Annotated in this window: 53 protein-coding genes (2 of these 53 cut by a window edge); 24 read left to right on the top strand and 29 right to left on the bottom strand. The window is 68.6% G+C overall.

Translation table 11 applies throughout. From position 1 onward, the window contains the following. On the top strand, positions 1–258 hold the 3' end of the coding sequence (locus ACZY1G_RS05550) for a TetR/AcrR family transcriptional regulator (RefSeq protein ID WP_463815615.1). Its footprint begins 321 nt before the window's first position; the window shows 258 of its 579 coding nt (coding positions 322–579); the start codon falls outside the window, past its left edge; it ends in the stop codon at positions 256–258. Here the strand turns inward: ACZY1G_RS05550 and ACZY1G_RS05555 are convergent. Together ACZY1G_RS05555 and ACZY1G_RS05560 are read right to left on the bottom strand one after the other, a co-directional pair. Further along, positions 245–1372, bottom strand: a complete 1128-nt coding sequence (locus ACZY1G_RS05555; RefSeq protein ID WP_463815833.1) for an acyltransferase family protein — start codon at positions 1370–1372, stop codon at positions 245–247. The genes ACZY1G_RS05550 and ACZY1G_RS05555 overlap by 14 nt on opposite strands. Positions 1373–1397: 25 nt before the next feature. Beyond that, positions 1398–3107 carry a DEAD/DEAH box helicase gene (locus ACZY1G_RS05560; RefSeq protein WP_463815613.1) on the bottom strand — a complete coding sequence of 570 codons (1710 nt, stop codon included), beginning with the start codon at positions 3105–3107 and terminating at the stop codon, positions 1398–1400. A gap of 49 nt (positions 3108–3156) precedes the next feature. Between ACZY1G_RS05560 and ACZY1G_RS05565 the strand changes: the two genes are divergently transcribed. From ACZY1G_RS05565 to ACZY1G_RS05580, 4 genes are read left to right on the top strand one after another with little or no spacing between them, the layout of a single operon-like run. Further along, positions 3157–3747 carry an LppP/LprE family lipoprotein gene (locus ACZY1G_RS05565; protein ID WP_463815612.1) on the top strand — a complete coding sequence of 197 codons (591 nt, stop codon included), beginning with the start codon at positions 3157–3159 and terminating at the stop codon, positions 3745–3747. A gap of 60 nt (positions 3748–3807) precedes the next feature. Continuing rightward, positions 3808–7224, top strand: a complete 3417-nt coding sequence (locus ACZY1G_RS05570; RefSeq protein WP_463821840.1) for a TM0106 family RecB-like putative nuclease — start codon at positions 3808–3810, stop codon at positions 7222–7224. Further along, positions 7221–8579: an FAD-binding oxidoreductase gene (locus tag ACZY1G_RS05575; protein WP_463821841.1), complete on the top strand. Its 1359-nt coding sequence runs from the start codon at positions 7221–7223 to the stop codon at positions 8577–8579. Before ACZY1G_RS05570 ends, ACZY1G_RS05575 begins: the two co-directional genes overlap by 4 nt. A 28-nt stretch (positions 8580–8607) precedes the next feature. Further along, on the top strand, positions 8608–9999 hold the full coding sequence (locus tag ACZY1G_RS05580; protein ID WP_463821842.1) for an NAD(P)/FAD-dependent oxidoreductase: 1392 nt from the start codon (positions 8608–8610) through the stop codon (positions 9997–9999). On the opposite strand, the gene ACZY1G_RS05585 is transcribed toward ACZY1G_RS05580, so the two are convergent. Together ACZY1G_RS05585 and ACZY1G_RS05590 are read right to left on the bottom strand one after the other, a co-directional pair. Beyond that, a complete protein-coding gene (locus ACZY1G_RS05585) occupies positions 9996–11627 on the bottom strand; it encodes a DHA2 family efflux MFS transporter permease subunit (RefSeq protein ID WP_463815832.1) in 1632 nt (543 codons plus the stop codon). The genes ACZY1G_RS05580 and ACZY1G_RS05585 overlap by 4 nt on opposite strands. Positions 11628–11697: 70 nt before the next feature. Further along, the gene (locus ACZY1G_RS05590; RefSeq protein ID WP_463821843.1) at positions 11698–12963 is read right to left on the bottom strand and encodes a multidrug effflux MFS transporter; all 1266 of its coding nucleotides are present in this window, start codon (positions 12961–12963) and stop codon (positions 11698–11700) included. Between the two features lie 153 nt (positions 12964–13116). Here ACZY1G_RS05590 and ACZY1G_RS05595 point away from each other — a divergent pair, with 153 nt between their 5' ends. Together ACZY1G_RS05595 and ACZY1G_RS05600 are read left to right on the top strand one after the other, a co-directional pair. Next, on the top strand, positions 13117–13860 hold the full coding sequence (locus ACZY1G_RS05595; RefSeq protein ID WP_463815607.1) for a hypothetical protein: 744 nt from the start codon (positions 13117–13119) through the stop codon (positions 13858–13860). A 266-nt stretch (positions 13861–14126) separates the two neighbouring features. Beyond that, positions 14127–17906 (top strand): multifunctional oxoglutarate decarboxylase/oxoglutarate dehydrogenase thiamine pyrophosphate-binding subunit/dihydrolipoyllysine-residue succinyltransferase subunit, encoded by a 3780-nt coding sequence (locus tag ACZY1G_RS05600; protein WP_463822208.1) that lies wholly within the window; start codon positions 14127–14129, stop codon positions 17904–17906. Positions 17907–18005: 99 nt separating this feature from the next. On the opposite strand, the gene ACZY1G_RS05605 is transcribed toward ACZY1G_RS05600, so the two are convergent. After that, positions 18006–18371 (bottom strand): DUF732 domain-containing protein, encoded by a 366-nt coding sequence (locus ACZY1G_RS05605; RefSeq protein ID WP_463821844.1) that lies wholly within the window; start codon positions 18369–18371, stop codon positions 18006–18008. 202 nt (positions 18372–18573) lie between these two features. Here ACZY1G_RS05605 and ACZY1G_RS05610 point away from each other — a divergent pair, with 202 nt between their 5' ends. Then, complete coding sequence (locus tag ACZY1G_RS05610) at positions 18574–19395, top strand: SDR family NAD(P)-dependent oxidoreductase (RefSeq protein WP_463815605.1); 822 nt, start codon at positions 18574–18576, stop codon at positions 19393–19395. Here ACZY1G_RS05610 and ACZY1G_RS05615 read toward each other — a convergent pair. The 5 genes from ACZY1G_RS05615 to ACZY1G_RS05635 all read right to left on the bottom strand — a co-directional run bounded on the left by ACZY1G_RS05615 (position 19328) and on the right by ACZY1G_RS05635 (position 24836). Continuing rightward, on the bottom strand, positions 19328–19996 hold the full coding sequence (locus ACZY1G_RS05615) for a DUF3159 domain-containing protein (protein WP_463815604.1): 669 nt from the start codon (positions 19994–19996) through the stop codon (positions 19328–19330). The two genes, ACZY1G_RS05610 and ACZY1G_RS05615, sit on opposite strands and share 68 nt — an antisense overlap. Continuing rightward, positions 19993–21867, bottom strand: a complete 1875-nt coding sequence (locus ACZY1G_RS05620) for a S9 family peptidase (RefSeq protein ID WP_463821845.1) — start codon at positions 21865–21867, stop codon at positions 19993–19995. Before ACZY1G_RS05620 ends, ACZY1G_RS05615 begins: the two co-directional genes overlap by 4 nt. Before the next feature lie 104 nt (positions 21868–21971). Then, positions 21972–22613, bottom strand: a complete 642-nt coding sequence (locus ACZY1G_RS05625) for a TetR/AcrR family transcriptional regulator (RefSeq protein ID WP_463821846.1) — start codon at positions 22611–22613, stop codon at positions 21972–21974. Positions 22614–22776: 163 nt separating this feature from the next. Then, positions 22777–23625: a glycine betaine ABC transporter substrate-binding protein gene (locus ACZY1G_RS05630; protein ID WP_463822209.1), complete on the bottom strand. Its 849-nt coding sequence runs from the start codon at positions 23623–23625 to the stop codon at positions 22777–22779. A 5-nt stretch (positions 23626–23630) separates the two neighbouring features. Continuing rightward, positions 23631–24836, bottom strand: coding sequence for an NAD(P)-dependent malic enzyme (locus ACZY1G_RS05635; protein WP_463815829.1), 1206 nt, complete (start codon positions 24834–24836; stop codon positions 23631–23633). Between the two features lie 131 nt (positions 24837–24967). Between ACZY1G_RS05635 and corA the strand changes: the two genes are divergently transcribed. Beyond that, entirely contained in the window at positions 24968–26074 is a 1107-nt protein-coding gene (gene corA, locus ACZY1G_RS05640; protein WP_463815601.1) for a magnesium/cobalt transporter CorA, read from the top strand. A 4-nt stretch (positions 26075–26078) separates the two neighbouring features. Here corA and ACZY1G_RS05645 read toward each other — a convergent pair whose 3' ends face one another. Both ACZY1G_RS05645 and ACZY1G_RS05650 read right to left on the bottom strand, forming a co-directional pair. Beyond that, positions 26079–26684, bottom strand: a complete 606-nt coding sequence (locus tag ACZY1G_RS05645) for a suppressor of fused domain protein (protein WP_463821847.1) — start codon at positions 26682–26684, stop codon at positions 26079–26081. Between the two features lie 2 nt (positions 26685–26686). Then, positions 26687–27202, bottom strand: a complete 516-nt coding sequence (locus tag ACZY1G_RS05650) for a YflT domain-containing protein (RefSeq protein ID WP_463815599.1) — start codon at positions 27200–27202, stop codon at positions 26687–26689. Positions 27203–27334: 132 nt separating this feature from the next. On the opposite strand from ACZY1G_RS05650, the gene ACZY1G_RS05655 reads away from it, so the two are divergent. After that, positions 27335–27958: a DUF4190 domain-containing protein gene (locus ACZY1G_RS05655; RefSeq protein WP_463815597.1), complete on the top strand. Its 624-nt coding sequence runs from the start codon at positions 27335–27337 to the stop codon at positions 27956–27958. Here ACZY1G_RS05655 and ACZY1G_RS05660 read toward each other — a convergent pair. After that, positions 27955–28923, bottom strand: coding sequence for an HpcH/HpaI aldolase/citrate lyase family protein (locus ACZY1G_RS05660; RefSeq protein ID WP_463815828.1), 969 nt, complete (start codon positions 28921–28923; stop codon positions 27955–27957). The two genes, ACZY1G_RS05655 and ACZY1G_RS05660, sit on opposite strands and share 4 nt — an antisense overlap. Positions 28924–28948: 25 nt before the next feature. Between ACZY1G_RS05660 and ACZY1G_RS05665 the strand changes: the two genes are divergently transcribed. The 4 genes from ACZY1G_RS05665 to ACZY1G_RS05680 all read left to right on the top strand — a co-directional run bounded on the left by ACZY1G_RS05665 (position 28949) and on the right by ACZY1G_RS05680 (position 33393). Further along, entirely contained in the window at positions 28949–30244 is a 1296-nt protein-coding gene (locus ACZY1G_RS05665; protein WP_463815596.1) for a magnesium transporter MgtE N-terminal domain-containing protein, read from the top strand. Beyond that, complete coding sequence (locus tag ACZY1G_RS05670) at positions 30241–30783, top strand: DUF1003 domain-containing protein (RefSeq protein WP_463815595.1); 543 nt, start codon at positions 30241–30243, stop codon at positions 30781–30783. Before ACZY1G_RS05665 ends, ACZY1G_RS05670 begins: the two co-directional genes overlap by 4 nt. Positions 30784–30873: 90 nt before the next feature. Continuing rightward, positions 30874–32199, top strand: coding sequence for a lytic transglycosylase domain-containing protein (locus ACZY1G_RS05675; protein WP_463821848.1), 1326 nt, complete (start codon positions 30874–30876; stop codon positions 32197–32199). 36 nt (positions 32200–32235) lie between these two features. Beyond that, positions 32236–33393 carry an Mrp/NBP35 family ATP-binding protein gene (locus ACZY1G_RS05680; protein ID WP_463815593.1) on the top strand — a complete coding sequence of 386 codons (1158 nt, stop codon included), beginning with the start codon at positions 32236–32238 and terminating at the stop codon, positions 33391–33393. A 6-nt stretch (positions 33394–33399) separates the two neighbouring features. Here ACZY1G_RS05680 and tatB read toward each other — a convergent pair whose 3' ends face one another. From tatB to sigE, 4 genes are all read right to left on the bottom strand, one after another. Continuing rightward, entirely contained in the window at positions 33400–33816 is a 417-nt protein-coding gene (tatB, locus tag ACZY1G_RS05685) for a Sec-independent protein translocase protein TatB (protein WP_463815592.1), read from the bottom strand. A 4-nt stretch (positions 33817–33820) separates the two neighbouring features. Beyond that, positions 33821–35308, bottom strand: a complete 1488-nt coding sequence (gene htrA, locus ACZY1G_RS05690) for a serine protease HtrA (protein ID WP_463815591.1) — start codon at positions 35306–35308, stop codon at positions 33821–33823. Positions 35309–35403: 95 nt separating this feature from the next. Further along, positions 35404–35811, bottom strand: coding sequence for an anti-sigma E factor RseA (gene rseA, locus ACZY1G_RS05695; RefSeq protein ID WP_463815589.1), 408 nt, complete (start codon positions 35809–35811; stop codon positions 35404–35406). A gap of 89 nt (positions 35812–35900) precedes the next feature. Further along, positions 35901–36716, bottom strand: coding sequence for an RNA polymerase sigma factor SigE (sigE, locus tag ACZY1G_RS05700; RefSeq protein ID WP_463815588.1), 816 nt, complete (start codon positions 36714–36716; stop codon positions 35901–35903). Between the two features lie 178 nt (positions 36717–36894). On the opposite strand from sigE, the gene ACZY1G_RS05705 reads away from it, so the two are divergent. The 6 genes from ACZY1G_RS05705 to ACZY1G_RS05730 all read left to right on the top strand — a co-directional run bounded on the left by ACZY1G_RS05705 (position 36895) and on the right by ACZY1G_RS05730 (position 42193). After that, positions 36895–37575: an O-methyltransferase gene (locus ACZY1G_RS05705; protein ID WP_463815587.1), complete on the top strand. Its 681-nt coding sequence runs from the start codon at positions 36895–36897 to the stop codon at positions 37573–37575. Positions 37576–37691: 116 nt separating this feature from the next. Beyond that, positions 37692–38348: a TetR/AcrR family transcriptional regulator gene (locus ACZY1G_RS05710; RefSeq protein WP_463815586.1), complete on the top strand. Its 657-nt coding sequence runs from the start codon at positions 37692–37694 to the stop codon at positions 38346–38348. Beyond that, a complete protein-coding gene (locus ACZY1G_RS05715) occupies positions 38341–39270 on the top strand; it encodes an ABC transporter ATP-binding protein (RefSeq protein ID WP_463815585.1) in 930 nt (309 codons plus the stop codon). Before ACZY1G_RS05710 ends, ACZY1G_RS05715 begins: the two co-directional genes overlap by 8 nt. After that, positions 39267–40910 (top strand): ABC transporter permease, encoded by a 1644-nt coding sequence (locus tag ACZY1G_RS05720; protein WP_463821849.1) that lies wholly within the window; start codon positions 39267–39269, stop codon positions 40908–40910. The genes ACZY1G_RS05715 and ACZY1G_RS05720 overlap by 4 nt, the downstream gene beginning before the upstream one ends. Positions 40911–40912: 2 nt before the next feature. Continuing rightward, complete coding sequence (locus ACZY1G_RS05725; protein WP_463821850.1) at positions 40913–41587, top strand: methyltransferase family protein; 675 nt, start codon at positions 40913–40915, stop codon at positions 41585–41587. 15 nt (positions 41588–41602) lie between these two features. Then, complete coding sequence (locus ACZY1G_RS05730; protein WP_463815582.1) at positions 41603–42193, top strand: DUF4126 domain-containing protein; 591 nt, start codon at positions 41603–41605, stop codon at positions 42191–42193. Between the two features lie 10 nt (positions 42194–42203). On the opposite strand, the gene glgC is transcribed toward ACZY1G_RS05730, so the two are convergent. After that, positions 42204–43418, bottom strand: a complete 1215-nt coding sequence (glgC, locus tag ACZY1G_RS05735; RefSeq protein WP_463815581.1) for a glucose-1-phosphate adenylyltransferase — start codon at positions 43416–43418, stop codon at positions 42204–42206. A gap of 180 nt (positions 43419–43598) precedes the next feature. Between glgC and glgA the strand changes: the two genes are divergently transcribed. Continuing rightward, complete coding sequence (glgA, locus tag ACZY1G_RS05740) at positions 43599–44771, top strand: glycogen synthase (protein ID WP_463822210.1); 1173 nt, start codon at positions 43599–43601, stop codon at positions 44769–44771. A 12-nt stretch (positions 44772–44783) separates the two neighbouring features. On the opposite strand, the gene ACZY1G_RS05745 is transcribed toward glgA, so the two are convergent. The 7 genes from ACZY1G_RS05745 to ACZY1G_RS05775 all read right to left on the bottom strand — a co-directional run bounded on the left by ACZY1G_RS05745 (position 44784) and on the right by ACZY1G_RS05775 (position 50421). Then, positions 44784–44951, bottom strand: coding sequence for a DUF3117 domain-containing protein (locus tag ACZY1G_RS05745; RefSeq protein ID WP_003406247.1), 168 nt, complete (start codon positions 44949–44951; stop codon positions 44784–44786). Positions 44952–45108: 157 nt separating this feature from the next. Next, positions 45109–45705 (bottom strand): DNA-3-methyladenine glycosylase I, encoded by a 597-nt coding sequence (locus ACZY1G_RS05750; protein ID WP_463821851.1) that lies wholly within the window; start codon positions 45703–45705, stop codon positions 45109–45111. Continuing rightward, entirely contained in the window at positions 45702–46013 is a 312-nt protein-coding gene (locus ACZY1G_RS05755; protein ID WP_463815579.1) for a DivIVA domain-containing protein, read from the bottom strand. Before ACZY1G_RS05755 ends, ACZY1G_RS05750 begins: the two co-directional genes overlap by 4 nt. 61 nt (positions 46014–46074) lie before the next feature. Continuing rightward, a complete protein-coding gene (locus ACZY1G_RS05760; RefSeq protein WP_463815577.1) occupies positions 46075–47034 on the bottom strand; it encodes a glucosyl-3-phosphoglycerate synthase in 960 nt (319 codons plus the stop codon). Continuing rightward, positions 47031–47855 carry a dihydropteroate synthase gene (gene folP / locus ACZY1G_RS05765; RefSeq protein ID WP_463822211.1) on the bottom strand — a complete coding sequence of 275 codons (825 nt, stop codon included), beginning with the start codon at positions 47853–47855 and terminating at the stop codon, positions 47031–47033. Before folP ends, ACZY1G_RS05760 begins: the two co-directional genes overlap by 4 nt. A gap of 128 nt (positions 47856–47983) precedes the next feature. Then, positions 47984–49792: a long-chain-acyl-CoA synthetase FadD6 gene (gene fadD6, locus ACZY1G_RS05770; protein ID WP_463815575.1), complete on the bottom strand. Its 1809-nt coding sequence runs from the start codon at positions 49790–49792 to the stop codon at positions 47984–47986. Between the two features lie 71 nt (positions 49793–49863). Continuing rightward, entirely contained in the window at positions 49864–50421 is a 558-nt protein-coding gene (locus tag ACZY1G_RS05775; protein WP_463815574.1) for an LOG family protein, read from the bottom strand. A gap of 29 nt (positions 50422–50450) precedes the next feature. Here ACZY1G_RS05775 and ACZY1G_RS05780 point away from each other — a divergent pair, with 29 nt between their 5' ends. Next, positions 50451–52445, top strand: a complete 1995-nt coding sequence (locus tag ACZY1G_RS05780) for an AAA family ATPase (RefSeq protein ID WP_463821852.1) — start codon at positions 50451–50453, stop codon at positions 52443–52445. 7 nt (positions 52446–52452) lie between these two features. Here ACZY1G_RS05780 and ACZY1G_RS05785 read toward each other — a convergent pair whose 3' ends face one another. Both ACZY1G_RS05785 and dapE read right to left on the bottom strand, forming a co-directional pair. After that, positions 52453–54054 (bottom strand): ABC-F family ATP-binding cassette domain-containing protein, encoded by a 1602-nt coding sequence (locus ACZY1G_RS05785; protein ID WP_463821853.1) that lies wholly within the window; start codon positions 54052–54054, stop codon positions 52453–52455. Between the two features lie 79 nt (positions 54055–54133). Then, the gene (gene dapE, locus ACZY1G_RS05790) at positions 54134–55198 is read right to left on the bottom strand and encodes a succinyl-diaminopimelate desuccinylase (protein ID WP_463815571.1); all 1065 of its coding nucleotides are present in this window, start codon (positions 55196–55198) and stop codon (positions 54134–54136) included. Between the two features lie 56 nt (positions 55199–55254). On the opposite strand from dapE, the gene ACZY1G_RS05795 reads away from it, so the two are divergent. Both ACZY1G_RS05795 and ACZY1G_RS05800 read left to right on the top strand, forming a co-directional pair. Further along, positions 55255–55611, top strand: coding sequence for a YidH family protein (locus tag ACZY1G_RS05795; RefSeq protein WP_463821854.1), 357 nt, complete (start codon positions 55255–55257; stop codon positions 55609–55611). After that, positions 55611–55931: a DUF202 domain-containing protein gene (locus tag ACZY1G_RS05800; protein ID WP_463821855.1), complete on the top strand. Its 321-nt coding sequence runs from the start codon at positions 55611–55613 to the stop codon at positions 55929–55931. The genes ACZY1G_RS05795 and ACZY1G_RS05800 overlap by 1 nt, the downstream gene beginning before the upstream one ends. Before the next feature lie 4 nt (positions 55932–55935). Here the strand turns inward: ACZY1G_RS05800 and ACZY1G_RS05805 are convergent, their stop codons facing one another. After that, positions 55936–56931 (bottom strand): aminotransferase class IV, encoded by a 996-nt coding sequence (locus tag ACZY1G_RS05805; protein ID WP_463815568.1) that lies wholly within the window; start codon positions 56929–56931, stop codon positions 55936–55938. Between the two features lie 56 nt (positions 56932–56987). After that, positions 56988–57105, bottom strand: partial view of an APC family permease gene (locus ACZY1G_RS05810; RefSeq protein ID WP_463821856.1) — the 3' portion only. The gene runs 1385 nt beyond the window's last position; only the last 118 of its 1503 coding nucleotides appear in the window; its start codon lies beyond the right edge, outside the window; the stop codon is at positions 56988–56990.

Here is a 57105-nt window from a genome sequence, read left to right on the forward strand (position 1 = left end):
CTGGCCTCCTGGTTCACCGCGTCAACGCGACCCATCGGCGGTGAGATGGCCGAGCAGTCACCGGTGATCGCCGCCCTGACCGAGATGTTCGTCGTGAGCCTGCAGGCCGGCGCCGCCGACCACGTCGAACAGCGGGCCCGCTGGTTGGTGCGGATCCTGACCTCGCTGCTGATGTTCCCCGGTCGCGACGACGCCGACGAGGCCGCCATGCTCGCCGAATTCGTCGTCCCGCAGATCGTTGCGGTCACACCCGGGTGAACCGGTGCAGTAGCCACGCCAGCGGCACGGTCACCAGCATCGTGCCGAAGAACAGCAGCCACACCGAACCGTTGTAGATCGGGTACCGCAGCACCTCGACCATCACCAGTTCCATCGTCACGAGGTGGATCAGGAAGATCTCGTAGGAGATCTCACCCAGGAACACCATCGGTCTACTCGCCATGAGCTTCGCGTACAGACCGGTGTTACCCAGCGCCAGCGGAGCCACGACCAACGTCGCGATCACAGCGTAGAAGGCGCTCTTGGCCAACGCTTCCCACAGCAGAGCCGGAGACGTCGTCGGCTCTCCCCCGATCGGCGTGGACACGATGAAGTAGCAGATCACCACAACGGGCAGGCAGGCCAGCGCGTACGCGCGAACACGCATTGCCGCCAGTACCGCGAGCACCATGCCGCCGACGAACCATGACAGATAACCCGGCAACCACAGCCGGGCGCCGTCGGGCAGAAAAGACGTCTTGTGCACCAACGTGAGCCAGGCCGGGGACAGCGCCGCCAGCGCAACCAGACCGGCGAGCAGCAGCCACGGCCGCCAGCGCCGGCGACACAGCACGACCAGCAGGAGGTAGGCCATCAGCGGTAACGCCACATAGAAGGCCGCTTCGACGGCGAGGCTCCACATCTGCGTAAGACCCTGGTGCAGAAAGGAATACAGATAGTTGTCGGTGTAGATCTGGGTCAGCGTCAGGTTGCGCACCAGCCCTTCCCAGGTGTGACCGGGATTCGGACCCGCCGTACGGAAGTGGTAGACGAGATATGCCGCCAGGACGGTGACCACATAGGCCGGCATGATGCGCCGGACCCGGTGCCACGCATAGCGTTTCACCGAGGGCGCGGGAGAACCGCTGGCGCACGCGGTCACCCAGGGGCTGAACAGCAGGAAGCCGGACAGCACGAAGAAGATCGGCACCCCGATCTCCATGCGGGAGAACATGAGCCCGACGTAGCCCTGCCCGTAGCGACCGGTGGTGTAGGCGGCGTGCGTCAGCACCACGAGAAGTGCTGCCACGGCCCGGATACCGGTCAGTGAGTCGACCCGGCCGGTCGCCGTGACGGATTCCAGCCCGCCCTGCGCCTCGGTGCCCGAAGCCATCCCCGAGGACAGGGTCATGACGCGATCATCGATCTTTGTAGCGCGCCTTCGGCCCGCGATCGGGTTCCAGATGGATCAGCTGGCCCTGGATCTTGGTGTTCTCCAGCTTCTTCAGCGTCTCCCGCGACAGGTTGGCCGGCAGCTCCACCAGCGAGTAGTCCAACTTGATCGCGATGTGGCCGAAGTCGCTGCGATGCAGGCCGCCCTCGTTGGCGATCGCGCCGACGATCGCACCCGGCATGGCCTTGTGCTTCTTGCCGACCGCGATGCGGTAGGTAGCCAGGTCGCTGCGGCGCTCCCGCTGCTTACGCGGGCCTCGACCGTCACCGCCGTCACGGTCGGGACGATCCGCGCGGTCCTTCTTCTCGCGGCGCTTCTCCGGCGGCGGCTCGGTCATCAAGAACGCTTCGCCGTCGCGACTCTGCAGCGCCAGCGCGGCGGCGATGTCGGCCATCGGCACGTCGTGGTCACGCTCGTAGTTCTCGATCAGCGTGCGGAACAACTCGATGCCCGGCGCGGCGAGCGCCTCGGTGATCGAATCGCGGAACTTCTGCACGCGGCGCTCGTTGACGTCCTCGACCGACGGCAGCTCGATCTCGACCAGTTTCTGCCGCGTCACCCGCTCGATGGCACCGAGCAGATGCCGTTCGCGCGGTGTGACGAACAGCAGCGCCGTCCCGGAGCGTCCGGCCCGGCCCGTGCGACCGATCCGGTGCACGTAGGACTCCGGGTCGTGTGGGATGTCGAAGTTAACCACGTGGGAGATGCGCTCGACGTCCAAGCCGCGTGCAGCGACGTCGGTCGCGACCAGGATGTCGATCGAACCGTCCTTGAGCGCGTTGATCGTGCGTTCACGCACCGCCTGCGGGATGTCGCCGTTGATCGCCGCCGCCGCGAACCCGCGGGCCTTGAGCTTCTCGGCCACCTCCTCGGTGGCCTGCTTGGTGCGGACGAACACGATCATCGCGTCGCCCTGCTCCACCTCGAGCAGCCGGGTCAGCGCGTCCATCTTCCGCGGATAGGAGACCTGGATGTAGCGCTGGGTGATGTTCTCGGCAGTCTGGGTCTTCGACTTGACCGTGACCTCGACCGGATCGTGCAGGTACTTGGCGGTGATCTTCTTGATCGCCGGCGGCATGGTCGCCGAGAACAGCGCGACCTGCTTGTACTCGGGCGTGTCGGCGAGGATGCGCTCGACGTCCTCGGCGAACCCCATCTGCAGCATCTCGTCGGCCTCGTCGAGCACCATGTAGTCGAGGTGGCTGACGTCGAGCGTGCCCTTCTCCAGATGGTCGATCACACGGCCGGGCGTGCCGACGACGATCTGGGCGCCCCGCTTCAGGCCCGCCAGCTGGGGCCCGTAGGAGCTGCCGCCGTACACCGGCAGCACGTTGACGTTCAGATGGGCGCCGTACCGGCTGAACGCCTCGGCGACCTGCAGCGCCAGCTCACGGGTCGGGGCCAACACCAGCGCCTGGGTGGTGCGGCTCGAGGTGTCGATCTTGCTCAGGATGGGGATGGCGAACGCGGCGGTCTTGCCCGTACCGGTCTGGGCCAGCCCGACGACGTCGGAACCGGCCAGCATCGCGGGGATCGTCGCCGCCTGAATCGGCGACGGCGACTCGTAGCCGACGTCGCTGACCGCCTGCAGCACGGAGGGGTGGATCTGCAGGTCGGCGAAGGTTGGGGCGACGGGCAGATCCGTGCTGGCGGGGGTCACATCCGAGGAGGTCATCGTGGTGGCAGTCTAGTGCCCTTTCCGGCTCCGTCCTGCCGCGCGCCTGATGGCCGGTGTCGGCGCAGTGCCGGTACGGTCGCCTGTTGTGAAGTGGGCAGCAGTGATGGGTGCCGCAGCCCTCGTCCTCGCGGGCTGCGGCTCAGGTGATTCGACCGCATCGAAAACGCCGGGTCCGACGGCCTCGGCGGCTCCCTCGGCAGCACCTGCGCCGACCGTGGCGCCGGTCGGGCCGCCGCCGGGACCTGCGCCCGCCGCCGATCCCTGCGCCACCGACCTCGCCGCCCCCGAGATCGCGAACGCGGTGTCCCAACTCCCCCGCGACCCGCGCAGCAAGCAGGCGTGGAGCCCCGAACCGGTGGCCGGCAACTACAACGAGTGCGCGCAGCTGTCCGCGGTGATCGTCAAGGCCAACACCAACTCGCAGAACGCCAACACCCGGGCCGTGCTGTTCCACCGCGGCAAGTTCATCCCCACCGGGGTGCCGGACACCTACGGCTTCAACGGTCTCGACAGCACCGGCACCACCGGCGACACCGTCGCGCTGAAGTACTCCGGCGGCACGCCCGGGCTGGACAGCATCGTCAAGTTCCGCTGGAACGGCAGCGGAGTCGAGCTGATCGGCAACACGCCGCGCTGAGGCGTACGGGCGCGGTCTGCGGCGGGGTGCGGCGTCGGTGGGCTGCCCTACAGTGGCGGCGTGTTCGTCATCGACGGCCGGGTCGTCTACAGCGCCTCCGATCTCGCCGCGGCCGCCCGCTGCGAGTACGCGCTGCTGCGCTCGTTCGACGTCAAGCTCGGCCGTAGCGCGGCGATCGCCAGCGATGACGAGATGCTCGCGCGCACATCGCACTTGGGCGACGAGCACGAGCGCAGGCACCTCGACGCGCTGCGTGCCGACGCCGAGATCACCGTCATCGGTCGGCCCGACTACACCCTCGCAGGGCTGACCGCGGCGGCGGAGCAGACGCTGCGGGCGATCGAGCGGCGCGCACCGGTGATCTACCAAGCCGCGATGTTCGACGGCCGGTTCGTCGGGTTCGCCGACTTCCTGCTGCTCGAGCAGTCCGAGAAGGGCCCCCGCTACCGCCTGCGCGACACCAAGCTGGCCCGCTCGGTGAAGGTCGAGGCCCTGCTGCAGCTGGCCGCCTACGTCGACACGCTGGCCGCGGCCGGGGTGCCCGTCGCACCCGAGGTCGATCTCGTTCTCGGCGACGGGGCCACCGTCAGCTACCCCGTCGACGAGCTGCTACCGGTGTACCGACCTCGCCGCGCCGCGCTGCAGCATCTGCTCGACCGGCACGAAGCCGGAGGGACTCCGGCGACGTGGGAGGACGAGTCCGTGCGCGCTTGTTTCCGGTGCGCCGACTGCGAGGAGCAGGTCCGCGCCCACGACGATCTGCTACTGGTCGCGGGCATGCGGGTCAGCCAGCGCGCCCGGCTGCTCGACGCCGGCATCACGACCGTGCGCGAGCTCGCCGCCCACGAGAACGCTGTGCCCGACCTGTCCCCCCGCGCCGTCGGCGCACTGACCTCACAGGCACGCCTGCAGATCGCCGACCGGGTCGACGGCAAGCCGCCCTACCGCGTCGTGGACCCGCAACCGCTGATGGTGCTGCCCGACGCCGACAAGGGCGACCTCTTCTTCGACTTCGAGGGTGATCCGCTGTGGACCGCCGACGGCCGCGAGTGGGGCCTCGAATACCTGTGGGGTGTGCTGACCGTCGCCGACGAGTTCTCCCCGCTGTGGGCGCACACCCGCGCCGACGAACGCGCGGCGCTGGTCGCGTTTCTCGACCTGGTCCGCAAGCGGCGGCGCCGCTACCCCCGCATGCACATCTACCACTACGCGGCCTACGAGAAGAGCACGCTGCTGCGGCTGGCCGGCCGCTACGGCGTCGGCGAACGCGACGTGGACGAGCTGCTCCGCGAGGGCGTGCTGGTCGACCTGTATCCGTTGGTGCGCAAGAGCATTCGGGTCGGCACCGAGAACTACAGCATCAAGAGCCTGGAACCGTTGTACATGGGCAACGAGTTGCGCGACGGTGAGGTCACCACGGCCACCGCGTCGATCACCGAGTACGCCCACTACTGCGAACTGCGGGATGCCGGCCGCGTCGACGACGCCGCGACGGTGCTCAAAGAGATCGAGGAGTACAACCGCTACGACTGCCGCTCGACGCGCCGCCTACGTGACTGGCTGGTGGCGCGCGCGATCGAAGCCGGGGTGCCGCCCCGCGGGCCCGTGCCGGTCGACGGCGCGACGGTACCGGCGGTCGAGCCGGATGCGGTCGAACGGCGGTTACTCAAGTTCGCCGGTGACGGCGTGGAGCCGCGCACGCCCGAGCAGACGGCTGTCGCGATGATCGCTGCCGCCAAGGGCTTTCACCAGCGCGAGGACAAGCCGTTCTGGTGGGGACACTTCGACCGGGTGAACAACCCCGTGGAGGAGTGGGCGGATAGCAGCGGGGTGTTCCTGGTCGACGACCACGACATCGCCGAGGATTGGCACCAGCCGCCGCGGGCTCGGAAACCACAGCGCCGCTTGGTTCTTCGCGGCGAGATTGCCAACGGTGATCTGGACCGCGACATGTACGCGCTCTACGACCCGCCCGCACCGGCGGGCCTGGCCGACGACCCCGACCGGCGCGGCTTCGCCACCGTCTCGGTGGTCGAGTGCGACAACATCGACGCCCCCACCGAGGTGACCGTCATCGAGCGGCAACCCAAGGACGGCGACGTGTTCAGCCAGGTGCCGTTCGCGTTGACACCCGGCCCGCCGATCAGCACCCGGCCGCTCGCCGACTCGATCGCGGCGATCGCCGCCGACGTCGCCGATGCGCTGCCGCGGCTGCGCCCGGGCGCGATGACCGACCTGCTGCTGCGGCGGGCGCCACGCACCCGCAGCGGCGCCACGCTGCCCGACTCCGGCGTCGTCGTCGACGACATCACGGCCGCGCTGCTCGATCTCGACGCGTCCTACCTCGCGGTGCACGGCCCGCCCGGCACCGGCAAGACGTTCACCGCCGCCCAGGTCATCGCCCGGCTGGTCAACGACCACGGCTGGCGGGTCGGGGTCGTCGCCCAGGCGCACGCGGTCGTGGAGAACCTCTTCGCCGGAATCCTCGCGGCCGGGGTCGACGGCGCACGGGTGGGCAAGAAGAAGTCCGTCGGCGCCCCGTGGCAGGAGGTCGACGAGAAGGACTACCCGGCGTTCGTCGCCGAGCACGACGGTTGCGTGATCGGCGGCACCGCGTGGGACTTCGCCAACGAGCGTCGTGTCCCTGCCGCATCGCTGGACCTGCTCGTCGTGGAAGAAGCCGGCCAGTTCAGCCTCGCCAACACGATCGCGGTGGCCCGCGCATCGCAGAACCTGCTGCTGCTCGGCGACCCGCAGCAGCTGCCGCAGGTCAGCCAGGGCACCCATCCGGAACCGGTGGACGGCTCGGCGCTGGCGTGGCTGGTCGACGGTCACCACACCCTGCCGCCCGAGCGCGGCTACTTCCTGCACTGCTCCTACCGGATGCATCCGCAGGTGTGCCGCGGCGTGTCGCGCCTGTCATACGACAACCGGCTGCAGTCCCACGAACCGGTGACCGCCGCGCGCCGGCTCGCCGGAGTCGCACCCGGTATCCACACCCTGGCCGTCGAGCACCACGGCAACGTCACCGACAGCCCGGAGGAGGCGGCGGCGATCGTCGCCGCGATCCGCGACCTGCTCGGTGCGGACTGGACCGACGAGGACAGCACCCGCCCGCTCACTCAGGACGACGTGCTCGTGGTCACCCCGTACAACGCGCAGGTCGTGCAGGTGCGCGGCCACCTCGACGCCGCCGGGTTCGCCGACGTCCGGGTGGGCACGGTCGACAAGTTCCAGGGCCAGCAGGCCCCGGTGGTGTTCGTGTCGATGACGGCGTCCTCGATCGACGAGGTTCCCCGCGGAATCGCGTTCCTGCTCAACAGGAATCGCCTCAACGTCGCGATCAGCCGCGCGAAGTACCTGGCGGTGGTCGTGCGCTCACCGCAGCTCACCGAGTACCTGCCCAGCACGCCTGACCGCCTGGTCGAATTGGGCGCGTTCCTGTCGCTCTCGTCGTGTGATACACCGGGCCCATGACCGAAGCGCTGACCGAACACCTCGCGGCGATCGTCGGCGCCTCGCAGGTGAGCACCGATCCCGACGTGCTCGAGGGCCGCAGCGTCGACCACACCGGGCGCTATCGCGGCCGGGCCGCGGTCCTGGTGCGCCCCGGTTCCGCCGACGAGGTCGCCGCAGTGCTCACCGCCTGCCGCGACGCGGGAGTCAGCGTGACCGTGCAGGGCGGCCGGACGTCGTTGGTGGCGGGCACGGTGCCCGAGCACGACGACGTGCTGCTGTCCACCGAGCGGCTGCGCGAGATCGGCGAGGTCGACACCGTGGAGCGGCGGGTGCACGTCGGGGCCGGGGTGACGCTGGCCGAGGTGCAGCGGGCCGCGACAGCCGCCGGCCTGGTCTTCGGCGTCGATCTGGCCGCCCGCGATTCGGCGACCGTCGGCGGGATGGCGTCGACCAACGCCGGCGGGCTGCGCACCGTCAGCTACGGCAACATGGGCGAACAGGTTCTGGGCCTCGACGTGGTACTGCCCGATGGGTCGATCGTGCACCGGCACAGCCAGGTGCGCAGCGACAACACCGGCTACGACCTGGCGTCGCTGTTCGTCGGCGCCGAGGGCACGCTGGGCGTGATCACCGGGCTGGATCTGCGACTGCACCCCACGCCCCGCCACCGCGTGACCGCGATCTGCGGGTTCACCGACCTCGACGCGCTGCTGGCGACCGCCCGGGTGTTCCGGGACACCGACGGCATCGCGGCACTCGAGCTCATCGACGCCCGGGCCAGCGCGCTGACCGCCGAGCACGTCGGCGTCGCCGCCCCGGTCGGTGGTGACTGGTTGCTGCTCATCGAGTTGGCCGGCGACACAGACCTGACCGAGCGGCTGGCCGACGCGCTGGCCGACGCCGACCTGTGCGGCGAGCCCGCCGTCGGTGTCGACGCAAGCGCCCAGCAGCGGCTCTGGCAGGTCCGCGAGGCAGTCGCCGAGGTACTCGGCGTCTACGGCCCACCGCTGAAATTCGATGTCTCACTGCCACTCTCGTCGATCACACCGTTCGCCGCCGAGGCGGTGACACTGATCGCCGACCATGCGCCCGACGCGATCCCGGTGTTGTTCGGACATGTCGGCGAAGGCAACCTGCACCTCAACATCGTGCGGTGCGCGCTCACCGGCGAGCCCGAGCACGCCCTCTACACCGCGATGATGGCGCTGATCGCGCGCCACGACGGCAACGTCAGCTCCGAACATGGCGTCGGGACCCGCAAACGCGACTACGTCGCGATGTCGCGCACCGACGCCGACATCGCGGCGATGCGGGCGGTGAAGGCCGCGTTCGACCCCACCGGGTATCTGAACCCCGCGGTGCTGTTCAGCTGAGTGCCAGGCGTCACGTAGCGTGGCGGCGATGACGAGCATCGAGGCCGACTACCTGGTGATCGGCGCAGGCGCGATGGGGATGGCGTTCGTCGACACGATGCTCACCGAAACCGATGCCACGATCGTGCTCGTCGACGAGAACCACCAGCCCGGCGGGCATTGGAACTGGGTGTATCCGTTCGTCCGGCTGCACCAGCCCTCGGCCTACTACGGCGTGAATTCCCGCGCGCTGGGCAACGAGGACTGGATCGACGAGTCGGGCCCCAACGAGGGTTTCTTCGAGCTGGCGACCGGTCACGAGGTGTGCGCCTACTACGACCAGGTGATGCGCCACCAGATGCTGCCCACGGGCCGGCTGTCCTACTATCCGTCCTCGCACTACCTGGGCGACAACAGGTTTCGCACCCTCGACGGGACCGAGCACGACGTCACCGTGCGGCGGAGGGTGGTCGATGCGACCTACCTGCTGACCGTGGTGCAGTCGATGCGCTCGGCGCCGTTCTCGGTGGCCGACGGCATCGACGTCGTCACCCCGAACGACCTGCCCCGCCGCGCAGCGGGCCGCCAGCACTACACGATCGTCGGCGGCGGCAAGACCGGCATGGACTGCTGTCTGTGGCTGATGCGCTCCGGCGTCCCGCCCGAGAACCTCCGGTGGATCATGCCGCGCGACTCGTGGCTGCTGAACCGGGCGAACATCCAGCCGGGCGAGCAGTTCGTCAAAACGATGCGGGAGTCGATCGCCTCCCGGATGGCTGCGGTCGCCGAGGCCACCTCCGTCGACGATCTGCTGACCCGGCTCGAGGCCGACGCGACCCTGTTCCGGCTCGATCCCGACGTCACCCCGACGATGTACCACTGCGCGATCGTGTCCTCCGGCGAGCTCGAGCAGCTGCGCCTGATCGACGACGTGGTGCGGCTCGGCCATCTCCAACGCGCCGAGCACGACCGAATCGTGTTGCGCGACGGCGAGATCGCGACCGCCACCCCGTCGCTGTACGTGGACTGCACGACGCAGGGACTGCCGCGTCCGCCGTCGGTGCCGGTGTTCGACGGTGACCGGATGACACTGCAGAGCGTGCGGGGATGCCAGCAGGTGTTCAGCTCGGCGTTCATCGCCCACGTGGAGGCCGCCTACGGCGACGACGACGTCCGCAACGATCTGTGCGCACCCATCACCCACCCCGATGCCCCGGTGGACTGGCTTCGAATCCTGCTGTCCGACAACACCGCTCAAGTGAGATGGCTACAGGACCCCGAATTGATGGACTGGCTCAAGGCCTCGCGACTCAACGTGCTGCGCGACCTGTTCCCCGACTTCGGCGACAAGGTCCGCGTGCGCGACCGCGCGTTCGGCGCCCTGACCACGGCGCTGACCAAGACCAATGCGCAACTGAGTGCGCTGATGGAACGCGGCTAGCCCCGCGCGTGCCGGCCGCCGCCGCTGTCGGTCACCCGCTCCAACACGTCGGTGTCGGGCTCGTGGGGCTCCCAGTCGACGACGTACTCCACGTAGTCATCGTCATCAACCCAGTCACCGTCGTCGTCGGCATCGGCGTCTGCGTCGGCCCCGGTGTCGGCCGGCGGCGCCCAGCGCCGGTGCACCCCGCCCGTCAGGAAGAGCGCGGCGACCACCCCGAAGAGCGCGATGAACGCCGGCAGCAGCATCGCCTGCGACATGGCTGCCGAGAACGGGGCGTGGAGGAAGCCGGGTAGCTGCCCGACGCCGCTCTCCGACGCTCCCGCACCGCCGGGCGCGCCCGGCATCTCCGCTGACAACCGCGACGCCAGGAACGCGGCCATACCCGCGCTGCCCAGCACCGAGCCGACCTGGCGGGTGGTGTTGTACACCCCGGAGCCGGCACCGGCCACATGCGGCGGAAGGTTCCGGGTGGCCGTCGCGGCCAGCGGCGACCAGATGAACGCCATACCCACACCCATCAGGGTCAGCGGCACCACCAACCGCCAGATCGGAGTCGTCGGCGTCATGTCGAACGACAACCAGGTCAGCGCGATGGCCAGCATCGAGAACCCGAACCCGATCACCGGGCGGGGATGAGCGCGATCCACGATCTTGCCGACGATCGGCGCCAGCACGCCCGTCGCCACTGCCATCGGCGCGGTCAGCAGCGCCGCGCGCGTCGGCGTCAGACCGCACACCGCCTGCGCATAGAACATCAGGGGCAGGATCATCGACGTCGCGACGAACCCCATCGTCGCGATGCCGAGGTTCGACATCGAGAAGTCACGGTCACCGAATATCGACAGCGGGATGAGCGGCTCACCGCGGGTGACCGACTGCCACATCACGAACACGGCCATGACCGCGACCCCCACCCCGATCGCCGCCCAGATCCACGGCGCCCAGTCGTGGGCCTGCCCCTCTTGCAGACCGAACACGATCAGGAACAAGCCCACCGCCGACAACGCCACGCCCAAGACGTCGACGCGTGTGCTCTGGGTGGGCAGCGCGGGCACCAGCCGCAGCGCCAGCACCAGACCCAGCACGCCGACGGGAACGTTGACGAAGAAGATCCACTGCCAGCCCAGGTGGTCGACCAGCACGCCACCGGCCAGCGGGCCCACGAGCGTGGCCACCCCCGCCGTCGCGCCCCAGACGCTCATCGCGACACCTCGCCGCTCGGCGGGGAACGTCCGGGTGATCACCGACAGGGTCTGCGGCGTGAGCAGCGCAGCACCGACACCTTGCAGGACCCGAGCCGCGACGAGCATGCCGATGCTCTCGGCCAGCCCGCACCACAGCGAGGCCAACGTGAACACCGACAGGCCGACCAGGTAGACGTTGCGCGGCCCGTAGCGATCACCGAGGCGACCGGACACGAGCAGCGGTACGGCGTAGGCCAGCAGGTAGGCGCTGGTGACCCAGATCACGGCGTCGTACCCGACGCCGAGTGCGGACATGATCGCGGGATTCGCGACGGCGACGATCGTCGCGTCGACCAGGATCATGAAGAAGCCCACGAGAAGCGCCCACAGCGCGTGCCATGGATTGGCCGGTCGGGAGCGTGGCGTCACGAAATCGAGCATGGTGGAAGACATTCAGCCATCGACGTCAGGTGTGGAAACGGTTCGCGCCGACGCTACGGATCGGCACGAGTCACGACAAGTCGGGTGCGGGCGCCCGGTGCGCGCCGGTCAGCAACAGCGCGACCAGAGCGACCACCACACCGGTGGCCATCACCCCGGCCATCGCCAACTCGTCGTTGCCCAGCACGCCGACCAGGGGCGCAACGGCTGCGCCCAGGCCGAATTGGAAGGCACCGAGCAGCGCCGCCGCTGTGCCCGAGGCATCCGGATGCCGGGTGAGTGCGACCGCCGGTGCGTTCGGGATCACCAAGCCCATCGCCGCCAGGATCGCCCACACCGGGACGACGAATCCGAACAGCCCGCCCACGTGAGCGGCCGCCAGCGCGACGAACACAGCACCGAACACCGACGCCACGGCCAACGCCCACACCATGATCTGCTGCGGCGAGAACCGGCGCAGCAGCACGACGTTGAACTGCGTCGAGCCGATCAGCGCGATCGCGCCGGCGCCGAACACCAGCGCGAACGCCGTCTGGTCGATGCCGTAGCGGCCCTGCAGGACGAACGAGGCACCCGCGATGTAGGCGAACAGTCCGGACATGCCGAGCGCCGCGACGAGGACGAGGATCACGAAGCGGGTGTCGCGCAGCAGTTCGACGTAGGTGCGTGCGATACCGACCACCTTCAAGGGCCGGCGATGCACGACCGGCAGCGTCTCCGGAAGAGCCAGCACAGCCATCACCAGCAGCGCAGCGGCGAGGACGACCAGCGCAGCGAAGATCCAGTGCCAGGACGCGTGGAGCAGGACCGCCGCACCCAGCGACGGGGCGAGCACCGGCGCCACACCGAGGACCAGCATCAGCCGCGACATCACCGTCGCGGCGACGTTGTCCTTGTACAGATCACCGACCACCGCGAGCGCGACCACCATGCCTGCGGCCGCCCCGACACCCTGCAGACCGCGCGCAACACCCAGCACCGCAATGTTGGGTGCGAACAGACACAGCACCGACGCCAGCATGTGCAGCACGATGCCGCCGATCAACGGCTTGCGACGGCCGAGCGAGTCCGACAGCGGCCCGATGATCAGCTGCCCCAGCGCGAGGCCGGCCAGCGTGCCCGTCAGCGTCAACTGCGCCACAGACGACGACACCGACAGCTCGTCGGCGATCCCCGGTAGCGCCGGCAGGTACATGTCGATCGTCAGCGGACCGAGGGCGACCAGCAAGCCCAGCACCACGATCATGCGCAGGCGGCTGGGAGCGGTCGGGGGTTCGGGAGCCACTCCACGGGTGGTGTCGAGCGGCGTCAGGTCCACATCAGGGGATACTGCCATGCACATGGTTAGCGTCGCTTCCCAATAAATCCTTCCCCTCTCGGCGAACAGTGACCGCCGTCACCTCGGGCACCCTCACCGGGTCGTCATTCGTTTTCCGGGTGTCAACAGGGATTAGCCTGGGAATAGATCCACTCGATGAGAGGCCGATCGATGAGTGCATGGTCACGGGCGAAGAGCAAGGAGCCCGCAGTACGCGAGGACGATCCCAGCGCTGCCGCCAAGGCGCTCAGCCAGATCATCGAGCGCGGCGCCCGGGTCCAGGCACCCGCCGTGCGCGCCTACGTCGGCCGACTCCGGGAGAGCACTCCGGGCGCGACGCCGGCCGAGATCATCACCAAGCTCGAGAAGCACTACATGGCGGCGGTGATGGCCAGTGGTGCGGCGGTCGGCTCCGCAGCGGCCTTCCCCGGCATCGGCACCCTGGTCGCACTGTCCGCGGTTGCCGGAGAGACCGTGGTGTTCCTGGAGGCCACCTCGGTGTTCGTGCTGGCCGTCGCCGAGGTGCACGGCGTGCCCGCCGAAGAACGCGAACGGCGCCGCGCCCTCGTGCTGGCCGTGCTCGTCGGCGACGACAGCAAGGGCGCGATCGCCGACCTGCTCGGCCGTGGCCGCACCAGCGGCGGTTGGCTGTCCGACGGTGCCGCCTCGCTGCCGCTGCCCGCTGTGTCTCAACTGAACAACCGTCTGCTGAGGTACTTCGTCAAGCGCTACACCCTCAAGCGGGGCGCGATGATGTTCGGCAAGATGCTGCCCGTCGGCATCGGCGCCGTCGTCGGTGGGGTCGGTAACCGGATGATGGCCAAGAAGATCGTGCAGAACGCCCGCGACGCCTTCGGCGCTCCGCCGCCGCGCTGGCCGTCGCAGCTGCATCTGCTCCCCGCCCCGCCCTCCTGAGACGGCATTCGCGTGTTCGCGTGAGTGTTCGCAGATGTTCGCGTGAGTGTTCTCTATGACCACAACGACCCATACAGACGTTGCCTGGTCCCCCCGGTCGCGGAAGCGCTAGCCTTGATGCGGCGGAATTGCGGGTGACCGCACACCGGGTTCATTAAGGGGTGGCCGGCTGCCGCGGAGCACTGGCCGAAAACGAAGAATTGAGGCGAACAGCAGCCGTGAATTCACCTTCACCATTCGGTCAGAACGAGTGGTTGGTCGAAGAGATGTACCGCAAGTTCCGCGAGGATCCCTCGTCGGTGGACCCGAGTTGGCACGAGTTCCTCGTCGACTACTCCCCCGAACCCACCACCGACGCCGCCAGCAGTGCCCCGGCGCGCGCGAACGGTTCGTCGGCGCGCTCGTCAGGTCCGATGAGCCCGCCCGAACCCGCCAAGGCGCCGCCGCCGAAGGCCGCGAGCAGCAACGGCGCCGCGGCCACGAAGGCCCCGGCGAAGCCAGCCCCGCCCAAGGCCGAGCCCGCCGAGAAGGCGACCGAAAAGGCACCGGAAAAGAAGAAGGAACCCGCGGCCAAAGCCCCCGAGAAGGCGCCGCAGAAGAAGGAACCGGCGGCCGCCGCTTCAGGGGCCACTTCAGGGGCCACAGACGATGGCGGCGACGAAACGCAGGTGCTGCGCGGCGCCGCCGCGGCCGTCGTCAAGAACATGTCGGCGTCTCTGGTCGTGCCGACCGCCACCAGCGTGCGGGCCATCCCGGCCAAGGCGATGATCGACAACCGCATCGTCATCAACAACCACCTCAAGCGCACTCGCGGCGGCAAGATCTCGTTCACCCATCTGCTGGGGTACGCGATCGTGCAGGCGGTCAAGAAGTTCCCGAACATGAACCGGCACTTCGCCGAGATCGACGGGAAGCCCACCTCGGTCACACCCGCGCACACCAACCTCGGCCTCGCGATCGACCTGGTGGGCAAGAACGGGGGCCGGCAACTGGTCGTCGCGTCGATCAAGAACTGCGAGACCATGAGTTTCAGTCAGTTCATCGCCGCCTACGAGGACATCGTGCGCCGCGCGCGCGACGGCAAGCTGACCGCCGAAGACTTTGCCGGCGTGACGATTTCGCTCACCAACCCGGGCACCATCGGCACCGTCCACTCGGTGCCGCGGCTGATGCAGGGCCAGGGCGCGATCATCGGCGCCGGTGCAATGGAGTACCCCGCGGAGTTCCAGGGCGCCAGCTCGGAACGCATCAACGAGGTCGGCGTCGGCAAGCTGATGACGCTCACGTCGACCTACGACCACCGCATCATCCAGGGTGCGGAGTCGGGTGACTTCCTGCGCACGATCCATCAACTGCTGCTCGACGACGAGTTCTACGACGAGATCTTCCGCGAGCTCGGCATCCCCTACGAGCCGGTGCGCTGGCGCATCGACAACCCCGACTCCATCGAAGACAAGAACGCGCGCGTCATCGAACTGATCGCGGCGTACCGCAACCGCGGCCACCTGATGGCCGACATCGACCCGCTGCGCCTGGACAACACCCGCTTCCGCAGCCACCCCGACCTCGACGTCAACACCCACGGGCTGACGCTGTGGGACCTCGACCGCGAGTTCAAGGTCAACGGATTCGCCGGGCAGACGCACAAGAAGCTGCGCGACATCCTGGGCCTGCTGCGCGACGCCTACTGCCGCCACGTCGGCGTCGAGTACACGCACATCCTCGAGCCCGAGCAGCAGCAGTGGCTCCAGGACCGCATCGAGATCAAGCACGAGAAGCCGACGGTCGCCGAGCAGAAGTACATCCTCTCCAAGCTGAACGCCGCGGAAGCCTTCGAGACGTTCCTGCAGACCAAATACGTTGGACAGAAACGCTTCTCACTGGAGGGCGCGGAGACCGTCATCCCGATGATGGACGCCGCGATCGACCAGGCCGCCGAACACGGGCTGCACGAGGTCGTCATCGGCATGCCCCACCGCGGCCGGCTCAACGTGCTCGCCAACATCGTCGGCAAGCCCTACAGCCAGATCTTCACCGAGTTCGAGGGCAACCTGAATCCGTCGCAGGCGCACGGCTCCGGCGACGTCAAGTACCACCTCGGCGCCACAGGCACCTACATCCAGATGTTCGGCGACAACGACATCGCGGTGTCACTGGTGGCCAACCCCAGCCACCTCGAGGCCGTCGACCCGGTCCTCGAAGGCATCGTGCGCGCCAAGCAGGACTTGCTCGACACCGGCGAGGAGACCAACGGCAGCAACGACTTCACCGTCGTGCCGATGATGCTGCACGGTGATGCTGCATTCGCCGGGCAGGGCGTGGTCGCCGAGACGCTGAATCTGGCGCTGCTGCGCGGGTACCGCACGGGCGGCACGATCCACATCATCGTCAACAACCAGATCGGCTTCACCACATCGCCGTACGACTCGCGCTCGTCGGAGTACTGCACCGACGTGGCCAAGATGATCGGCGCGCCGATCTTCCACGTCAACGGCGACGACCCCGAGGCCGCGGTGTGGGTGGCCAAGCTGGCCGTGGACTTCCGCCAGAAGTTCAAGAAGGACGTCGTCATCGACATGCTGTGCTACCGGCGCCGCGGGCACAACGAGGGTGACGACCCGTCGATGACGCAGCCCAACATGTACGACGTCATCGACACCAAGCGCGGAGTCCGCAAGACCTACACCGAGGCGCTGATCGGCCGCGGCGACATCTCGATGAAGGAGGCCGAGGACGCGCTGCGCGACTACCAGGGCCAACTCGAACGGGTCTTCAACGAGGTCCGCGAACTCGAGAAGCACGCCGTCGAACCCAGCCATTCGGTGGAATCCGACCAGATGGTCCCCGCCGGGATGAACACCGCGGTCGACAAGTCGCTGCTGCAACGCATCGGCGACGCGCACCTGGCGTACGGCGAGGACTTCAACGTGCACCCGCGCGTCAAGCCGGTGCTCGAGAAGCGCCGCGAGATGGCCTACGAGGGCAAGGTCGACTGGGCGTTCGCCGAGCTGCTGGCACTGGGCACCTTCCTGGCCGAAGGCAAGACGATCCGCATGACCGGCCAGGACACCCGCCGCGGCACGTTCACCCAGCGGCACTCAGTGATCATCGACCGCAAGAGCGGCAAGGAGTTCACCCCGCTGGACCTGCTGACCGTCGACTCCGACGGCAACCCGACCGGCGGCCGGTTCATGGTCTACGACTCGGCGCTCTCGGAATACGCCGCCGTCGGCTTCGAATACGGCTACTCGGTGGGCAACCCCGATGCGCTGGTGCTGTGGGAGGCCCAGTTCGGCGACTTCGTCAACGGTGCGCAATCGATCATCGACGAGTTCATCAGCTCCGGTGAGGCCAAGTGGGGTCAGCTCTCCGACGTCGTGCTGCTGCTGCCGCACGGCCACGAGGGCCAGGGTCCTGACCACACGTCGGCCCGCATCGAGCGGTTCCTGCTGCTGTGGGCCGAGGGCTCGATGACGATCGCGATGCCGTCCACACCGGCGAACTACTTCCACCTGCTGCGTCGCCACGGCCTCGACGGCATCCAGCGGCCGCTGATCGTCGCCACTCCGAAGTCCATGCTGCGCAACAAGGCGGCGGTGAGTGATCTCAAGGAGTTCACCGAGCAGAAGTTCCGGTCGGTGCTCGAGGAGCCCACCTACGACGAGGGCGACGGTGACCGGTCGAAGGTCACGCGCATCCTGCTGACCAGCGGCAAGCTCTACTACGAGCTGGCGGCGCGCAAGGCCAAGGACAAGCGGGAGGACGTCGCGATCGTGCGCGTCGAGCAACTGGCGCCGCTGCCCCGGCGGCGGCTGGCTGAGACGCTGGACCGCTACCCGAACGCCACCGAGAAGTTCTGGGTCCAGGAAGAGCCGGCGAACCAGGGTGCCTGGCCGACGATGGGGCTGACGCTGCCCGAGCTGCTGCCCGACCACCTCGCCGGGATCAAGCGGATCTCGCGGCGGGCGATGTCGGCGCCGTCATCGGGTTCGTCGAAGGTGCACGCCGTCGAGCAGCAGGAAATCATCGACACCGCGTTCGGCTAGCTTCGGTTCGGCGAGCGTCGGTTCGGCGAGCGCGCGGGTTTGTACGCCGACGCGCCGCGAACCGCGTGCACTCTGCGCGCGGTCGCGGCCGTCGAGCGCTCACCGCATGAACGAGAACGGCACCCCATCGGTGAGCGCGCTGACGGCGCGCGGGCACATGATCTGAATGGCCAGACCGGTGAACATGGTCGCCGGTCCGAGCGGTCGGCCCAGCTCGTCGGCGACCTTGGCCGCGACGTTCGCCATGTTCTGCCCCGGCTCGGAGAGCATCGGACACACCTGCTCCTCAACGCGGACCGCGGTGGCCGGATCGATATCGCCCAGTCGGTAGTGGTCCAGCGCGGAGAGGAACACGTCGACGCCGGGATCGGCCTGGGCGGGTGCTGCGGCGGTGGTAGCGGCGACCGGTGCTGCGATGGCGAGGGCGGCGCCCAGTGCGGCGAGGACGGAGATGCGAGATGTCACGCTGTGATTGTCGCAATGGACGCCCCAGGTATTACTGCCGGTGCTACGCAGCGGCGCCTCTTCTCGCCGCCTACATCCAGGGCGCGAAGCCGTCGGGTCCCGCCTTTTCCGCGTCCGCGACCGTCCTGACATACAGGGGACCGCGGGTACCGGTTAGGCTCGGGATCACTCAGCACGCGTCCAACAACTCGAGGGAGTGCACATGCAGGGCTTCGCCGGAAAGGTGGCCGTCGTGACCGGCGCCGGCTCAGGCATCGGTCAGGCGCTGGCCATCGAACTCGGCCGCTCCGGCGCCAGCGTGGCGATCAGCGATGTCGACACCGAAGGCCTGGCGGCCACCGAGGAACGCCTCAAGGCCATCGGCGCACCGGTGAAGGCCGACCGCCTCAACGTCACCGAGCGGGAGACCTTCCTGCTCTACGCCGACAGCGTCGCCCAGCACTTCGGCAAGGTCAACCAGATCTACAACAACGCGGGCATCGCATTCACCGGCGACATCGAGATCAGCCAGTTCAAGGACATGGAACGGGTGATGGATGTCGACTACTGGGGAGTGGTCAACGGCACCAAGGCCTTCCTGCCGCACCTGATCGCCTCCGGCGACGGCCACGTCGTCAACGTCTCGAGCGTGTTCGGGCTGTTCTCGGTGCCCGGCCAGGCCGCCTACAACGCGGCGAAGTTCGCCGTACGCGGGTTCACCGAGGCGCTGCGCCAGGAGATGGCTCTGGCCGGCCACCCGGTGAAGGTCAGCTGCGTGCATCCCGGCGGCATCAAGACCGCAATCGCCCGCAACGCCACCGCCGCCGAGGGTCTGGATGCCGAGCAACTGGCCAAGACGTTCGACAAGAAGCTCGCCAACACCAGCCCTGAGCGGGCCGCGCAGATCATCCTCGACGGGGTCCGCAGGAACAAGGCTCGCATCCTGGTGGGTAACGACGCGCGGATGTTCGAGTACGTCATCCGGTTCGTCGGAGCGGGCTACCAGGGCCTGTTCCCGCGTGTGGTGTCGCGGCTGACGAAGTAGTCCGTCGGGAACCGCGGATGGCCCACACGACGACGAGTAGGGCGAGCGCGGTCAACGGGTAGCCCATCGCGATGCGGGCGACAGCCAGCCAGGCCACCGAATGCTCGCCGTACAGCCAGAACTGCACGATGAAGCGGGCAGTGAACACGACGGTCAGAGCGGCCGTGGCGATGTCGTACCGCAGGCGTGTGCTCCGATGGGTGCGCCATGCCTGTCCGCTGCCGGTGAGGGCACTCCAAACCACACCCACTAGAGGTTGCCGAATGATGATCGATGCCGAGAACATCACGGCGAGAAGCAAACTCGCCCAGATACCGACCACGTAGTAATCGCGCGCGTCGCCGGTCCAGAAGGCGATGACCGCACCGACCGCCACCCCGAACAAACCGGAGAAGGCGGGGGCGAGTGGCTCACGCCGGGCCAGCCGCAGTGCAGCGACCCCCGCGGCCGCGCCCACCCCGAGCATGACCGCGAGGTGAAGCGGAGCCGCGGCGTCGACCGCGGCGAACACCACGGTGGGCAGACTCGCATAGAGCATCCCCGACCAACCGCCCATGCGGGCGAGCAGGGTCGGCGTCACATCGGATTCCCCGGCACTCACGCCCGACCTCCCAGGTGCTTGGCCAGAAAGCCCACGATCCTCCCGTACATCTCGATCGTGCTCTCCGGATTGACGGCGCCGTGACCTTCGGTGGACTGGACCAGGTAGTCAACGTCCACACCGCGGGCGCGCAGCGCGTCGACCAGGTTGTCGGACTCGGCCTGCACGACGCGAACGTCGTTGGCGCCCTGGATGACCAGCAGCGGTGTGCGGACCTGATCGACCTTGGTGATCGGTGAGCGCGACATCATGTCGGCGAGCTGTTCGGGATCGTCAGGGTCCCCGACGTAGGCGTGCCAGTTGTTGACCAGGTGCGGACGAGCGATGGGTGGCAGGGTCCGCATGAAGTTCGCGAGATCCGAGATGCCGACGTAGTCGATGGCTGCGGCGAAAACATCTGGGGTGAAGGTGATTCCGACAAGCGCGGCATATCCGCCGTAGGAGCCACCGAAGATTGCGACACGCTGCGGGTCCGCGTAACCCTGCTCGACAGCCCAGGTGACCCCGTCGATCAGATCGTCGTGCATCTTCTGTGCGAACTCACCGACCGCGGCCTTGAGGAACGCCTTGCCGTATCCCGTCGACCCGCGAAAGTTGACCTGCAGCACCGCATATCCGCGATTGGCCAGCAGCTGGACGCCGGCGTCGAAGCCCCAGGAATCCCGATACCAGGGCCCGCCGTGGACGGTCAGCACCAGCGGTAGCTCTCGCGGCTCGACACCGACGGGCACTGTCAGGTATCCGTGGAGTGTCAGACCATCGCGGGCGGTGAGGGTGACCGGCCGCATCGGGGCCAGTACGGCCGGGTCCAAATGCGGTAGGGGCCGGAACAGCAGTCTGCTCTGGCCGGTGCGGTGGTCGTACAGATAGGTGGCGCCCGGGTCGCGGTCGTGATTGAAGCTGACCACCCAACGCTGCCCGTCCTCGTCCGATGACAGGCGTCCGAGGTCGCCGTCGGAGAGCTTCTCCAGATTGGCGAGGACGTCGGCGAAATACGGATCGAGCGCGTGAATCACCTGGCGCTGCGCGTAGTATCGCACGGCGAGCAGCTCGCCGGTGCGGCGATCGCAGATGAGCGGCCCCGGCAGGATCGGACTGACCGCGGCCCGCGGATCGAGGTCGTACTCGGGGTGGCTGTCGACCTCGGTCTCGTCGCCGGTCGCGAGATCGACCCGGACGAGGCGTGTGCAGTCGGTACCGCGATTCGATCCCATCCACACACCCGTGCCGTCGGGCGTGATGGCCATCGGGTGGATGCCGACCGGGTAGTCGCTGCCGTCGAAGGTCGCGATGCGGTCGAGAGTGCATCCGTCCCAACGGGAGAGCTCGAGGTCGCCGTCCGGGGTCAGGGAGGTGGCGAGCAGATCCCCGCGGTCATTGGCGAGCCAGCCGTTCACGTGGCCCGGATTTTCCGCGAGAAGGGTGAGCCGGCCGGTGGCGATGTCGAGTTCGTACGCGTCGAGCAGCGTGACGTCCCGGTTGTTGATCATCACCGTCGCGGTGCCGTTCTTGACCTCGCAGATCGGAAGGGCCATCACGCCGGGAAACGGCGTCAGGTCGACGGCGGGCGAATCAGGGTCGTCGAGATCGACCCGGTGGATGTGCCAGTTCTCGTCACCGTCCTTGTCCTGCAGATAGATCAGCCAGCGGGGGTCGTCGGTCCACTCGAAGTGCAGGACGCTGCGGTTGTCGTCGGCGGTCACGCAGCGCGGGATCGCGGAGTCGGCATCCAGGTCTTCGACCCAGACGTTCAAGCGGTTTCGCCATGGCGCGAGAAACGCGATTCGGGTGCCGTCGGGTGAGATGGTGGCGGCGGCCCGGGTGGGCGGGCTGAACAGGTCGGCGACGGGAATCAGATCGGGTGCGGTCATGGCTTCTCTTCCTGGTTGTGGGCGCACGGGGTCGCACCGTCGAGATGGTGCTCACTCGACGGATCAATGGTGTTGCGGCAGAACGGTTCTAGAGTGGCTCGAGGTCAGTGCGGCACGGGTCCGCCCAACTGGCCGTTGGTCGCGTCTCTGATGGCACGGTCGATCATCGCCAAGGCCTGCTGCTGGGTGATCTTCTCCTTCTCGACGATGGCCCGGTAGCCGACGTCCTCGTCGATGACCCGAAACGCAGCGGTGACTGCTGCCGCGAAAAGCCGGGCGGTCACGTCGTTGTCGGCGAGGCCGAGCCGATCGGCGATGATCGGGACGAAGGCGTGCTCCATCTCGTCGTGCACCATCAGATAGGCCGTCCGCAACGCCGGTTCGGTGAGCGACAGGGTCGTGATGCGGAGAGCACTGATCTCGTCGGCGATGTCCTGCGGGCTCAGCGGGTTCTCCGTGTAGGTGACCGCCATGTGGTCGGCCAGCGACAATTCCGGCGGCCACCGGCGGGCGAGCTCGATAAAGCGTTGCGCCGACAACGCCAGCACGGGCTCCACGCAACTCTCCTTGGACCGGAAGTACCGCCAGATCGTCCGCGTCGACAGTCCTGCGGCGGCGGCGATGTCGTCACCACTGGTGGCCGACACCCCGCGCTCCCAGAACAGACCGCATGCATGCCGGGACACCTCGAGTCGGGCTCGAGCCTGCTTGTCATTGGCCGCCCCCACCGGCAGTGAGGTGCTCACCATAAACGCTCCTGTCACTTAGTGTCATTACCGAGTGTGTCACTAAGTGACAGTGCGGTCAAGGCGCGCGCCCCAGGCGCGCGCTCGGAGGGCGCGAGCGCGCGCAGCCTGCCAGGGATTGCGGCGTGTTGTTGTGCAAACGCGCGCGCTCGCCGAACGACCGCTAGTTGCTGGCACCGAGGGGGTGCGCCTCCAGCCACCCCGCGGCCACCTGACCCGGCTCGGCGCCCTCGGCGATCTCGCGCCGCATGTCGGCCAACGATCCGGTGTCCAGGACGCCCGCGATCTCGTTGAGCGCCAACACTTGCGACTCGCTCAACACATTGCGCCGGTAGAGCGGCACCAGGTTCTCGGCCCGGATCAGTGACGTCTTGTCCGACAGCACGACCACGTCCGACGGCACACCCGCGGCCGCTGTCGACGTCCACGCCAGGCCCACTTCCCCAGCCTGCAGCGCTGCGAACATCGTTGCAGCATCGGCGAATTGACGCGCCCGCGGCAGCGTGCACGTGCCGATCGACGTCGGCCACGACGTGCCGCTGACCGCACCGACCGCGAGATCGGAGGGACACCGCCGCGCCAGCGCCGAGACATCGGCACCGGCGTCCCGCGCACCCGAGGAGGTCATCGCCACCGCCGGCTTGTCCTCGGCCGCCGTCGTGTAGTCACCGGCGGCCACGCCCTCCGGCAGCGCGGCCAGCAGGGAACGGTAGACCTGAACATCCGAGCGCGCCGGCGCGTCCGGGTCGAACCGTGCGAGGAGCCGGCCTGTCCAGCCCGGCACCACGGTGGCGTCACCGGAATCCAGACCTGCCAGCGGATCGTCGACGACTCGGACCTGAGCGGCGCTGCCGTAGAAGCCCAGCGCTGACGCGTACAGGTGCGCGACGACCTCGGCCTCCCCTCCGGCGGTGGTCGCGACCGGGATCGGCGGCGGAGCCGGCCGCCCTGCGCAGGCGGCCACACACCACACCAGTGTCAGTGCGGCGATCAACCGCGTCGTCCGGCGCAGCAGACTCAGTCCTCGGATGCGGCGGCGACGGCCGCCGCGACCGCCGGACCCACCCGCGGATCCAGCGCGCTCGGCACGATGTGGTCGACGGCCAGGTCGTCGCCGACGACGGAGAATATCGCCTCGGCCGCGGCCATCTTCATCCTCTCGGTGATCCGTCGGGCACCCGCGTCCAGCGCGCCGCGGAACACCCCGGGGAACGCCAGCACGTTGTTGATCTGGTTCGGGAAGTCACTGCGTCCGGTGGCCACCACCGCGGCGTACTTGCGCGCCACATCGGGATGGATCTCCGGATCCGGGTTGGACATCGCGAAGACGATGCCGCCGGGCGCCATCGTCGCGATCAGCTCCTCGGGCACCAGCCCTGCCGAGACCCCCATGAACACGTCGGCACCGGCCAGCGCCTCGGCCATGCCGCCGCGCAGCCCCCGGGGATTCGTCCGCGTGGCGAGCTCGGCCTTGAACCGGTTGAGGTCGTCGCGGCCGGTGGCCACGATGCCCTTGCTGTCGAGCACCGTGACATCGCGAATACCGCGGGCCAGAAGAATGTTCGCGCAGGCGATGCCGGCCGCGCCGGCACCGGAGATCACCACCTTCAAGGTGTGCATGTCCCGGTCGAGCACCTTCGTCGCGCCGAACAGCGCGGCGAGCACGACGATCGCCGTGCCGTGCTGGTCGTCATGCATCACCGGGCAGTCCAGCGCCTCGATCACCCGCTGCTCGATCTCGAAACAGCGCGGCGCGGAGATGTCCTCGAGGTTCACCGCACCGAAGGTGGGCCGCAACCGGATCAGCGTCTCGACGATCTCGTCGGGGTCCTTGGTGTCGAGCACGATCGGGATCGAATTGAGCCCGCCGAAGGCCTTGAACAGCGCGCTCTTGCCCTCCATCACCGGCAGTGACGCCGCCGGCCCGATGTCACCGAGCCCCAGAACCGCGGTGCCGTCACTGACCACGGCGACCAGACGGTTCGCCCAGGTGTAGCGGGCCGCCAGCGTCGCGTCGGTGGCGATGGCCCTGCTCACCTGCGCCACACCCGGGGTGTAGGCGATCGACAGGGCGCGCTGGGTGTCCAGCGGCGAACTCAGCGCCACCGAGAGCTTGCCGCCCTCGTGCGCCTCGAAGATCTCCGCGTCGTCGACCACCACCTGCGGGGTGCGCGTCACGACGTCGTGTTCTGGGGAAACCGCACTGTCCGCCACGGGCGTCAGGGTAACCGACCGCGGGGTCATCACAAGAGCGAGTTGTGCTGTCGTGAGCAGAAGGTGAGCAGACCGTATCAGCTTCGGCGCGTACCATCCGTCTAGCCGAACCAGGCGGGTGTCCGAAGGGAGGTCGGCCGGTGCCATCATTTCGTGCGCTGCCACCGTCGCTGATGCGCCAGGGCGGCCGACCACGTCCCGATCATCCCGACGCGCGCAGCATCCACGTTCCCGTGGCTCGGGCGATGGTCGACTGCGGGGTCTACTGCGAGGGAAATCGCTTGCCCGGCAAATACACTCACGCCGCGGCGCTGAACAAGGTGCGCGAGATCGAAGCCGAGGGGCGGCCCGCGTTCGTGTGGATCGGACTGCACGAACCCGACGAGCATCAGATGCAGGCCGTGGCCGACGTGTTCTGCCTACATGAGCTCGCGGTCGAGGACGCCGTGCACGCTCACCAACGTCCGAAGCTGGAGCGCTACGACGACACCTTGTTCCTCGTGCTCAAGACGGTGAAGTACGTCGACCACGAGTCGATCGCCAACATGCGAGAGATCGTCGAAACCGGCGAGGTGATGATCTTCGTCGGACCGGACTTCGTGGTGACGGTGCGCCACGGCGAGCACGGCGGCCTCGCCGGGGTGCGCAAGCGCCTGGAGGCCTCACCGGCATCGCTGAAACTCGGCCCCTACTCGGTGATGCACGCGATCGCCGACAGCGTCGTCGACCATTATCTCGACGTCACCGATCTCATCGAAACCGACATCGACGCGATGGAAGAGGACATCTTCTCGCCGCGGCCACTGACCGATATCGAGTCGATCTACCTGCTCAAGCGGGAAGTCGTCGAGTTGCGCCGAGCCGTCAACCCCCTGGCTACCGACCTGGAACGCATCGGTACCCACCATGACGACCTGATCAACGTCGAGATCCGCCGCTACATGCGCGACGTGCTCGACCACACCATCAAGGCGGCCGACCGGATCGCCAGCTTCGACGAGCTGCTCAGCTCGCTGGTGCAGGCCGCGCTGGGCAAGGTGGCGATGCAGCAGAACGTCGACATGCGCAAGATCTCGGCCTGGGTGGCCATCGCCGCCGTCCCCACGGCGCTGGCCGGGATCTACGGCATGAACTTCGACCACATGCCCGAATTACATTGGGCATGGGGCTATCCCGCGGTCCTGCTGTTGATGGCGACGGTGTGCCTGCTGCTGCATCGCACGTTCCGACACAACAACTGGCTCTAGGACCTCAGGCCGGGCTGGCCGCTCTCCGACGTGGATCGGTCACGTCCACCCGGTCCTGCTCCCAGGCCTCCCGCATCGCCTCGGCACCCTTGAGCCGCACCCAGGCGGCCTCGGTCGGGGTGATCGGCACCGCGGCCAGAATCGCCACCGGCGACGCCGGGTCCGGCAGTTCGATGTCGTCGATATCGCTGCGCCCCAACAGGAATGCGGTGAACGGCGCACCGTCCCACAGCGGCGTCTCCAGGTCGATCAGCGCGTCGGGCTCCAACACCAGGCCCTCGACGGCGGGGGCCGCGGCCACCACGGCGACCGAGCGAGCCAGGCCGGTGGGCGCCGGGCCGCGCAGCGCCACTGCCACCTCGGCGCGCGGTCCGCGCACCGGATCCATCATTGCTTCGGCCGGATCCACCATCGGCTGCGACGAGCACCCCAGCGACACGTAGTGGGCAGGCGCGTTCGGGCCGTCCCCGCCTGATTCACAGCCCGAGTCGAAGCGCAGCACACGGATCCGGTCGGCCCCGAGAAAAGTCACCGAGGCCTCGGCGGGTTCGCCCGAACTCCGGAAATGCTCGAGTACCCGCGCCCGGACCGCAGCGGTGACGTCGACCACGGTCAGATCTTCAGCCGGGCCAGCAGATCTCGGCCCTGCTCGGCACTCTGCGGGTCGCACAGCACGTCGTAGCGACCCGCCACCAACTGCATGGTGGAGCTGAAGTCCCGGGTGCCGCGCGCCATCGCGTAGGGCACGGCGGAGGTGATCAGGCCGAAGAACACGCCGGCGACCAGGCCGGTGATCAGCGATCCCCACGGGCTCGGGCTGAAGAACCCGAGGATCAGGCCGATGAACAGGCCCAGCCAGGCGCCACTGATCACGCCGCCGCCGAGCACCTTGGGCCAGGAGAGCCGGCCGGTGACCCGCTCCACCTGCATGAGGTCCACCCCGACGATCGTCACCTGCTCGACCGGAAACTGCTGATCGGACAGATAGTCCACGGCGCGCTGGGCTTCGGCGTAGGTGGGGTAGGAACCGATCGGCCATCCCTTGGGCGGGGTGGGCAGGCCGACCGGGCGGCCGCGGCCCGAGGGCGGTGCGCCCGGCGTCTGGCCTGACTGAAACGGGCTGGTCATGTCCTTGCACTCCTCCGGTGTGACAGGTCGATCTGGCATACCTCGTCGTTGCATCAACGCACCGGAGCGGGCAAAGGTGCCCGGCTCCGACGGTCCCGACCGCCGGTATGTACTTAGGCTAGGTTGATTCCCATGACAAGTCAGGACGACGACGCACGTCGTATCGACCGTTCCGACTCACCCGGGTCCGAGCCCTCGTCGGAGGGTTACGAGGCGCCGCCGATCGAGCAGTCCTCGACTCCGACGGACTACCCGCCGGCCTACAACCCACCGCCGCCGCCCTATTCCGCCCCGTCGGACTATCCGCCGCCCCCGCCCGGTTACGGCGCGCCCTACCCGGATCCGAGCGCCGGAGCCCCGTACCCCAACCAGGGTTACGGCACCCAGGGTTACGGCGACCGGGGTTACGGCGACCAGGGCTACAACGCTGCGTCGTATCCGCCTCCGCCGCAGTACGGCACCACACCCGGTGGCTATCCCCCGCCTCCGATGGGCTACCCCGGCCCGGACTACGGCTACGGCCCGCCCGCCCCGCAGGGCACCAACACGATGGCGATCGCCTCGCTGGTCGCCTCGATCCTCGGCGTCTGCTGCGGTATCGGGTCGATCGTCGGCATCGTGCTCGGCATCCTGGCGATCAACCAGATCAAGGAGACCCGCCAGGGCGGTCATGGGCTGGCTGTCGCCGGTATCGCCGTCGGCGCGGTCACCCTGGTGATCAGCCTCGTCTGGGGTATCGCCGCGATCAGCGTCTAGCTCGCGCCACCGGCAGGCGGGGTGAACCGCTCGCCGGTGCGCTGCATGCCCGCCGCGCGTCCCTTGCCGGCGATCACCAACGCCATCTTGCGGCTCGCCTCGTCGATCATCTCGTCGCCCAGCATCACGGCTCCCCGGGCGCCACCGGCCTGCGAGGTGTGCCACTCGTAGGCTTCGAGGATCAGCTCGGCGTGATCGTAGGCCTCCTGGCGGGGGCTGAAGATCTCGTTACCCGCCGCGATCTGATCGGGATGCAACACCCACTTGCCGTCGAATCCCAGCGCGGCAGCACGCCCTGCGACCCGCCGGAACGCCTCGACGTCGCGCACCTTCAGATAGGGCCCGTCGATCGCGTTGATTCCGTTGGCGCGCGCGGCAATCAGGATGCGCATGAGGATGTGGTGGTAGGCGTCGCCGACGTCGTACCCTTCCGGCTGCTCCCCCACCTCCAACGTGCGCATGTTCAGGCTCGCCATCAGGTCGGCGGGGCCGAGAACCAACGCGTGCATGCGCGGGCCGGCGGCGATGGCGTCGATGTTCGTCAGCCCGCGCGCATCCTCGATCTGCGCCTCGATGCCGATGCGCCCGACAGGCAACCCGTGCGAGGCTTCCACTTGGGACAGCAGCAGATCCAGCGCGTGCACATGGGAGACATCGGTCACTTTCGGCAACACGACGATGTCCACCGACGCGCCCGCGTGGCCGATGACCTCGATCACATCCGTGTGTGTCCACGGCGTGGTCCAGTCGTTGACCCGCACTCCGCGCAGCTGATCGCCCCACCCCGGCTCGGCCAGCGCGGCCGCGACCTGCTCGCGCGCTTGGGCTTTCGCGTCGGCGGCCACCGCGTCCTCGAGGTCGAGGAACACCTCGTCCGCGGGCAGCGTCTTGGCCTTCGCGATCATCTTCGCGCTGCTGCCCGGCACGGATAGGCATGTTCGGCGGGGTCGATAGCGGTTTTGCACAACCACAGTCTCTACTCTGACAGTCATGGCGTCGGTCAACAGGGTCTATGCGGCCCGGCTCGCGGGAATGGTGGTGCTGGGTCCCGACGGCGAATCGATAGGCCGTGTGCGTGATGTGGTGATCAGCATCAGCCTGGTCCGGCAACAGCCCCGAGTGCTCGGGCTTGTCATCGAATTGCTCTCGCGCCGAAGAATTTTCGTTCCGATCCTGCGGGTCACCGCGATCGAACCCGGCGCGGTGACCCTGGCGACGGGCAGCGTGTCGCTTCGCCGCTTCTCGCAGCGGCCCGGCGAGGTGCTGGTGCTCGGCCAGGTCCTGGAGACCCGGGTCCGCGTCGACGATCCCGACCTGACCGAACTCGCCGGGATCGACGTCGTCGTCGTCGATCTCGGCATCGAACAGACCAGGACGCGGGACTGGATGGTCACCCGGGTCGCGGTGCGTCCGCAGCGCAGGCTCGGCCGGCGCAGCAACGTGCACACCGTGGACTGGACCCACGTGCAGGGCCTGACGCCGTCCGGGCTGGCGATGCCGGATCAGGGCGTCGCGCAACTGCTCGAGCAGTTCGTCGGCCAACGACCCATCGAGGTGGCCGACGCGATCCGCGAGCTGCCCGCCAAACGCCGCTTCGAAGTGGTCAACGCACTCGACGACGAGCGACTCGCCGACGTGCTGCAGGAGCTGCCCGAAGACGAGCAGTTCGACGTGCTGCGGCAGCTGAAGACCGACCGCGCCGCCGACGTTCTCGAGGCGATGGACCCCGACGATGCGGCCGACCTGCTCGGCACCATGAGCCCAGCCGACGCCGAGCAGTTCCTGCGCCGGATGGATCCGGAGGAGTCCGAGGACGTGCGCCGCCTGCTCAGCCACTCACCGAACACCGCGGGTGGTCTGATGACCTCGGAACCGGTGGTTCTCGCGCCCGACACCACGGTGGCCGAAGCCCTTGCGCGCGTGCGCGATCCGGATCTGACGCCGGCGTTGGCGTCGCTCGTGTTCGTGGCCCGGCCGCCGACCGCGACGCCGACAGGCCGCTATCTGGGCTGCGTCCATCTGCAGCGGCTGCTGCGCGAACCCCCCGCGGCGTTGGTCAGCGGCATCGTCGACACCGACCTGCCCAGCCTGAATCCGGAGGATTCCCTCGGTGCGCTGACCCGCTACTTCGCCGCCTACAACCTGGTGTGCGGGCCCGTCGTCGACGACGAGAACCACCTGCTCGGCGCGGTGTCCGTCGACGACGTCCTCGATCACCTCCTGCCCGACGACTGGCGCGAACGCGAGGCAGAGCAGCTGATCGTGACCGCGGAGAAGGCCACATGAGCGAGTCCTCGGCCCGTCAGCGGCTCGACACGCCGCGGGTCTCCCGCGCCCTGACCCCACGGTTCGACGTCGAGGCCGTCGGCCGCGTCAGCGAGCGCATCGCCCGGTTCCTCGGCACGGGGCGCTACCTGGCGATCCAGACCATCATCGTCATCGTGTGGATCCTGCTCAACGCAGGAGCGTTCGCCTGGCAGTGGGATCCCTACCCGTTCATCCTGCTGAACCTGGCGTTCTCCACCCAGGCCGCGTACGCGGCGCCGCTGATCCTGCTCGCGCAGAACCGGCAGGAGAACCGGGACCGGGTCTCGCTCGAGGAGGACCGGCGACGCGCCGAACAGACGAAAGCGGACACCGAGTACCTCGCCCGCGAACTGGCCGCGCTGCGCCTGGCCGTCGGCGAAGTGGCCACCCGTGACTACCTGCGCCGCGAACTCGAGGAGATCCGCGACCTGATCGCCGAGTTACGCCCCGCGGACAGCGTTGCCGAGCCCGATGCGAGCAAATCCGACAGCAGTGACAGGCGCTCGCGCAGATCCTGAGGGACAGCTGTGGCCAATGCTGTAACACGGCCGTGTCCCAACCGATATGGTGACTGAGTTCACAGGCCCCCACACAGCGAGGACGGTTGCGTGCACATAGGTGGACGAGCGGCTCTCGGAGCAGTGAGATGTCGGGCGGGACGCCTGATCCGCATGCCGGCCTTCGGCGTTGCGGCTGTGCTGACTCCCCTGGTGCTGGCCGGCGCGGTCGGCGCTTCCGCGCCGTCACCCCACTCACCGTCCCGCGACACCGCGGTGATGCCGATGGCCGCGATCGCCCCCTCGTCACCGAGTTCCGCCGGAGCCTCGGTGGTCGCGGTCGCCAAGACCCCGACCCCGCTGCGGATCGCGGCAGCCACCGTGTCCGCACCCCCACCGGCCATCGTGGTCAATGCGCCCGGCACGCTGCGCATCCCGTCGATGGCTCTGGCGGCCTACCGCAACGCCGAAGCCAAGATGGCCGCGACCACGCCCGGCTGTGGGGTGAGCTGGAATCTGCTCGCCGGAATCGGCCGCATCGAGTCGATGCACGCCAACGGCGGCGCCACCGATGCCCGCGGCACCGCCGTGCGACCGATCTACGGCCCCAGCCTGGACGGCACGCTGCCGGGCAACGAGGTGATCGTCCAGAGCCGGGGCTCCGATCGTGTGGTCTACGCCCGCGCGCTCGGCCCGATGCAGTTCCTGCCCGGTACCTGGTCGCGCTACGCCGCCGACGGCGACGGCGACGGCAAGGCCGATGTGCAGAACGTCTTCGACGCGTCGCTGGCCGCCGCCCGTTACCTGTGCAGCGGCGGGCTCAACCTGCGCAACCAGCCCGACGTGCTGGCTGCGATCCTGCGCTACAACAACTCGATGGCCTACGCGCGCAACGTGCTGGGCTGGGCAGCGGCGTACGCGACGGGCGTGGTGCCGGTGGATCTCCCGCCGATCAGCGGCGAGGTGCCCGCGCTCGGCGACAGCCACCTGGACCGCCCCGAGGGACTCGGGCCCGGCATGCCACTCAACGCCGCAGGGCTGCCTGCCAACGATCCCTTGGCACTGCTGCAGCTGGGGCAGCGCACCGACGTCGCCGCCCTGATGAACACGAACGTCCCCGGGTTCGCGCCGGGACAATCACTCGGACCGTTGCCCGGCCCCGCACCCGAGGCAGCGCCGCAACCGGCGCCCGCACCCCCGCCCGCCTGGGTGCCGCCGTGGGTCACGCCGCCGCCGGCCCAGCAGCAGCCGCAGTGCGCGGTGTTCTGCATCAACTCTGCAGTCCCTCCGGCCGCCCCGCCGGCGATGCCGGCCGCTCAGCCATTGCCGCCCGCAGCGCCGCTGATGCCCGCCCAGCCTGCTCCGCCTCCGGCCGCCCCCGCCCTGCCGCCGGGACTGGGGCCGGCACCGGGACCCGCGCCCGGCCCGGTGGGCTGACGGCTCCGACCAGCGTCAGGCCTACACTCTCGGGTGATGTCTGACCACACCCCTGACCTGACTGGCCCCGACCTGACGAAAGCTGTCCGCGCCGCGCTGGCCAAGGTCATCGACCCCGAACTCCGACGCCCGATCACCGACATCGGCATGGTCAAGGACGTCACCGTCGACGCCGACGCGTCCGTGCACGTCGAGATCTACCTGACCACCTCGGCATGCCCGAAGAAGACGGAGATCTCCGAGCAGGTCACCCGAGCCGTCAGCGACGTGCCCGGCACCGGATCGGTCCGCGTGACGCTCGACGTCATGAACGACGAGCAGCGCGCCGAACTGCGCAAGCAGTTGCGCGGCGACTCCCGCGAACCGGTGATCCCGTTCGCCCAACCCGGCTCACTGACCCGCGTCTACGCGGTGGCATCGGGCAAGGGCGGCGTCGGGAAGTCCAGCGTCACAGTCAATCTGGCGGCCGCGATGGCGTCGAAGGGGCTGTCGGTCGGGGTGCTCGACGCCGACATCTACGGCCACTCCGTGCCTCGCATGATGGGCACCACGGACCGCCCCACCCAGGTCGACTCGATGATCCTGCCGCCGGTGGCCCACGACGTGCGGGTCATCTCGATCGCGATGTTCACCCAGGGCAACACACCCGTCGTCTGGCGTGGGCCGATGCTCCACCGCGCACTGCAGCAGTTCCTCGCCGACGTGTACTGGGGCGATCTGGACGTGCTGCTGCTGGACCTGCCGCCCGGCACCGGTGACATCGCGATCTCGGTGTCCCAGCTGATCCCCGGCGCCGAGATCCTCGTCGTCACCACGCCGCAGCTGGCCGCCGCGGAGGTCGCCGAGCGCGCCGGCGCCATCGCGCTGCAGACCCGTCAGCGCATCGCGGGCGTCGTCGAGAACATGTCCGGACTGGTGCTGCCGGACGGCTCGACGATGCACCTGTTCGGGGAGGGCGGCGGTCGACAGGTCGCCGAGAGCCTGTCGCGCTCCGTCGGCGCTGATGTCCCGCTTCTGGGCCAGGTGCCACTGGATCCGGCTCTGGTCAGCGCCGGGGACTCCGGGGTTCCGCTGGTGCTGAGCGCGCCGGAGTCGGCGGCCGGCACCGCATTGCGCTCGATCGCCGACGCCCTGTCGACCCGCAAGCGCGGGCTGGCGGGGATGTCACTGGGCCTCGACCCGGCCGGTCGCTGAGCCCCGCTACGTCGCGTCGGGGTCGAACTTGGTGGCGCCGGGCTCTTTCTTCACCGGGAACTGCGCTGGTCCCGGGCCGGACTGCGGCTTCTCTGTCGGTGTCTCCGGCGTCTGGGGTGTCTGTGGCGAGTCGAATCGTCCGGTGAAGATCGAGTCGTCGCCGTCGAGCAGGTGTTTGGTGAGCGCAGCGCGCGGCGTCATCCCGCGCAGCTTCTGCAGTTCCGAGAGTGGTTCCCGCAAGTCATCGAACTCGGGCCCGAGGTCCTCCCGGAGTTGGCTGGTGGCCCCGGAGATGTAGTCCCGGGCCTGTCGCACCGCACCCGATGTCCAGCGGATCGCACCAGGCAGCCGCTCCGGCCCCAGGATCACCAGACCGGCGATCACCAGGACCAGCATCTCGCCCCAACCCACGTTGGCGAACATGGGCCTAGGTGCTGTTGTCGGGGCCGGGAATGACGGTCAGGGTGACCCGACGGCCGTCGCGCATGACCTCGATGGGGGCGGGCTCACCGATCTTGAGCTGCCGGACCGCGACGACGAACTCGTCGGCGTCGGCGACGTCGCGGTTACCGACCTTGACGACGACGTCGTTCTCGAGGATGCCCGCGCGTTCCGCAGGGCCGCCCGCGGTCACGTTGGCGATCTGGGCACCCTTGGAGACGTCGTTGCTGACCGAGCGGGCGGTCAGGCCCAGCGTCGGGTGCGCGATCTTTCCGTCCTGGATCAGGGCCTCGACGACCTGCTTGACCTCGTTGACCGGGATCGCGAAGCCGAGCCCGCTGGCACTGTCGGACAGCGACTTGCCGGCGGTGTTGATGCCGATGACCTCGGAGTTCATGTTGATCAGCGGACCACCGGAGTTGCCGTGGTTGATCGATGCGTCGGTCTGCACGCCGTCGATCACGGTGTCGGTGTCCGACCCCTCGCCCGAGAGCGGGACGGGCCGGTGCAGCGCGCTGATGATGCCGTGGGTGACCGTGCTGCGCAGGCCAAGAGGAGCACCCGCGGCGATCACTTCTTCGCCCACGCGCAGCTTCTCCGAGTCGCCGAGGCGAGCCACCGCGAGGTTGTCGACGTTGTCGACCTTGAGGACCGCCAGGTCGGTCTTGGGGTCGCGACCGACGAGATTGGCAGGCACTTCCTTGCCGTCGTTGAAGACGACCGACATCTTGAACTTGCTCGGATTGGTCGCCGCCTCGGAGATCACGTGATTGTTGGTCACGATGTAGCCGCGGCCGTCGACGATGACACCGGAGCCCTGTGCGCCCTCCGTGTCGCTCTTCGCCTCGATCGTCACGACAGAGTCGGCGACCGCGGCGGCCACCTTCGCGAACTGGCCCTGCGGCGGCTCGCCGTTGTCGCTGGTCTCCAACGTCACCCTGGACGTGGTGAACGCCTCGACGACTTCGGCGGTCTTGCGACCGACCACGCCGCCGGCGACGCCGATGACCAAGGCGACGATCCCGAGCACCACGAGGGCGAACCAGGACACCCTGCCGCCGAAAAGCACATCACGCACGCCCAGCTTTCCGGCCGGGGCGGTCGGCGCCGCAGGCGCGACGTGTGTGACGGCCGGGGTGCCCAGCGCCACCGGGGCTCCGGGGTTGCGCCACGGATCGTCGACGTCGTCCCCGTCACCGTCGCGCTCCGCGTTCAGGGCGCCGGCGTCGGTCGGGTGGCGCTGCAGCGAATCGCCGCCGGGGTACGGGCGTCCGAAGGCCTCGGCGAGGACGGGGTCCGGCGGCTGATCCTTCGGCGCGTACTCGCCCTGGTCGCGGCTCTGCCCGCGACCGATGAACGATCCGCTCACCCCGTCGGGCCTGCCGAAGGCGCGCTTGGCGGCCGGATCGACCGGAGGCCGCGACACCGGGCGCGGTTCGAGACGCTCCCGACCGGTCTGGTCCAGATTGGTCACGCGTAGATCGCCCTTCTCGTCACCGTGTTCAGCACCTGCAAGTGTGAGACGCCAGCAATCAACGGCATCCGGGCCGGGCCGACGTCACCCTCACCCTACCGACGCTTCCGACGGGTGCGAGATGCACCGTCGGCCAGCTGCGGGGTGTCGGCCGGCCCCGATTCGTGTTCAGAATGTTGCAGAGGCGCATGCTGCGGGATCTGGGAGAGCAAGCCCAGCAAAGAGCTCGGCATCGCAACGGGGCACGCGTCGCGCAGCACTTCCCTGGCTTGGCGTTGGCTGTCGACCTCCATCGCGCACTCCGGGCACATCGACATGTGGTGAGCGGCACGCAGGTGCGCGCTCATTCGCAGTTCACCGTCGACGTACGCGGCGACGGCCTCGGTGGACAAGTGCTCGGTACTTCCGAACTGTCGAGGTCCGACGGGTGCGTCACTCTGCGCCGCGAACTGCGTGGGAAGCCAGGAGAAGGCGCGACGGAACGCATGTCCGGGATCGAACACCACCCGACTCCTCTCCGGTCATGAATGCAGGCCTGTCTCGAATGTAGCGCGGCTTTCTGTGCATTCGCCGTTCAACATCGCGACCGATATCAGGCCGATGCAGCCGAACCATGGATGGTCGTGATGTCACTGTGCCGAGCGAGGTACTCGCGCAGCGCCTGCCGACCACGATGGATGCGGCTGCGCACGGTGCCGAGCTTGACGCCCAGCGTCGCGCCGATCTCCTCATAGGACAAACCTTCGATATCGCACAGCACCACCGCGGCGCGGAACTCCGGGGCGAGCGAGTCGAGCGCGGCTTGCAGATCCGGACCCAGCCGCGAGTCGTGGTAGATCTGCTCGGGGTTCGGCTCGTCCGCCGGCACCCGCTCGTAATCCTCGGGCAGCGCCTCCATGCGGATACGTCCGCGGCGGCGCACCATGTCGAGGAACAGGTTCGTGGTGATGCGGTGCAGCCAGCCCTCGAAGGTGCCCGGCTGATAGTTCTGGACCGACCGGAACACCCTGATGAAGGTCTCCTGGGTCAGGTCCTCGGCGTCGTGCTGGTTGCCCGACAGACGGTAGGCCAGCCGGTAGACGCGGTCGGCGTGCTGGCGGACGAGTTCGTCCCAGCTCGGCATGGCGGCGTGATCGCCGGTGGCGTCGAAGACGGCCGTGCCGGTCAACTCGTCGGTGGTCTCCACCCATTCGGCCTCGGTGAACTGCTCGAGATGAGCCATCGAGACGGGCGCAGAGACGGGGGCAGCGCTGCTGCCGGGGGCTTGGGTGGTCGTCAGATCCTCCAGGTCGTGCGGACTGTTCTGCGGCACGGAACTCGGCGTGTACCGCTCGGCCGAGACAACGCGGCGCAGTGAGACATTCTTCCCGCGGTCAGCGATCTCGTCGCGGTGCGCGGCGTCTGTCATGCGAACACGTTCTCCCGTCGTGGTGAGCCAGGCATATGAGCAAACTGAACATTTCCTGAGAATGCTCGCTACCCATTTTCGACCAGCGGAAACGCCGCACCCGCCCGGAGCGGCGGCTCTCGCGGCGAGCGGGCGTGTCGACGTACCGGCGCCGCGGCCGACGCTCTACGCTGCGGGCATGTCGAGCACCGACGAGCCCACCGCCGGCGACGGCGAGTCCCCGGTCGCCCCGAGTGCCGCCGAGGCGATCGTCAGCCACGCGGAACACTCCATCTCCGAGGATGCCATCGTCGCTGCCGCGCGGGAGCGGGCCGTCGACATCGGCGCAGGAGCGGTGACGCCCGCGGTCGGTGCTCTGCTGTGCGTCCTGGCCAAGCTGACCAGCGCCAAGGCGGTGGTCGAGGTCGGCACCGGTGCCGGCGTCAGCGGGTTGTGGCTGCTGTCCGGCATGCGCGAGGACGGCGTGCTGACCACGATCGACGTCGAACCCGAACACCAGCGGATCGCCAAGCAGGCGTTCACCGAGGCCGGCGTCGGCCCGGGCCGCACCCGGTTGATCAGCGGGCGCGCCCAGGAAGTGCTGACGCGACTGGCCGACGAGACCTACGACCTGGTGTTCATCGACGCCGCGCCCAGCGACCAGCCTCAGTTCGTGGTCGAAGGGGTGCGGTTGCTGCGGCCGGGCGGTGCGATCGTCGTGCACCGCGCGGCGCTGGGCGGACGGGCCGGCGACGCCACCGCCAAAGACGCCGAAGTCAGTGCGGTGCGTGAGGCAGCCCGCCTGATCGCCGAGGACGAGCGGCTGACTCCGGTGCTGATCCCCCTCGGCGACGGCCTGCTGGCCGCTGCCCGGGACTGAATTTTCTCTGCCGAGCAGACACAAACTCCGGCGCGTCGACGGTGACGCGCCGGAGTTTGTGTCTGCTCGCGATGATCTCTTGACCCGCGACTAAACACGCGTTTAGCCTACTAAACATGCGTTCAGCCGATGATCTGACCGCGGTGGCCCGGATTCGAGACGCCGCCATCGACCTGTTCGGCCGAGACGGCTTCAGGGTCAGCGTGCGAGCGATCGCGGCGGCCGCCGGTGTGAGCCCCGGCCTGGTGATCCACCACTTCGGCAGCAAGGACAACCTGCACCGCACCTGCGACGACTACGTCGCCGAGACGATCCGCGCCGCGAAGTCCGAGTCGATCCAAGCATCTGACCCTGCGACGTGGCTCGCTCAGATGGCCGAGATCGAGCAGTACGCGCCGATGATGGCTTACCTGGTGCGCAGCCTTCAGTCGGGTGGGGAGCTGGCAAAGGCCCTGTGGCACACGATGATCGACAACACCGGGCAATACATCGACGAAGGAGTCCGTGCGGGCACCATCAAGCCCAGCGTGGACCCGACGGCGCGTGCCCGGTTTCTGGGCATGACCGGCGGTGGCGCCTTCCTTCTCTACCTGCAGCTCCACCCCGACCCCTCCGATCTGCGCGCGGTCCTGCGCGACTACAGCGAGGAGATGGTGTTACCGGCGCTGGAGCTCTACACCCACGGCCTGATGACCGATTCGACGATGTACGACGCCTTCCTCGACAGGCGCCGACAAGGCATTCCGTTCACACAAGGAGAACCAGATGAGTGAGCATGCTGCGATAGACGTACGGTCGCTGACCAAGACGTTCGGTGTGGTCCGAGCACTCGACGGCCTCGACCTCCAGGTCGCCGACGGTGAGGTGCACGGCTTCCTCGGACCCAATGGCGCGGGCAAGTCCACCACCATCCGCGTCCTGCTCGGCCTCGCCCGCGCCGACTCCGGAACGGTGCGCGTACTCGGCGCCGACCCGTGGACCGATGCCGTCACTCTGCATCGCCAGTTGGCTTATGTGCCCGGCGATGTCACGCTCTGGCCGACACTCACCGGCGGCGAGACCATCGACCTGCTGGCCCGCATGCGGGGCGGCATCGACACGAAGCGTCGCGACGAGCTCGTCGAGCGGTTCAGCCTCGACCCCACGAAGAAAGCGCGCACCTACTCCAAGGGCAACCGGCAAAAGGTGTCGCTGGTATCGGCGTTCTCCTCCCGCGCACGCCTTCTCCTGCTCGATGAACCCAGCACCGGCCTCGATCCGTTGATGGAGAACATCTTTCAGCAGTGCGTCGGCGAGGCTCGCGATCGCGGGGTCACCGTCCTGCTCTCCAGCCACATCCTCGCCGAGACTGAGGCGCTGTGCGACCGGGTGACCATCATCCGAGACGGCCGAACCGTCGAGAGCGGCTCACTGGACTCGATGCGCCATCTGTCGCGCACCTCCATCACGGCCGAATTGCTCCGCACACCTGGTGATCTCACCACCATTCCCGGTGTCGACGACGTCACCGTCGACGGCACGACCGTGCGCGCGCACGTCGACGCGGAGAGCTTGACACAGGTGATGAAGGTGCTCGGCGACGCCGGGGTGCGCAGCCTGGTCAGCCAACCGCCCACCCTCGAAGAGCTGTTCCTGCGCCACTACGACACCACAGACACCGCTGACACCACAGACACCGAGCAGGTGCACGCATGACCGCGCTGCTCGAGCGCCCCCACCCGGCGCACGAGGCACCCAGCCGCGGGACGGGCCTGTCCGGCACCCTGGACCTGTTGCGGCTCTACACCCGTCGAGACCGAATCGTGTTGCCGCTGTGGGTGTTTCTGCTGTCGGTTCCGCTCTCGACGGTCTACGTCGGCGCCACCGCGGCCGTGTACCCCACCGAGGCGGACCGCGCGTCGCTGGCCGCGTCGATCATGGCCAGTCCGGCGCAGCGCGCTCTCTACGGGCAGATCTACACAGACAGTTTGGGTTCGGTCGGCATCTGGAAGGCCGGCATGTTCCACACGCTGATCGCGGTCGCGGTGATCCTCACGGTTATTCGCCACACCCGCGGAGACGAGGAAGCGGGCCGCACCGAGCTGCTCGATTCCACGGCCATCGGTCGCTACGCCGGACTGACCGCGGCGGTGCTGCTCGCCGCCGGTGCGTCCGTCGCGACGGGAGCCATCGGTACCGTCGGCCTGCTCACCCAGAACGTGCCCGCCACCGGCTCGGTGGCGTTCGGAGCCGCCCTCACCTGCTCGGGCCTGGTGTTCACCGCGGTGGCCGCCGTCACGGCCCAGGTGTCGCCGAGCGCCCGTGTCACGCGGGGCGCCGCGTTCGCGGTGCTCGGTACCGCGTTCACACTGCGGGCGGTCGGCGACGCCGGCACTCGCGCCGCGTTCCTGAGCTGGCTCTCGCCGCTCGGGTGGTCGCTGCAGGTCCGGCCCTACGCCGGTGACAGGTTTGCCGTTCTGGCACTGCATGTCGCGCTGACCGTCGCCCTGCTGGCAATCGCCTATCTGCTTCTGTCCCGGCGCGACGTCGGCGCGGGACTGCTCGCCGAGCGCCCCGGCCCGTCCCACGCCCCAACAGCGTTGAGTGGAGCGGTCGGACTGGCGTGGCGTCTGGACCGCGGGGCGCTGCTCGTGTGGACGGTGGGTGTGAGTCTCTACGGCCTGCTGATCGGCAGCATCGTGCACGGTATCGGCGAAGAGATGGGCGGCAGCCAGGTCGCCCGCGACATCGTGGCACGCCTAGGCGGTTCCAGTGCGATCGAGCAGGCGTTCATCTCGGTGGCGTTCAGCATGCTCGGCATGATCGCGGCGGCCTTCGCCGTCTCGCTGGCGCTGCGGTTGCACCAGGAGGAGAGCGGTCAACTCGCGGAAGCCGTGCTGGCCGGAGCCGTCAGTCGAACCCGTTGGCTGACAAGCCATCTGGTGTTCGCGATCGGCGGCCCGGCCGCGGCGCTGGTGGTCGCCGGCCTGGTCACCGGGCTGACCTACGGCGCCGCAGTCGGCGACGTCGGCGGCACGCTCCCGACCGTGCTCGGCACCGCAGCCGCCCAACTGCCCGCGGTGTGGCTGCCCGCCGCGGTGGCCGTGGCACTGTTCGGCGTCGTGCCGCGCTGGGCGCCGGCCGCGTGGGCCGTTCTCGTCGCGTTCATCGCGGTGTTCATGATGGGGTCACTGGCGAACGCGCCGCAGTGGCTGCTCGACCTGGAGCCGTTCAGCCACGTCCCCCACGTCGGTACCGGTGACTTCACCGTCGTGCCGCTGGTATGGCTGCTCTGTCTCGACGCCGCGGCGATCGCCCTGGGCGCCATCGGTTTTCGACGGCGTGATCTGCGCTGACCGTGAAGATCATCCTGCAGGCCCTCGCGTCGGCGGTTCTCGGGATCCTGTGCCTCGGTCTGGCGTTGTTCATACCGGCCGGCACCGTGAGCTACTGGCCGGGATGGGGTTTCATCGCGGTCTTCACCGCGTGTTCGGTGGCCTCCGGCGCGTACCTCGCGATGCGCCGGCCCGATGCGCTGGCACGCCGGATGAAGGTGGGGCCGACGGCGGAGAAACGTCCGGTGCAGCGGGTCATCATCACCGCGACCGTGGTGGCGGTGTTCGCGACGCTCGTCGTCGGTGCGCTGGACTGGCGGTTCGGCTGGTCCGCAGTTCCGGTCTGGCTCGTCGTCCTCGGCGAAGTCATGGTCGCCATGGGGCTACTCGGCGCCCAATGGGTTGTGGTGCAGAACGAGTGGGCCGGCGCGAGTATCACCGTCGAGGACAACCAGCCGGTGGTGTCGACCGGACTCTACGGTCTCGTCCGACACCCGATGTACAGCGCGACGCTGGTGATGATGGCCGGGATGCCGCTGGCGCTGGGCTCGCTGTGGGCGTTTGTCGTCGTGCTGGCAGCAGTCCCGCTGCTTGTCGCGCGAATCCATGATGAAGAGCGCGCGCTCACCGCCGACCTGACCGGTTATCCGGAATACATGCAGCAGGTGAGATTTCGGCTGATCCCTCACCTGTGGTGAGCCCATACTGAGCCCATGGAAGTGCTGACCGGGTTCGGGCTGGCGAGCGCGGCGGGGCTCAACGCTTACATCCCTCTACTGGCGCTGGGACTGCTGGCCCGGTGCACCGACCTGGTCACTCTGCCGTCGGGCTGGGCGTGGCTCGAGAACGGGTGGGTGATGGCCATCGTGGCGGTGTTGCTGGCCGTCGAGGTCGTCGCCGACAAGGTGCCCGCCCTCGACAGCGTCAACGACACCGTCCAGACGCTCGTCCGGCCCACCGCAGGTGGAATCGTGTTCGGCTCCGGCACCGCGGCACAGACGTCCGCCGTCACCGATCCGGGCGCCTTCGCACAGTCCGGTCAGTGGATTCCCGTCGCCGCCGGTGTCGTCGTCGCCCTGGTGGTGTCGCTGACGAAGTCGACGGTCAGACCTGCGGCCAACGTCGCGACGGCAGGCATGGCCGCGCCGGTGCTCAGCACGATCGAAGACGTCGTCAGCGTGCTGCTCGTGGTGCTGGCGATCCTGGTCCCGGCCCTGGTTCTGGTCGCGCTCGTCGTTATGGCCTGGGCCGCAATCCGGCTGATCCGGCGCCGTCGACGTTCCTCGAAAGCCGCCATCCGCTGAGGACCCGGGGCTAGACCCAGACGCCCTTGCCGACTGCCACGACGCCGCCGGCGCTGACCGAGAACCGTTCCCGGTCCTTGTCCAGGTCGACGCCGACCATCTCCCCCGGGCCGACCACGACGTTCTTGTCGAGAATGGCGTGCCGCACGACCGCGCCGCGGCCGATCCGCGCGCCCGGCATGATCACGCTGCCCTCGACGATCGCACCGTCGTCGACGGCGACGTTCGACGACAGCACCGAATTGCGCACCGATGCCGCCGAGATGATGCTGCCGGCGCCGACGACGGACTCCTGAGCCGAGCCGCCGTTGACGAACTTGGCCGGCGCCAGGTTCTCGGAGCTGCCACGGATGGGCCACCGCTTGTTGTAGAGGTTGAAGATCGGGTGCACGGAAACCAGATCCATGTGGGCGTCGTAGAACGCGTCCAGGGTCCCGACGTCGCGCCAGTAGCCGTGGTCGCGCTCCGTCGCGCCCGGCACCTCGTTGTTGTTGAAGTCGTACACCGACGCCATGCCGTCGGACACCAGCCGCGGGATGATGTCGCCACCCATGTCGTGGTCGGAGTCGTCGTCTTCGGCGTCGGCACGGATCGCGTCGATCAGCACCTTGGTGGTGAAGATGTAGTTGCCCATCGACACGAACGTCTGCTCGGGATCGTCGGGCGTCCCCGGCGGGTCGGCGGGCTTTTCGATGAACCCGCGAATGCGCCCCGACTCGTCAGCGTCGATGCAGCCGAACGCGCTGGCTTCGGCGCGCGGCACGCGGATTCCGGCGACGGTCGCGCCGGCGCCGCTGTCGATGTGCTGCTGCACCATCTGCTCCGGATCCATCCGGTAGACGTGGTCGGCACCGAAGATCACGATGTAGTCGGGGTCCTCGTCGTAGATGAGGTTCATCGACTGGTAGATCGCATCGGCCGAGCCGGTGTACCACCGCGGGCCGAGACGCTGCTGTGCCGGCACCGGGGTGATGTACTCGCCGGCAAGCCCCGACAGCCGCCAGTTCTGCGAGATGTGCCGATCCAGCGAATGCGACTTGTATTGGGTGAGAACGCAGATCCGCAGGAATCGGGCGTTGACCAGATTCGAGAGCACGAAGTCGATCAGCCGGTAGGCGCCGCCGAACGGAACCGCGGGCTTGGCGCGATCGGCTGTCAACGGGTACAGCCGTTTACCTTCTCCGCCGGCCAGGACGATGCCCAGCACGTGTGGCGCTTCCCTCATGTAAACCAACCTATCGGCAGGTTGTGACGGGGGCCAGCTATTGGCGGGCATTGGCGCGTTCTCGGCTCCACGCCACGGCACGAGCATCAGGACAAGTGCATCAAGACAATTGAGGATGCGGCGCCGACCGCGGGCCCATCTGGGTACGGTCACTCCATGCGGTCGGCAGTGGATAGGTCCATGCGAGTGGCGATGATGACGCGGGAATACCCACCGGAGGTCTACGGCGGCGCCGGAGTTCACGTCACCGAGCTGGTCGCGCAGCTGCGCAACCTGTGCGAGGTCGACGTGCACTGCATGGGTGCGCCACGACCGGGGGTGACGGTCGCGGCGCCGGATCCGGCGCTGGCGGGCGCCAACGCCGCGCTGTCCACGTTGTCCGCGGACCTCACCATGGTCAACGGCAGTTCCGCGGCCACGGTGGTGCACTCCCACACCTGGTACACCGGCATGGCCGGGCATCTGGCGGCGCTGCTCTACGGCGTGCCGCACGTGCTGACGGCGCATTCGCTGGAACCGATGCGGCCATGGAAGGCCGAGCAGCTCGGCGGCGGATACCGCATCTCGTCGTGGGTGGAGAAGACGGCCGTGGAAGCCGCGGACGCGGTGATCGCGGTCAGCTCCGGAATGCGCGGCGACGTGCTCCGCACCTACCCGGCGCTGGACCCCGACCGGGTGCACGTGGTGCGCAACGGCATCGACACCGACGTCTGGTACCCCGCCCAATCCGATACCGAACCCGACCCCGAGCAGTCCGTGCTCGCCGACCTGGGGGTTGACACGAGCCGTCCGATCGTCGCGTTCGTCGGCAGGATCACCCGACAGAAGGGCGTCGCGCACCTGGTCGCCGCGGCTCATCACTTCGCACCGGAGGTGCAGCTCGTCCTGTGCGCCGGTGCGCCCGACACCCCGGAGATCGCCGAGGAGGTGGCTTCGGCAGTCCAGCAGCTGTCCAGCGTCCGCACGGGCGTGTTCTGGGTGCGAGAGATGTTGCCGACCGCCAAGATCCGCGAGATCCTCACCGCTGCAACAGCTTTCGTCTGCCCGTCGGTGTACGAACCACTGGGCATCGTCAACCTCGAAGCGATGGCATGCGGAACGGCCGTGGTCGCGTCCGACGTGGGCGGTATCCCCGAGGTGGTCGACGACGGCCGCACCGGCCTGCTCGTCCACTACGACCCCAGCGATGCGGCCGCGTTCGAGCGGGACCTCGCCGAGGGCGTCAACGCGTTGGTGGCGGACCCGCAGCGCGCCGCGACGTTCGGCGCTGCGGGTCGAGCCCGCTGTATCGAGGAGTTCTCGTGGGCACAGATCGCGGAGCAGACCCTGGAGATCTACCGCAAGGTCTGTTGAACGCCCGAGGCGCTAGCTGGTGACGCCCTTGAGTTCGTCGCCGAGGGCGGCCGCCTCATCCGGAGTCAGCTCGACGACCAATCGTCCGCCGCCTTCCAGTGGTACCCGCATCACGATGCCGCGCCCCTCCTTGGTTGCTTCCAGTGGACCGTCGCCGGTCCGGGGCTTCATCGCCGCCATCGAGTGCCTCCTCCACATGGGCGTGCCCGTCAGGGCCCGATTGGTCATGCACGCACCGATGACGTCGAACGCTGACAGCATCGGCTCTGAACTGCTTCAGACATCCATTGTTCCCTATCGACGCCGTCTCGTGTGCAAAGACCCGCTATAGCTGGGCCTACAGGTCCGTTCGCGGCACCCAACAGTCCGCGACGTGGTCGTCCACCATGCCGGTCGCCTGCATCAGCGCGTACGCCGTCGTGGGACCGACGAACCGGAATCCCCGACGCTTGAGTTCCTTGGCCATCGCGGTGGATTCCGGCGACGTGGCCGGCACCGCCGACAGCTCGGCGGGCCTCGGTCGGGTGGCCGGCGCGAAGGACCACAGCAGGTCCGCCAGATCGCCGCCCGCATCGGTCAGGTCGACGACGGCTTGGGCATTGGCGATCGTGGCCTCGATCTTCGACCGGTTACGCACGATGCCGACGTCAGACATCAAACGCTCGACGTCGTGCGCGGTGTAGCGGGCCACGCGCTCGACGTCGAAGCCGTCGAATGCCACGCGGAAGTTCTCGCGCTTGCGCAGGATGATCAGCCACGACAGCCCGCTCTGGAACGCTTCGAGGGTGATTCGCTCGAACAGCGCACCCGAATCGCGTAGCGGCCGCCCCCACTCTGTGTCGTGATAGTCGCGGTAGAGCACGAAGTCGTCGTCGGACAGGCGGGCCTGGTCTATCCAGCCGCAGCGGACCCGACCATCCGAGGAGACCGTCATGCGCCGTGCTGAGGAAGGTCACGCGACGCCCGCACGGCGGCGAGCTCCTCACGCAGCTCGTCGATCTCGCGGCCCAAGCGCTCGAGCGCCCAGTCGACCTCACTGGCCTTGTAGCCCCGCAGCGTCTGGGTGAACTTCAGCGCCTCGACGTCGGCCCCGGTGATCTCGGTGGCGGGCAGTGCGGTGGCCGTGGTCGCCTGCGGCAGCGGCGGCAGCACCTCACCCCGGCCGAACAGCACACTGCCGATCGCGAAGAGCACGATGCCGACGAGCACCAGCACGACGAGGTAGAGCAGAACGAGTGTCACACGTCGATAGTGCCTCAGCGCACCGACAAGGTCAGCGTCAGCGGGGCCTTCACCGAGGGCTTCACCGAGGGCGGAGCGTGACCATCGGCGGCCGGTCGTCCAACGACACCGACGACGTGCGGGGCGTGTAATCCTCGCCGTCGGCGAAGAACTGTGTCAGCCCGACGCCCGAGTCCGGGATGCCGCAGCGTTGCAGGAGCGTCGCGATGACCTGTCGGCTCATCGAGGCCAGTTCCGTCAGCGGACGGTTGCGGTGGGTGCGGACGCCCAGGTTCACCTGTGCGATCCCGTCGAGTCCCAGCCGGTCATAGGCGTCGACCAGCAGGCCGATCTCCACGCCGTAGCCCGGGGCGAAAGGTACCGCGGTCAGCAGCTCCCTGGTGCCGGCGTACTCGCCGCCGAGCGGTTGGTACAGGCACGTCAGCTCAGGGCGCAGCGCGGCCAGCAGGGGCCGGGCCACCAGCTCGGTGACGCGACCGCCACCGTTGGCGTCCTCGCGGCCGCTGACCTTGAGCGGGCGCCGGTAGAAACCCTTGACCAGGTGCACGCCGTCGGCGGTGAGCAACGGGCCGAGCAGCTTGGGCACGAACATCGGGTCCGGATCGAGCAGATCGGAGTCGACGAACGCGATCAGGTCGCCGGTGGTAGCGGCCAATGACCGCCACAGCACCTCGCCCTTGCCGGGCGCTGGTGCCACCTCGGGCAGCGCAGCTTCGCGGCTGATGACGCGCGCCCCGGCGGCGAGCGCGCGGATCTCGGTGTCGTCAGTGGACCCGGAGTCGAGCACGACGAGCTCGTCGACCAGTCCGCCCAGTAGCGGCGTGATCGTCTCGACGACGCCGGCCACGGTCTCTTCCTCGTTCAGCGCCGGGAGCACCACCGAGACGGTGCGGCCTTTCTTCGCGGCCTCCAACTCGGCGACCGTCCATGCCGGACGGCTCCAGCTGTGGTCGGTCAGCCAGCGGTGTTCGGCCATTCCCTGGGGGCCCATTCCCGTGACGCGCTCGGACAACACCGTCATGCCAGTCCCCTCACCGTGCGTTGTGGCGGACGGACGCCGTGAATCGACGCCACCATCTCCAGTACCCGACGTGTGGGGCCCACCTCGTGCACGCGGAACATGGCTGCTCCCTCGGCGGCCGCGAGTGCGGTCGCCGCCAGGGTGCCCTCCAGGCGTTCGGTGAGTCCCACACCCAGAGTCTCCCCGACGAAATCCTTGTTGCTCAGGGCCATCAGGACGGGCCATCCAGTGTTAACAAGCTCTTTTACGTGCCGCAACAAACTAAGACCGTGGTAAGTGTTCTTGCCGAAATCGTGTGTGGGATCGATGACGATGCCGTCCCGTCGCACGCCGGCGGCCAGGGCCTGATCGGCGGCCGCGGTCACCTCGGCGACGACGTCGTCGACCACACCACGCTCGGAGATCCCGTAGTTCACCCGGAACGGACGGGTGCGCGGGACCGCGCCGCCGGTGTGCGAACACACCAGGCCCGCGCCGAATTCGGCGGCGACGGACGGCAGGTCGGGGTCTGCGCCGCCCCAGGTGTCATTGATCAGGTCGGCGCCTGCTGCGCAGGCCTGTTTGGCCACCTCGGCGCGCCAGGTGTCGACGCTGATGAGCTGGTCCGGGAAGGTGTCGCGCAGCCATTCGATGAACGGCACGACGCGGGCGATCTCCTCGTCGACGTCGACGGTTTGCCCCGGGCCGGCCTTGACCCCGCCCACGTCGACGATGTCGGCGCCGTCGGCGACGACGCGGTGGGCAGCGTCTTTGGCGGCCTCGTCACTGAACGTGGCGCCACGGTCGTAGAAGGAATCCGGTGTCCGGTTCACGATCGCCATGATCAGCGCGCGATCGCCGGCCACCGGCCGCCCGAGAAACGTCGACTGCACGTCCCCAGGCTACGGACCGTGCGATTTCGGCGTGGTTGTCGTCGCTGAGCGGCGGCAACCACGCCGAAATCACCCGACTACTTGGGCTTCTTGCCCGCGGCGACCTCTTCGGGGTACTCGTCGTAGAACGGCACGTAACCCTCGTCCTTGCCGGAGAGCACGTAGATCGGATCCTCGATCTCCACGTCCTCGGAGTCGTCGTCGTCACCGGAGGCCTTGCCGTAGCCCTCTTTGCGGAGGTCACCCTTCTGCGACTTGAACGTCGACGTGTGGGCCAGCTCCTCGACCACGCGCACGAACAGCGGCACGGCGTAGCCGGGCAGCTTGTCGAAGGCAGCCTTGGCCAGCGACTTGCCGTCGAACTCCTTGCCCTCCTTGAGCTGCACGGCAGCCATGCCCGCCCGACCACCGGCGCCGGGCACCTCGACGCCGAACACCGTGGCCTCCTCGACCTGCGGGTCGGTCGAGATCGCGGCCTCGACCTCGGTGGTGGCGACATTCTCGCCCTTCCACCGGAACGTGTCGCCGAGGCGGTCGGTGAACGCGGCATGCCCGAAGCCCTGGGCGCGCATCAGGTCGCCGGTGTTGAACCAGACGTCGCCCTCCTTGAAGGCGTCGCGTACGAGCTTCTTCTCTGTGGCCTCTTTGTCGGTGTAGCCGTCGAAGGGCTGGAAGTTGCTCACCTTGGACAACAGCAGGCCAGGCTGGCCGGTCTTCACCTTCCGCAGTCGACCCTTGTCGTCGCGCTTGGGGTCCCCGGTCTCCTCGTCGTACTCGACGAACGCCACCGGGGTGGGGCAGATGCCAGTCGTCTTGTCGATGTTGAGCACGTTGACGAACGCCGTGTTGCCCTCGCTGGCCGCGTAGAACTCGCAGACCCGCTTGATGCCGAACCGTTCGGTGAACTCGTCCCAGATCGCCGGCCGCAGCCCGTTGCCTGCGATCACCCGGACCTTGTGCTGGCGGTCGGTCGGCTTCTCCTCCTTACCGAGCAGGTAGGTGCAGATCTCGCCGATGTAGACGAACGCGGTGGCCTCGTAGCGGATGACGTCGTCCCAGAACTTCGACGCCGAGAACGACTTGCCCAGCGCCAGCGTCGCACCGGAATTCAGCACCGACGACAGCGCGACCGTCAGAGCGTTGTTGTGGTACAGCGGCAGGCAGCAGTACAGCGTGTCGTTGCTGTTGAGCCGCATGCCCAGGCCGCCGAACCCGGCCAGCGCCCGCAGCCAGCGGTAGTGCGTCATCACGCTGGCCTTGGGCATACCCGTCGTGCCCGAGGTGAAGATGTAGAACGCCTTGTCCTTGGCCAGCACGGCCGACGTAGTGGCGGGATTACTGGTGGGCGCGCCCTGCGCCTTCTCCTTCATCTCGTCGACGGTGACCACCCCGGAGGTGTCCGCGCCGCTCTCGGTGATCGGATCGACCAGGTCGACCTCGGCGATCACGACCTTGGCCTCGAGCAGGCCGAGGCTGTGTTTGAGCACGTCACCGCGCTGGTGGTAGTTCAGCATCCCGGCGATGGCGCCGCATTTGACCGCGGCGAGCATCAGCAGCACCGAATCCGGGGAGTTGCGCAGCATGACACCGACGACGTCACCGTGGCCCACACCGCGCGCCGCCAGCACCGCGGCGTACCGGTTGACGGTCTCGTTGGCCTCGCCGTAGGTCAGTTCGATGTCGTCGAACTTGATGAACACCTTGTCCGCGTAGCGGCCCGCGCGATCCTGGAAGACTTTGCCGATAGAGGTCTTCGCCGTCGGACGGGCCAGAAACCCGGTGACGACGCCCTGCACGATCGTCGGTGTGTCCATCAGCAATCCCGGTACTTGGCTCGCGATGTCGAGAACCCCGACACTGCTCCGCTTACCGGATTTACCGCTCATTCGCGCTCCCCTTGATCGTCTGTGGTCGTTGTCGTGCGTGGCTGTCGCCGGTGGTTGTTGTGCCGGTCACACTAGCCCGGCGCACAGGCAGCCAGAGCGGCCTCGATGTCGTCGACGACCGTCAGACGCGCCAGCGCGCCCTCGCCGACATAGCCGCTCTGGACCAACCCGCGTAGCCAGTCCAGCAGCCCCTCGTAGTGCCCCCACGTGTCGAGCATCACGATTGGCTTGGTGTGCATACCCAAATAGCCCGCTGTCCAGGCCTCGAAGAATTCTTCGAGGGTGCCGATGCCGCCGGGCAGCGCGATGAAGGCGTCGGCGCGGTCCTCCATGATCTGTTTGCGTTCGCGCATCGTGTCGGTGACGACGAGCTCGTCGGCCTCGGTGTCGGCCACCTCGCGATGCACCAGCGCCTTCGGGATCACCCCCACCGTCCGCCCGCCGTGGGAGCGGGCTGCCGCGGCCACCTCCCCCATCGCCGAGACGTTTCCGCCGCCGGAGACCAGCGTCCAGCCGCGGTCGGCGATGGCGGCGCCCAGGCGCCGGGCGAGGTCGAGCAACCGGGATTCGGTGGGGCCAGAGGCGCAGTACACGCAGACGGCCCATCTGCGATCGGGTTCCGGGGACACGACCTAAAACTTAGCCATAGGCTGGGCCGGTGCCCGTGCCCACGCCTGTCACCTGGGTGACCGCACCCGACGAGCCGGCCTTGGCACAGCTGGAAGCGGGGGTGCGCGATCGTGCGGGCGCGGCCCTGATCGGGCCTGCCGGAGTGGGGAAGACGTGGCTGTTGCGCCGGGCGGCCGAGCGGCTCGGAGCCGACGTCCCGCGGGTGGACTGGGTGCGCGCGACGGCGACCCGGACCGCGATCCCATTCGCCGCCGTCGACCATCTCGTCGACGTTCCCGACACCGGGACGACGGCGGCCGTCCTGCGGGCGGCCCGCGACCGGCTCGGCGACGGTCGGCTGCTGGTGATCGACGATGCGCATCTGCTCGATCCGCTGTCGGCCGCGCTGATCTACCAGGTGGCGGTCAGCGGGACAGTGAGCATTCTGTTGTCGGCGAGCGTCTCGGCGAACTCGGTGCCCGCCGAGGTCAGCGCACTGTGGCACGACGGGCTGGTGGCCCGCATCGACCTGCAGCCGCCCGGGCACGACGACGACCGGTTGATGGCCCATGTCGGCGACTTCGTCGACGCGGTGACGCCCCAGGCGCGCCGGGTGCTGGAGTACCTGGCGGTGTGCGATCCGCTGAGTCTCGAGGATCTGGCGGTGTTGACGAGCGCCGGTGCGGTCGACGACGCCACCGTGGCCGGGGTGATCACGGTCGACGAGGACGGGGTGCGTCCGGCACATCCTCTGTTCGGTGACGCCGTGCGTGCGGCGTTGGGCGGGCCGGAGATCCGGCGGCTGCGCACAGCCGTGGTGGGGCGCCTGTCGCAGGCGGGTCCGCGGGGCGTGGTCGCCCGGCTGCATCTGGCGGCGCTGGCCGTGGGCAGCGACACGCCACCGCCGGCGGCGCAGGTGTGCGCCGCGGCCAGCGATGCCTTGCGGCTCGGCGATCTGGAGCTGTCCGAGCGGCTGGGGCAGGCCGCGCTGGCGCAGGCGCCCGATCTGGGTGCCCGCCTGACGGTCGGGTACGCGTTGGCGTGGCAGGGCCGCGGCCGCGACGCGGATGCGGTGCTGGCCGAGGTGGAGCCCGCCGGACTGACCGAGGACGAGCTGCTCGCGTGGGCGTTGCCGACGGCGGCCAACCAGTTCTGGATGCTCTCGGAGCCCGAGCGCGCGACGGCGTTCCTGCAGACCACCCGCGGCAAGGTGAGCTCGCCCGCGGCGCGGACCACGCTGGACGCGCTGTCGGCGACGTTCGCGATGAACGCAGGCAACCTCGGCAGGGCCGTCGAACTCGCCGACGAGGTGCTCGGATCGTCGGTCGCCGACGAGACCGCACTCGGCTGGGCGGGTTCGGCCGCGGCGCTGTGCGCGGCCCGCATGGGACGGTTCGCCGACGTCGACGCGCTCGCCGAGCGGGCGATGTCAGCCGGCCAGCCCGGCCTGCTGCGGTTCACCAGCGGCTTCGGCCAGACGACCGCGCTGCTGATGGCCGGGGAGCCCGAGCGCGCGCTGGCGTTGGCGCAGCGGCTCACCGATTTCGCCCAGCGCCGCCAGCCCGGTCGCGCAATCGGTGAGGTGCTGGTCGCCGACGTGCTGATCGCCACCGGCGAGACGGCGCGGGCGGTGGCGCTGTTGCGTGCCTCGGCCGCGGCCCTGGCACCGACGGGGTATTCGTGGGGGCCGCTGGCCTGGATGCTGCTGGCGCAGGCCCTGGGCCGGCTCGGCGAGACCGTCGAGGCTGGAAAAGCGTTGTCGCGGGCGGAGTCTCGGCACGGCCTCAAGTCGATGCTGTTCGCACCGGAGCTTGCGCTGGCGCGGGCGTGGACGATGTCGGCGCGCCGGGACGCCCACGGCGCGGTGGCGGCGGCCCGGGATGCGGTCAAGGCCGCGGAACGGGGCGGGCAACAGGCCGTGGCATTGCGGGCCGCGGCCGACGCTGTGGCGCTGGGCGATCCGCGGGGCGCCGACACGGTGAGCCGGCTCGCGGGCGAGGTGCCGTGCGCTTTCGGGCGTGCCGCGGTGGCCGCATCCGCCTGAATCGAGCTCAGCTCAGGCGTCCGGCATTCAGGCGCAGCGTCCTATCGACACCGATCGCCGTCAGGAACGTCTCGTCATGGCTCACCACGACGAACGCACCTCGATAGGCCTGGAGGGCCTGTTCGAGTTGGGCCACGCTGACGAGATCGAGGTTGTTGGTGGGTTCGTCGAGCAGCAGCAACTCAGGTGCGGGCTCGGCGAACAGCACGCACGCCAGCGTGGCGCGCAACCGCTCGCCGCCAGAGAGCGTGGACACCGCCCGATCGACCGCGTCGTCTCCGAACAGGAACTGCGCCAGCAGATGTCGGCGGCGCGTCACCGACAGCCCGGGTGCGCGGGTGGCGAGATTGTCGGCGAGCGTGGCGTTGTCGTCGAGCAGATCGAGCCGCTGTGACAGATACGCCACCCGGCCACCTGAGCGTTCCACCGTGCCGCGTCCGGGTACGAGATCTCCGAGCAGCACCCGCAGCAGCGTGGTCTTTCCGCTGCCATTGGCGCCGGTGAGCGCGATCCGCTCGGGGCCGCGGATCGAGAACTCGACCCCGGCGAACACATCGCGGTCATCATGCGTGACCGCGATGTCGTTGCAGCGCAACACCATACGACCTGCGGGAACGGCGGTGTCCGGCAGTTCGAGGGTGAGCGTGTCGTCGTCGCGCAGCAGCGCTTCGGCCTCGTCCAGCCGGGTCCGCGCGTCGTCGATGCGCCGCGTATGCACGTCGTCGGTGCGTCCCGCGCTCACCTGGGCACGGCGCTTCATCGCTCCGGCTATGATTTTCGGTATACCCGCGTCGGGCAGTGCCCGCTTGGCGGCGCCGCTGCGCCGGTCGGCGCGCTCCCGGGCCTGCTGGCGATCACGCTTCTGGCGTTTGAGGTGCTGCTCCGCCTGGCGGACCGCGCTGCGTGCCGTGTGCTCGGCCGCCTCGACGGCCTCCTGGTACGCGGTGAAGTTTCCGCCGTACGAAGTGATCTCGCCGCCGCGCAACTCGTCGATGCGGTCCATGCGGTCCAGCAGCACCCGGTCGTGGCTCACCAGCAGCAGGCACCCCGTGAAGTCGCCGAGCGCCTCGTACAACCGGGCGCGCGCGGCGGCGTCGAGGTTGTTGGTGGGCTCGTCGAGGAGCAGGATCTCTCTGCGCTGCAGCAACTCTCGGGCAAGTCCGAGTGTGATGGCCTCTCCCCCGGACAGGGTGCGCAACGACCTGCGCAAGCCGATCTGTCCCAGCCCGAGACGGTCGAGCTGGGCGCGGGCGCGCTCCTCGACGTCCCAGTCGTCGCCAATGCTGGTGAACACCTCCTCACGAGAATCCCCGCCTGTCAACGCCTCCAGCGCGGCCAGCACGTCGGCGATGCCCAGGAGCTCAGCGACGGTGCGGTCGTCGAGCAGTGGCAGGGTCTGAGACAGGTAGCCGATCGTGCCGTCGGTGCTCACCGATCCGGCGGTAGGGACGAGCTCACCTGCAGCGAGGCGCAGCACCGTGCTCTTGCCGGTGCCGTTGGGTGCGACGAGCCCGGTGCGGCCGGGGCCGGCGGTGAAGGACAGGTCGGTGAACAGCGGGGTCTCGTCGGGCCAGGCGAACGAGACATGGGAGAAGACGATCGAAGACATGACAGAACTCTCGAGACGTACGGGCAGATGGCACTTCAGTCGTCAGCGAGAGAGCATGGGTCCAGGGTAACCAGACCCGTCAACCGATTAAGTACCGCCGCAACGTCTCGGTGACCGCGGTGATCTGTGCGACCTCGACGTGTTCGTCGACGCGGTGCGCGGTATTCGGGTCTCCGGGGCCGTAGTTCACCGCCGGCACTCCCAGCGCCGCGAATCGGGACACGTCGGTCCAGCCGTACTTCGCGCGCACGGCGCCCCCGGCCGCCTGCACGAGCGCGGCCGCGGCGGGGCGTGTCAAGCCGGGCAGCGCACCGGCGGCGGAATCGGTCATCTCGAGGGTCACGTCCAGCCCGTCGAACACCTCCAGCACGTGTGCGTAGGCGGCGTCCACGGTGCGGTCGGGCGCGAAGCGGAAGTTCACCGTGACCGAGGCGACGTCGGGAATCACGTTGCCGGCGACGCCCCCGTCGATGCGCACCGCCGAGAGCCCTTCGCGGTAGACGCATCCGTCGATGTCGACGCTGCGGGCCTGATAGTGCTGCAGCCGGGTCAGGACTGGGGCCAGTTTGTGAATCGCGTTGTCGCCCAGCCACGATCGCGCCGAGTGCGCGCGCGTTCCCGTCGCCGTGAGGACGGCCCGCAGCGTGCCCTGGCAGCCGGCTTCGATGAGTCCTCCCGACGGCTCGCCGAGGATCGCCACGTCGGCGCGCAGCCAGTCGGGCAGTTCGCGTTCGATGCGGCCGAGTCCGTTGGCCGACGCCTCGATCTCCTCGCAGTCGTAGAACACCAGCGTGAGGTCGTGTGCGGGTTCGGAGACCGTGGCGGCCAGATGCAGGAACACCGCATCACCGGACTTCATGTCCGAGGTGCCGCAACCGTAGAGGAGGTCGTCGTCGCGGCGGCTCGGAACGTTGTCGGCGGCGGGCACGGTGTCGGTGTGCCCGGCCAGCAGCACGCGCGACGGCTTGCCGTAGTCCGTACGCGCCAGCACCGCGTCGCCGTGGCGGACGATCTCGAAGCCGGTGGTCTGCGCGCGTAGCGCGGCTTCGATCTCGTCGGCGATGCGCGTCTCGTGCCGGGACTCGCTGGGGATGTCCACCAGCGCCGCGGTCAATGCGATCGGGTCACCGTGAAGGTCGAGCACGAGACACACGGTAGTCGGTTCGCTAGCGTGAGAGCGTCGCCGGACTGAGGAGCTCGATGACACCGCCGTCTGAGCAGGAACCGGATTACCGCTTCACCCTCGCCAACGAACGCACCTTCCTGGCGTGGATTCGTACCGCGTTGGCGCTGATCGCCGGCGGGGTGGCCGTCGTGCAGTTCGCGCCGGCGTTCGGGATCGCCGGGGCGCGGCATCTGCTGAGCGTGGTGCTGACCGCCGGTGGCGGCGCGCTCGCCGTGTCGGCCGTGCACCGGTGGCGGGTGGTGCAGGACGCGATGCGCCGCGGTGTCGATCTACCGCCCACCCGCATCCCCGCGGCGTTGGCCGCCGGCATCGCCGTCGTCGCGGTCGGCGTGCTGGTGGTGTTGGTGGTCTGGCCTCCGACCGGGCACTGATGGGCACGGACGTGCCGGAGAAGCCGGGCTTGCAGACCGAAAGGACCCTGCTCTCATGGGAGCGCAGCGCCCTGGGCCTGCTGGTCGGCGGAGCGCTGATGCTGATCCGCCACCACGGCCCACCCATCGCGGGCGGGCCGTGGTTGGCGGCGTCAGCGGGTGTGCTCGCCGTCGCGGTGCTGGTACTCGGATACCGGCGGTCGCGCCGCATCCGCGGCCCCGACGCCGTCGAGGTGCCGACGTTGGAGGTCCGGGTACTCGGTTACGGGACAGCGGCATTCGCGGCGGCCGCCGCGGTGGCGCTGGGCCTCTCGCTGTGAGCCGTCAGTACTGGATGGCCTCGATGAGCGGCGACGGCTCGTCCATCAGCGCCCAGAACCGGTCCCGGATGGCCACGGTCATCGGACCGGGCTCTCCCGACCCGATCGGCTCACCGTCGAGGGTGTTGATCGGGGTGACACCGCCGGCGGTGGTGACCGCCATGATCTCGTCGGCGTCGTAGAGCTCGTGGCTGGTGACGTCACGCAACGTCGCCTCGATGCCCATCGCGTCCGCGATCTCGAACACGGTCTTGCGGGTGATGCCCGGCAGCGCGTTGCGTGACGGGGACGCCAGTACGCCGTCCTTGACGATGCACACGTTGAACCCGGGCCCCTCGGCCACGCAGCTGTCGGAGTCCAACAGGATCGCAGTGCGGGCACCGCGGTCCTTGGCCTCGAAGCTGGCCGCGGTGAGATCGCCCCACTGGTAGTTCTTGATCGTCGGGTCGACGGTGTTGCGGCCGGCGCGACGCACGTGGCGCGGGACGACGGCAGTGGTGCCGAAGATCTGCTCCTGGGGAGGGAACGCCCACAGGTAGGGAATCGCGTAGATGTACACCTGATGGGTGAGCTTGGTCAGGTCCTTCTCCCCCTTGCGTTTTCCATAACCGCGGGTGACCGTCAGGTTGACGAAGGACTCCCGCAGCTGCGACATGCTCACGCACTTCTTGGTGATCTCGGCGAGTTCGTCCTTGCTCATCCCGGCGTCCAGGCGCAGCTTGCGGGCGCCGTCGAGCAGGCGGTCGAGGTGGTCACCGAGCCGGAAGATGTTGCCGTGCCAGACATGTGCGACGGTGTAGGTCAGGTCGGAGTGCCCGAACCCGGTGTCGAAGATCGAGATGCGCGCGTCCTCGGCGGGGATGAACTCGCCTTCGATCCAGGCGACGCCGCCGGCGTACGGGCTCGAGGTGTCCAGTTCGTAGTCGCTGTACTGGATCACCGAGCCGGGCGGGGTGTCCTCGCGGATGGCACCGGGTTCGACAGCGACGAGATTGGACATTCCTGTGTCGGTAACAGTCATGGGAAGCAATGCCTTTCGGTTATCAGGGGTGGCGCTCAGAGATTGTGGGTCTTGGCGTACGTCGCACCCGCGTCACCGCGCGCCAGGCGCGATTTCAGGCCGGTGGCCCACCACAGCGCCGCGACGGCGACGATCCCGAGGAACACCCACTTG

The sequence above is a fragment of the Mycobacterium sp. IDUB_5 genome, from assembly GCF_055419565.1.

What these genes read in the sequence shown, in the direction of transcription:
- ACZY1G_RS05555 (WP_463815833.1), bottom strand. Translation starts at nt 1,372, where the DNA reads ATGGCTTCGGGCACCGAGGCGCAGGGCGGGCTGGAATCCGTCACGGCG.
- ACZY1G_RS05560 (WP_463815613.1), bottom strand. Translation starts at nt 3,107, where the DNA reads ATGACCTCCTCGGATGTGACCCCCGCCAGCACGGATCTGCCCGTCGCC.
- ACZY1G_RS05565 (WP_463815612.1), top strand. Translation starts at nt 3,157, where the DNA reads ATGGCCGGTGTCGGCGCAGTGCCGGTACGGTCGCCTGTTGTGAAGTGG.
- ACZY1G_RS05575 (WP_463821841.1), top strand. Translation starts at nt 7,221, where the DNA reads ATGACCGAAGCGCTGACCGAACACCTCGCGGCGATCGTCGGCGCCTCG.
- ACZY1G_RS05580 (WP_463821842.1), top strand. Translation starts at nt 8,608, where the DNA reads ATGACGAGCATCGAGGCCGACTACCTGGTGATCGGCGCAGGCGCGATG.
- ACZY1G_RS05585 (WP_463815832.1), bottom strand. Translation starts at nt 11,627, where the DNA reads ATGCTCGATTTCGTGACGCCACGCTCCCGACCGGCCAATCCATGGCAC.
- ACZY1G_RS05590 (WP_463821843.1), bottom strand. Translation starts at nt 12,963, where the DNA reads ATGGCAGTATCCCCTGATGTGGACCTGACGCCGCTCGACACCACCCGT.
- ACZY1G_RS05595 (WP_463815607.1), top strand. Translation starts at nt 13,117, where the DNA reads ATGAGTGCATGGTCACGGGCGAAGAGCAAGGAGCCCGCAGTACGCGAG.
- ACZY1G_RS05600 (WP_463822208.1), top strand. Translation starts at nt 14,127, where the DNA reads ATGTACCGCAAGTTCCGCGAGGATCCCTCGTCGGTGGACCCGAGTTGG.
- ACZY1G_RS05610 (WP_463815605.1), top strand. Translation starts at nt 18,574, where the DNA reads ATGCAGGGCTTCGCCGGAAAGGTGGCCGTCGTGACCGGCGCCGGCTCA.
- ACZY1G_RS05620 (WP_463821845.1), bottom strand. Translation starts at nt 21,867, where the DNA reads ATGACCGCACCCGATCTGATTCCCGTCGCCGACCTGTTCAGCCCGCCC.
- ACZY1G_RS05650 (WP_463815599.1), bottom strand. Translation starts at nt 27,202, where the DNA reads ATGACCAGCCCGTTTCAGTCAGGCCAGACGCCGGGCGCACCGCCCTCG.
- ACZY1G_RS05655 (WP_463815597.1), top strand. Translation starts at nt 27,335, where the DNA reads ATGACAAGTCAGGACGACGACGCACGTCGTATCGACCGTTCCGACTCA.
- ACZY1G_RS05665 (WP_463815596.1), top strand. Translation starts at nt 28,949, where the DNA reads ATGGCGTCGGTCAACAGGGTCTATGCGGCCCGGCTCGCGGGAATGGTG.
- ACZY1G_RS05670 (WP_463815595.1), top strand. Translation starts at nt 30,241, where the DNA reads ATGAGCGAGTCCTCGGCCCGTCAGCGGCTCGACACGCCGCGGGTCTCC.
- ACZY1G_RS05680 (WP_463815593.1), top strand. Translation starts at nt 32,236, where the DNA reads ATGTCTGACCACACCCCTGACCTGACTGGCCCCGACCTGACGAAAGCT.
- tatB (WP_463815592.1), bottom strand. Translation starts at nt 33,816, where the DNA reads ATGTTCGCCAACGTGGGTTGGGGCGAGATGCTGGTCCTGGTGATCGCC.
- sigE (WP_463815588.1), bottom strand. Translation starts at nt 36,716, where the DNA reads ATGACAGACGCCGCGCACCGCGACGAGATCGCTGACCGCGGGAAGAAT.
- ACZY1G_RS05705 (WP_463815587.1), top strand. Translation starts at nt 36,895, where the DNA reads ATGTCGAGCACCGACGAGCCCACCGCCGGCGACGGCGAGTCCCCGGTC.
- ACZY1G_RS05710 (WP_463815586.1), top strand. Translation starts at nt 37,692, where the DNA reads ATGCGTTCAGCCGATGATCTGACCGCGGTGGCCCGGATTCGAGACGCC.
- ACZY1G_RS05715 (WP_463815585.1), top strand. Translation starts at nt 38,341, where the DNA reads ATGAGTGAGCATGCTGCGATAGACGTACGGTCGCTGACCAAGACGTTC.
- ACZY1G_RS05720 (WP_463821849.1), top strand. Translation starts at nt 39,267, where the DNA reads ATGACCGCGCTGCTCGAGCGCCCCCACCCGGCGCACGAGGCACCCAGC.
- ACZY1G_RS05730 (WP_463815582.1), top strand. Translation starts at nt 41,603, where the DNA reads ATGGAAGTGCTGACCGGGTTCGGGCTGGCGAGCGCGGCGGGGCTCAAC.
- glgC (WP_463815581.1), bottom strand. Translation starts at nt 43,418, where the DNA reads ATGAGGGAAGCGCCACACGTGCTGGGCATCGTCCTGGCCGGCGGAGAA.
- glgA (WP_463822210.1), top strand. Translation starts at nt 43,599, where the DNA reads ATGCGAGTGGCGATGATGACGCGGGAATACCCACCGGAGGTCTACGGC.
- ACZY1G_RS05745 (WP_003406247.1), bottom strand. Translation starts at nt 44,951, where the DNA reads ATGGCGGCGATGAAGCCCCGGACCGGCGACGGTCCACTGGAAGCAACC.
- ACZY1G_RS05750 (WP_463821851.1), bottom strand. Translation starts at nt 45,705, where the DNA reads ATGACGGTCTCCTCGGATGGTCGGGTCCGCTGCGGCTGGATAGACCAG.
- ACZY1G_RS05760 (WP_463815577.1), bottom strand. Translation starts at nt 47,034, where the DNA reads ATGACGGTGTTGTCCGAGCGCGTCACGGGAATGGGCCCCCAGGGAATG.
- folP (WP_463822211.1), bottom strand. Translation starts at nt 47,855, where the DNA reads ATGGCGATCGTGAACCGGACACCGGATTCCTTCTACGACCGTGGCGCC.
- fadD6 (WP_463815575.1), bottom strand. Translation starts at nt 49,792, where the DNA reads ATGAGCGGTAAATCCGGTAAGCGGAGCAGTGTCGGGGTTCTCGACATC.
- ACZY1G_RS05785 (WP_463821853.1), bottom strand. Translation starts at nt 54,054, where the DNA reads ATGTCTTCGATCGTCTTCTCCCATGTCTCGTTCGCCTGGCCCGACGAG.
- ACZY1G_RS05795 (WP_463821854.1), top strand. Translation starts at nt 55,255, where the DNA reads ATGACACCGCCGTCTGAGCAGGAACCGGATTACCGCTTCACCCTCGCC.
- ACZY1G_RS05800 (WP_463821855.1), top strand. Translation starts at nt 55,611, where the DNA reads ATGGGCACGGACGTGCCGGAGAAGCCGGGCTTGCAGACCGAAAGGACC.
- ACZY1G_RS05805 (WP_463815568.1), bottom strand. Translation starts at nt 56,931, where the DNA reads ATGTCCAATCTCGTCGCTGTCGAACCCGGTGCCATCCGCGAGGACACC.